Below are 57,671 nucleotides of genomic sequence, written 5' to 3' on the forward strand. Positions count from 1 at the left end.
ACGACGTTGATAGGCGGGATGTGGAAGCGTAGTAATGCGTTGAGCTAACCCGTACTAATTGCCCGTGAGGCTTAACCATACAACACCGAAAGTGTTTTGGTTGTGTGAATGCGACATAAGTTCGAGCTTTTACCGACGTGATGGTGAGAGTGGCATCGTTTTTATAATCAGTGCGTTGATATTGTTACCAGTTTTTGCCTGGCGGCCATAGCGAAGTGGAACCACCTGATCCTTTCCGAACTCAGTAGTGAAACGCTTCAGCGCCGATGGTAGTGTGGGGCCTCCCCATGCGAGAGTAGGACACTGCCAGGCTTCAAATGCGAACCCCGAGCTTCACCGCTCGGGGTTTTTTTATGCCTACGTTTTACCTTTCTCTACGTCTGAACCGTCTATCTAATAACCATTTGTTCTTGTTTTTTTCTGAGCATTCTCTAAAGTGAAGATGTAACTGGTGAAAAAATATAATTTAATTCACAGCATGATAGTCTTTGGAGAGGCGTCACCATGAAAATATCGACCGTACGTATCGCGCTATTAACCGCCATTTCTCCTGCGTTTATCGTAGCGGGACCGGCAGTGGCACAAACCCAAGAAGAGAATACCGTAGAAGCGGAAGAGCGGATTCAAGTCGTAGGATCTCGATTATCCTATCGAACGGCGACGGATGGTTCCGCACCCGTTGATATTATTTCAGGTGAAGATCTGGCAGCGAGCGGAATCACCGAAACCGCAAGGGCATTACAGTACGCCGTGCCAAGTTTTAACTTTCCATCATCGTCGGTCACTGACGGTTCAGACGCGGTTCGTCCGGCATCGTTACGAGGTTTATCGCCTGACCATACGTTAGTTCTAATTAACGGCAAACGGCGCCATAGCAGTGCCTTGGTGCATCTTAACGGGACCACAGGTCGAGGCAGTTCAAACGTTGACTTAAACGCTATCCCGATTTCAGCGATTAAGCGCATCGAAGTCCTGCGAGATGGTGCAGCGGCATTGTATGGCTCTGATGCTATTGCGGGTGTGATCAATATTGTCTTAAAAGACCAGGCGGAAGGCGGTAGTGTTTCCGTCAATGGCGGCCAAACCTTTGAGGGTGATGGTGAACAATATAAAATCCATGGCAACGTGGGGTTACCCATTGGGCAAGCAGGTTCGTTAACCCTTGCTGCAGAGTACCATCATAAGAATAAAACCAATCGTGCGGGGCTCGACCCACGTCAACAATATCCATTAGTGAATGGCGACCCTGACCCTCGCGAGGAAACCTTTGATCGGTTAAGCCACCATGTTGGGGATGCGTCCTTTGAGAATACCGCCATTTTTGCCAACTTAAAGGTACCGACTTCAGGCGAATCCATGTTTTACGCGTTTGCAGGTTATAGCGATCGAACCTCTCAATCGGGGGCGTTTTATCGCCGCGCCTTGGATGATCGCAACCTAATTGAAGTTTACCCTGACGGGTATTTGCCGTTGTTAACACCAGAAACCAACGATAGCAGTATTGTGGGAGGCTATCAGTTCAAGCTCGGTGACTGGGATGTTGATGTCAGTGCCGGTTATGGCCGCAGTGAGTTTCAGTACCGCTTAGAGAACTCATTGAACGCTTCGTTAGGGCCCAGTACCCCGACAGAATTTGATGCGGGAACCTTAATCATGGAAGAAACCAATGCGTCCATTGATTTTCAGCGGTTTGTCCCGTTTGCTAATAACTCTGATTTGTCCATTGCCTTTGGGGTCAGCTATCGGGAAAACGCCTACGAAATCGAGGCTGGTGAAGAGTCATCGTACATTAATGGAGGCTACGCCAACCGGCCTGGCGGCAGCCAAGGCTTCACCGGGTTTATGCCAGAGTCCGAAGTGGATGAATCGCGAGACAATATTGGCGCCTATGTTGAGTTTGAGAATATGCTGACTGATCGCTTCCAATGGGGCGCTGCCATTCGTTATGAAGATTATTCAGACTTTGGCAGTAATACCAGTTGGAAGTTGTCCGGTCGTTATGACTTCAATGATAATTTTGCGTTGCGTGCAACCGCGAACACCGGGTTCCGAGCGCCTAGCGTGCAGCAAATCTATTTCACCAATATTTCCACGTTGTTTGTGAACCGTAACGGTGAACTGGTGCCTGAGCAGTCGGGAACCTTTAACAATATCAGCCCTGTTGCCCAAGCGTTAGAGCTTGGAGCCCTGCAACCAGAGGAGTCGCAAAGCTTTAGCATGGGCTTGGTGTGGAATGGGGATAATGATCTCTCGTTAACGGTCGACGCGTTTAGAATCGCTATTGATGATCGGATCATTTTATCAAGTTCGTTGATTCCTAGTGACTCCCCAGCGGTTGCGGATGCTTTAGCGGCTGCAGGCGCAGATAACGCACGCTTCTTTATCAATGCCGTTGATACCACCACCACCGGGGTCGATGTGGTGTTGACCAAAGACATCGCCTTGCAACGAAGCGATTTGCGAGTCCAAATGGCCTACGGTTACAACGAAACCGAAGTGGATGGGGTGCACTTACCACAGATTCTGGATGGGTTAGAAGATAAATTGTTTGATAACGTTGAAAGAACTCGCATGACGCGGTCAGTTCCACGTCACAGCGGGGTGTTCTCGCTGACCCATCGGATTCAAGATTTTGAAACGCGCTTAGCCTTTAATTACTTCGGTGATTATGTGCTAGAAAATAATGCGGGTTTACAAACTAAGTTCGGTGGCAAGTGGATTACGGATCTTTCCGTTCGTTATCGCATCACGGACCAATTGAACGTGAGCGTTGGGGGACAGAACTTGTTCGATGTTTATCCTGATGAACAAGATCCGTCGAACCAATTTAATGGTATTTTCATCTACCCAAATACCAACGCACCCTTCGGATTTAACGGTGGCTATTACTATGCGGAGTTAACTTACGCGTTTTAGTCGAGTTCGTCGATTCCACTAAAATATGAGCAAAGCCACTACCGGGAAACCGGAGTGGCTTTTTTATTGGCTTGAAACACCGCTCTAATTGGCTTAAATAACCTGGTACGCTTCTTGCATTTACTCTACTAACGTCATCTATTCTTAAATCAATGTTAGGAGAGAAATTATGAGTCGTCGCAGTTCACGCATTTGGATTGTCTTAGGCGTTCTGGCTGCTATTGTTTTTGCAGACGAAATTTTCAGTCTATTAGGAACAGTCATCGGAGTTCTGTTTAGTATTGGAATTACGGGTTTATTGATCCTTGGCTTAGCGATTGGAGCCTTTGCCCTAGCGCTGTTTATTGGTTGCAGTGTAGGCGTAGCTCTCATTATCGCCAGTGTCGCTTTGGTCTTTAGTTTATTCGGTTGGTTACTGCCATATTTATTAGTCGGCTTTTTAGTTTATTTGCTAGTTCGTAAAAAACCGAATACTGTGTAGGGGAGACTCAACAACCCACATGGAGTAAAGGATGCGCATATTAAGAAGCTTACTACTGGGCGTTTTACTGGTTCCCTTTCACTTACAAGCCGCTCAAGTGGAAATCCATCAGCCTTGGCTGAAGGAGACGATTCCTGGGAGCGAAAATGGTGCCGCTTACCTGACCCTAACGAACACAGGCAGTGAGCCTTTGACATTGGTCGGGGCCTCAACAGCGGCTGCTCGATTAACCGAAATTCACCATCATCGCATGGCGGACGGTATGATGATCATGGAGCAGCTTCCAGAGCTAATCTTGCCCGTTGGTGAACCCGTGGTGTTTCAACCGGGCGGCCATCATTTAATGCTGTTTGGTATTAGTCAACCCTTTAAGCCAGGTGATACTGTGGATTTTGTACTCCAATTTAGTGATGGAAATGAGGTAACATTCACTGCTGACGTACGTTCAATCCACGATTAAAGGATCACACCATGAAAAAACTAGCCATAGCCGCCGCGCTTCCTACACTGTTGTTAGCGGGAACGGCACAAGCCGACACGTTTTTGGGACTCTATGTGGGGGCTCAGGTTTGGGACACCAGTAATAGCGGACAGTTTGGTTCGGGGAATGGCAACCAAGGGTTTGATTTCACGGATGAGAAACAAACCAGTTTCTATGCTGCTTTTGAGCATCCGATTCCGCTGCTTCCCAATATTAAAATTCGGGAAAATGAATTAGTGACCTATGGCCTCACCACGCTCAATCAAGATTTTACCTTTAATGGGCAAGTGTATAGTGCCAATGACACCATCAATAGCTACGTGGATTTAAGCCATACCGATCTCACCCTCTATTATGAACTTTTGGATAATGACCTAGTCTCTTTAGACTTGGGTCTGACCGGTAAAAAAGTGGACGGGTGGCTGTCGATTCGTGAAGGCACTTATGAGAATGGGATTCGCAGTGATGGTTGGGTGCCCACTGGCTATGCTCACTTGCGTGTCGGTATCCCCATGACAGGGTTCACCTTGTATGGGCTTGCGAATGCGGTAAGCATCGATGACAGCGACGTGCGCGACCTTGAAGTGGGCGTGGAGTATCGTTTGGTGGATAGCCTGGCACTGGATTTGCATTTGCAGGTAGGTTATCGCGATATTCAGATTGAATTGGATGACCTCGACGGCATTGATTCCGACTTAAAATTTAAAGGGCCCTACTTAGGATTAGAAATTCATTTCTAAGCGGACCCATGAAGCCCTATGAACGGAATTAGTAATAGGGTTTGACCGTGGCGGCTGTCATCCGATAGCCGACCACTGCAATATCGCCTTCAACCCGCTGTACTTCAATAACACCCTCAACCCAAACCGCATCAAAGGTATCCTCGTAGCGCACACCCGTTGGGAAATCCACCAGTACAATTTGATTGGGGGGTGGGGGTGGCACATGAATACAAGCACCAAAATACGGCACCAACAAAAATTGGGTGACTTTGTCCGCATCGCCCTCAAGCTGAACAACGTACCCCGGAATCCGAATCTTTTTACCATCTAAACTTGGCACCATCGGGGCGTCGAGCTCAGGTTGAATGGCAAGCTCTGGGTTGGCATCGTAGAAGGCTTGGCTTTTCACTGGAGGTGGTTTGTATCCTTCAGGAACTAATTCTTTCCAATGAGTGGTGTGATAGGTGTCGGCGTGGGCGCTCAATGGCATGCAGGCCAGCCATACCATGGCCAGAATAGAGGCAACGTAGTTCATAGTCGAATTGTGAGTCCATCTGCTAACGCGTTACGATAGGCTCGCCACGCGGGAATTAAACTTAACAAAACACCGGCAACGACAATCGCACCTGTCAACGTGAGTTCAGCCGTCGTCAATGGCGTTGCGCGTAATAACATACCAGTGTGTTCTAACAAAAGGTTGGAACCTAAGTGAACGATTAAAAACAGCAAACCGATCCCTAAGCCTACCCCAGCAAGGGTTAACAAAAAAGCTTCGCTGACTAGGAGGCCGAAAATAGTGAGTGGCCCCGCACCAATGGCTCGCAGTACGGCCATTTCTCGGCGGCGTTCTCGCAGACTGGCTAACAATGTCGTCAGCATGCCCAGCAAGCCGGTTGCGACTACGAGCGTTGAAACAGCAAACAAAGCTTTTTCGAAGAGATTCAAAGTACGCCATAACTCAGTCAACGCAAGTCCGGGCATGATCGCGGTGAGGGGCTCCCCACCGTAGGTGTTAATTTGTCGCTGTAGCCGCAAGGCAAGAGGTTTATTCGTTAGACCAATTAAGACCGCACTGAGTGAGTAAACCGGCGGCTCATGAGCATGCTCATGCTCATGCCCATGAGAGGCGTCATCGATAAATTCCCCATGCACTAACCCAAGCCCAGCCAAGGGAATGTAGATGGCTTGATCGGCAGGGGTTGCGGTGGCTGCCAACACACCACGCACTACAAAGGCATGGGTATCATGGTCACTAAAGCTAATCCCCCCAGCACCGTGAGAGATGGTGAGTTCCGCACCGACCGTCAGGTTCATCCGTTGGGCGACTTCGGCCCCAACTACCGCACCGATAGGGTCATCTTCGCTAAACCACGCCCCTTGGAGCAGCTTCAGAGGTTGCTGATTGGCATAGCGAAAGTGGTCAAAATAAGCTGGGGTGGTGGCCACCACAGGATAGCCGGCAAAGCTATCCCCTAAGGCAATGGGAATATGCCATGCAACGCCCGGTAATTTTTGTAAATACTCGTAACTTTCCCAACGGATCGCATTGGTCATGGCGCCAATATGGAACACGCTACTTAACAGCAGCTGGGTGGAACCAGTACGAGGCCCTACAATGAGATCGGTTCCTGAAATGGTGTTGGCAAAGTTTTCTTGGGTTTGGGTGCGAACACGCTCCACCCCAAGTAATAATAAGGTACTGACCGCAATTGCTAGGAGGGTTAACCAAGCGCTTGTTTTCCGATTCATTAAACTAGCAAACGCAAGCCGAATCATTGCTGAACTCCTGTCGCTTGGTTAATTTCACCCAATTCAATCGCACGTTCAAAGTGATGTGCAAGGCTGCCGTCGTGGGTGACAAACAAGAGCGTTGTGCCATGGGCCTGGCAGGCGTCAAACAGAACTTCGATAAAGTTATCCCGATGGTCGCTGTCGAGCGCAGAGGTTGGCTCATCAGCAATAATAAGGGCTGGGTGACCGAATAATGCACGCGCCGCGGCAACTCGCTGCTGTTGACCGACACTGAGTTGATGGGCTGGCCGCAAACTATCTTGTTCGCTTAACCCCAGCTGCTGTAACAGTTGGAGTGCTAATTCACGGGGTGTGCCGGTTGCTTTAGCGAGGCGTTGAACCCGGGCGGGCGCAAATTTTGCTGCCAACATGACATTCTGCACCGCAGATAGGTATGGAAGTAAGTTAAATTGCTGAAAGATATAGCCTATTTCATTGGCGCGTAACCGATCACGTTGCCGCTGCGACAACTTGGCGAGGTCTTGCCCCAGCACCTGAACTTGATTGGGTTTGGCTTGATGAACGCCGGCTATCAGGCTGAGTAGCGTTGATTTACCGGACCCGCTGGCCCCCCGCAATAACACACGTTCGCCGCGTTCAATTTGCAGGTGAGGAATTTGGAGCAGCGGGGTGGAGGCACCTGGCCATTGGAACGCTAATTGACGCAGCTCAATGCAGGTGCCTTGTGTCATGTTACTGCTGCTTGGCACGTTCGAAGGAGGAGACAATTTCGTCTTTAGCGGCATTGATGTCGCCCCAGCCATCAATTTTCACCCACTTCCCTTTTTCTAACTCTTTGTAACGCTCAAAGAAGTGCATGATTTGTGCTTTTAGCAGCTCAGGTAAATCGCCAATGTCTTGAATGTGATCGTATTCTTTGGTCAATTTACTCACCGGTACCGCAATCACTTTCGCATCTTGTCCTGACTCGTCGGTCATATGCAAGACACCAACAGGACGGCATTTGATCACTGAGCCTGGTTGGAGCGGGTAAGGTGTTGGCACCAACACATCGACCGGGTCACCATCCAGTGACAACGTTTCGTTGATGAAACCATAATTGCACGGATAAAACATCGGAGTTGCCATAAAGCGGTCAACCCATAAGGTGCCGGTGTCTTTATCCACTTCATATTTGATTGGATCAGCATTTGCTGGGATCTCAATGATAACATTGACTTCTTCTGGCAGGTTTTTTCCTGCACTGACGTGACTTAGGCTCATGTGCTTTCCTGTGGTTAAAACGATAAAAATAATGGGGTCGTATTATACGGGCTTGCTATCTAATTGCGAACCCTCTTCATAGCGAAGATAGCGCAAACAGGTTGCAACTTCGTTTCTGGCTCCTAAGATAACGCCAACCCGTTGGTGAATATCCGTTGGAACGATATCGAGGATACGTTCTTCGCCACTGTGAGCAGCACCGCCGGCCTGTTCCACCAGCCATGCCATGGGGTTCCCTTCATACAGTAGGCGTAGCTTGTAAGGTTTATCCATGGAGCGCGCATCCCAAGGGTAGGCAAATAAGCCACCGCGGCATAAAATACGATGCACATCAGCCACCATGGCAGCGACCCAGCGCATATTGAAGTTTTTAGCACGCGGGCCACTGGTGCCTGCCAGCAAGTCATCAATATAATTTTGCATGCCTTCTTGCCAATGGCGGAAGTTGGACATATTGATTGCAAACTCAGTGGTTTCAGGCTCAATGGTAAGATTCAGGTTGGTGACCAGAAATTCGCCCACAGTTTGGTCTAAAGTCAGCACTCGGACCCCTTTCCCCGTGGTAAAGACCATCATGGTCGACGGGCCATAAAGAATATACCCCGCCGCAATCTGATTGCGTCCCGGCTGTAAAAACATGCTCGCATCGCGCGGGCCATCTTGCGGCACTGGCAGAATCGAGAAAATGGTACCAACCATGCTGTTAATATCGATATTAGAACTGCCATCAAGGGGGTCGAAGGCCACCAAATATTCCCCTTCGGGGTGGCCGAGGACAATCCCTTCTTCTTCTTCAGACGCCACGGCTGCCACGTGCTGACATTCGAGCAAAATCTCTTTAATTAATTGGTTCGAGAGAATATCGAGCTTCTTTTGGGTTTCCCCTTGAATATTTTCAGATAACGTGGAACCGAGTACTCCTGCAAGCTCACCTTGCCCGACGCGGAATGAAATCTCTTTGGCACAAGTCTGCAATGAGTTAATCACTGATATGAGTGCTTCGTCGACCTGATCGTTACGTAAGGTCGGAGTTAGGCGCTGCATGGAACCCTCTTAATTATTCTGGTTGAATACGAACAGTTGAAGAAATGTGGCTAAGTTTACCGCAATTTTTTGCAAATTTCTTGTGCAGATTAACCGTGTAATTAAGCCCCATGATACACTACCGAAAACAGCGGTTGCGAGAGAGATTCATGCACATTCATATTCTTGGAATCTGTGGCACTTTTATGGGGGGGGTCGCAGCATTAGCAAAGGCTTTGGGGCACCATGTGACGGGGAGTGATCAGCACGTTTACCCGCCCATGAGTGATCAACTGCGGCAGCTTGGGATTGAATTAATTGAAGGCTATGATGCCAGTCAACTCACACCAGCACCTGACTTGGTGATTATCGGTAACGCGTTAAGCCGTGGGAATCCAGCGGTTGAAGCCGTGTTGAATTTACGCATCCCTTATGTGTCCGGCGCACAATGGCTACATGACGCTGTTTTGCAGCATAAATGGGTGCTAGCAGTGGCGGGCACTCACGGGAAAACAACCACCGCCAGTATGTTAACTTGGCTGTTGGACTATGCGGGGCTGCACCCTGGCTTTTTAGTGGGCGGAGTGCTCGCAAATTTCCAGCAGTCTGCACGCCTCGGGGAAAGTGATTTCTTCGTCATCGAAGCCGATGAATACGATACTGCGTTTTTCGATAAACGTTCAAAGTTTGTGCACTATTGTCCGAGCACGCTGATTCTCAATAATCTTGAATTTGACCATGCGGATATTTTCCCAGATTTAAGTGCTATTCAACGCCAATTTCATCATTTGGTCCGTGTGGTGCCAGGTTATGGTCGCATTCTCTATCCGCACTCAAGCCAAACACTGCAAGAAGTACTTGCCCAAGGGGTCTGGAGTGAAACGGTGGGTATGGGCAGCGCCCAAAGCTGGTCAACCGAACTGCTGCATGCCTCAGGCAGCGCCTTTAAAGTGTTTTACCAAGGCGTTGAGCAAGGCATCGTCGAATGGGATCTTATTGGTCAACACAACGTGGACAATGCATTGATGGCGATTGCGGCCGCTCACCATGTTGGCGTTCCTGCAGATGTTAGTTGCGCAGCGCTGCACCAGTATCGCAATACGAAACGTCGTCTAGAATTACTGGGAACAGTGAATCAGGTGAGTGTTTATGATGACTTTGCGCACCACCCCACCGCGATTCAGACGACTCTTGATGGCATGCGTAAAAAAGTTGGCTCGGCACGAATTTTGGCGGTTTTGGAGCCACGCTCCAATACGATGAAGTTAGGCACCATGGCCGATGAGTTGGAGCAGTCATTAGCCCTAGCCGATGAGGTTTTTATGTTGCAGCCAGACCATGTACAATGGGCGGTCACTGACAAAGTACCCCGTGCTTTCGTGGGGCAGACTGTGGCGCAGTTGTTGGCGCTGTTAGGTGAAGCGGTGCGCCCAGGTGATCATGTCGTGATTATGAGTAATGGCGGCTTTGGCGGCATTCATCAGCAGTTATTAACCCAGTTATCTGCCTTGCAGTTGTCAAACTAACAAGGAAATTTCATGAACCAATCCAGTGTCACAGTGGCGATTACCGGCGCCTCAGGTGCGCCTTATGCCATGCGCCTGATTGAATGTTTGCTCGCGCAGCAGCAACACCTGCATGTGGTGATGTCGAGTGCTGCTCGGGTCGTGTTTGCGACCGAACTTGGTTGGCAGTTACCGGCAGCCCCAGCAGCACTGGCCGAAGTGTTACGAGCGCATTTTCAAGTGAGCGACGAGCAATTGCAGGTGTACGGGAAAGAAGAGTGGTTTTCACCTATCGCATCCGGTTCAGCAGCACCCAAACGAATGGTGATTTGTCCTTGTTCAACGGGGACGCTGAGTGCCATTGCGCATGGCAGCAGCGATACCTTAATCGAGCGGGCCGCCGATGTGGTCATTAAAGAACGGGGGCAGTTGATCGTGGTGCCACGTGAAATGCCGCTATCACCCATTCATTTGGAAAATATGCTGCAATTAGCCCGTCTTGGGGTCACCGTTATGCCGGCTGCCCCAGGTTTTTATCACCAACCCACCAGTGTTCAAGACTTGGTGGACTTTGTGGTGGCACGGATACTTAATCATCTTGGTTTAGACCAAACAATTCAGCCGCGCTGGGGTTATGGCGAGGAGTATCATTCGAAATGAAAGCATTATCAATTCGTGGATTAACGAAAACCTATAAAGGGGGCCATGTAGCCCTCAAAGGCATCGATCTCGATGTGCAAGCGGGAGACTTTTTTGCGTTGTTGGGCCCCAACGGGGCAGGTAAATCAACAACGATTGGTATTATTTCGTCACTGGTCAATAAAACCAGCGGTACGGTGTCGGTCTTCGGTTATGACCTGGACACGCAATTGACGGATCTAAAACGTCAAATTGGGTTGGTTCCACAGGAGTTTAACTTCAACCAATTTGAAACCGTGCAACAGATTGTCGTAAACCAAGCGGGGTATTACGGAGTGCCCCGTGAAGTCGCTAAACAACGATCCGAAAAATACCTGAAACAACTGAGCCTTTGGGATAAACGTAATGCACCCGCACGGAACCTATCTGGGGGCATGAAGCGACGCTTGATGATTGCCCGTGCGTTATTGCATGAGCCAAAATTATTAATTTTAGACGAACCCACAGCAGGGGTAGATATTGAATTGCGGCGCAGCATGTGGGACTACCTTGAGGCCATTAACCGTCAAGGTATCACCATTATTCTCACGACGCATTATTTAGAAGAAGCAGAATCTTTATGTCGCAACATTGCCATTATCGATCAAGGCGTCATTATTGAAAACACCTCGATTAAAGGCTTGTTGGCAACCCTCAACCGTGAGACTTTTATTCTGGATTTAGCGCCGACGATGGGGGCTGGAGCAGCAGCTGGCCTGCAACTCGAAGAGTTTCAGTGGCGGGTCATTGATGATCACACCATTGAAGTCGATGTGGAGAAAAGCCAAGGGCTCAATCGCGTGTTTGAGCAATTGAGTGCTCAAGCTATCAAAGTCGTGTCCATGCGTAACAAAGCGAACCGACTCGAAGAGCTGTTTGTTGATTTGGTTGAAAAAGGTCGTCAGCCAGCAGAGGTAGGAGCTTAGTATGCGGTCGTCGATTAGTTATATCGCTTTAAAAACCATTTGGATTAAAGAATGCACGCGTTTTTTGCGTATTTGGATTCAAACCTTGGTGCCGCCTGCTATCACCATGACGTTATACTTTGTCATTTTCGGCAGCATTGTGGGCCAACGGATTGGTGAAATGGGTGGCCGCCCATATATGGAGTTTATTGTTCCAGGGCTGATTATGATGGCCGTGATCACCAACTCCTATGCCAACGTGGCATCATCATTTTTTAGTGCTAAATTCCAACGAAATATTGAAGAGATGTTGGTGGCACCGGTTTCCCCAGCTGTCATTATCGGTGGTTATGTGGGAGGTGGGCTGGCGCGAGCGCTCTTGGTTGCATGCATTGTAACCCTGGTATCGTTTCTGTTTGTGAGCCAGGTAAGCGTCCACAACCTACTGGTGTTGGTGGTTACCGTGGTGCTGACTTCCACGTTATTCTCACTGGGCGGATTGATTAATGCGGTGTACGCTAGATCATTCGATGATATTTCGATTGTCCCGACCTTTGTGTTGACGCCACTAACCTATCTCGGTGGTGTGTTTTTCAGTATTTCCTTGCTGCCAGACGTGTGGCAAACCATCGCCCAAGTGAATCCTATTTTGTATATGGTGAACGCATTCCGCTTTGGTTTCTTAGGAATTTCCGATGTCAGTATAACGGCTGCATTAGGCGTTATTATTGGATTTAACTTGATTCTCTTTATCACTGCGTACACTTTGTTGAAGCGCGGTGTAGGTATTCGCTCGTGACCCAATTATCCCGTCCCGTAACTACGAACCAGCATGGCAACCATGATGATTTGGTTGCCGTTGTGATGCGGCACTTACGCACACCATTTCGTAAGCCTATTCAAGACCATAATCGTGAAGCATTCGATGAAGTGCAAAAGTTGGTGATGGATTGGCAAGGGCCGATTATTCTCGATTCCTGCTGTGGTGTTGGAGAAAGTACGGCAGTGCTCGCTGATCAGAATCCTGACGCGTTAGTGATCGGGGTGGACAAGTCTGCTCATCGTCTTGCCCGTCATGCACATTATGAACGGGCTGCCGCGGGGCAGCGCTACCTATTGGTGCGCGCCGACTTGAATGATTTCTGGCGATTGGCGGTGGCGGCGCATTGGCATCTGGATCAGCATTATATTCTGTACCCGAACCCCTGGCCGAAAGCGGCGCATCTTGGACGCCGTTGGCATGGCAGTCCGGTGTGGCCCTATGTGCTAGGGTTAGGGGGCACCTTGGTGATGCGCTCGAACTGGGCGATTTATTTGACGGAAGTGGCCAGTAGTCTCGCTTTAGTCAATTGCCAAGCCACATTAACGCCGCTGCTGGCGCGCCATGAACCGATGACCCCGTTTGAGCGCAAGTACCAACGAAGTGGGCAGCAATTGTGGGAGTTACGAGCGCAGTTGCCAGAAGACGGTCGCTATTTTTCTGCCATCGAGGCAGAATAATGCCTGCCGTTGTTAGCGAATAAGGACTCTATTTTTGAGCGACAACAAATTTGCTGAAGTCAGCCAAGAAGCGTTATTGAAAATTTTTACGATTCCGGAAGCTCCGGATTCGACGCTTGGGCGCATCGAAAAACATTTGTCAGAGAACCTGATGGGCTTTTTAGGTGAGCGCATTGTTGCGCGTGAAAAGCCATTGCATGAAATTGAACAAAAATTTAATGCCAGTCAGATTCCAGAAGAACCACGGTATGTGTCCGATCACACTGAGTTTTTGCTCAATAATTTAGTCGCCCACTCGGTGAATACAGCGTCACCACGGTTTATTGGCCACATGACGTCAGCACTGCCGTATTTTCTGCTGCCGCTCGCCAAGCTCATGGTAGGGCTGAATCAAAACCTGGTCAAAATTGAAACATCCAAAGCGTTTACGCCCCTTGAACGGAACGTTTTGGGAATGCTGCACCATCTTGTCTATCAGCAAGACGATAGTTTTTATCAACATTGGATGCATAGCGCCCAACACTCCTTGGGCGCCATGTGCTCCGGTGGTACCGTCGCCAACATGACGGCCCTGTGGGTAGCTCGTAACCTTTTATTAAAACCCGATGAACAGTTTGCCGGCATCGCTGCTGAAGGTTTGGCCGCGGGCTTAGCGCATTATGGTTATCGCCGGTTAACCGTCATGGTATCTGAACGGGGGCACTATTCGCTCGGCAAAGCAGCCGATGTGTTAGGCATTGGCCGCCGCAACTTGATCGCTATCCCAGCTGATGAACATAACCGCATTCGCGTGGATGAACTGCGCAAGGCCTGTGCTGAAGTGGTCGCTGATGGCGGGCACGTGTTAGCCATTGTTGGGGTTGCTGGCACCACCGAAACAGGGCATATCGATCCGTTGAACGAGTTGGCGGATGTTGCCGAAGAAGTGGGAGCTTTCTTCCATGTGGACGCGGCGTGGGGTGGGGCCACCTTACTGTCGAAAAATCACCGCCATTTGTTAGCTGGGATTGAACGAGCCGATAGTGTCACCATTGATGCCCATAAGCAGATGTATGTGCCAATGGGGGCTGGGATGGTGCTATTTAAAGACCCTAGCATGGTGCGAGCCATCGAACATCATGCGGAATATATTATTCGACATGGTTCGAAAGACCTCGGCGCCCATACCCTAGAAGGCTCACGTCCAGGCATGGCGATGCTGATTTATTCCGCACTGCATGTTATGGGGCGGCGGGGATTCGAGTTACTGATTGATCAAAGCATCGCTCGCGCCCAGATGTTTGCGAGTTTGATTGCAGAGCAAGATGATTTTGAAGTCATCACCGAGCCTGAGCTCTGTATTCTGACCTATCGGTTTGTTCCTACTCGGGTAAAACAGTTGATTCAAGATGCGACGCCTGAGCAGGTGCGGCGTATTACGCCACACTTGAATGCGTTAACCCGCTTTATTCAGAAGCGTCAGCGTGAAACGGGGCGTTCATTCGTGTCGCGGACAAAACTAACGCCATCACAGTATTATCGTGAGCCCACGGTGGTATTCCGGGTGGTGCTAGCGAACCCGTTAACGACTAAAGAAATGTTAGTAGAGGTGCTGCAAGAACAGCGTGAAATTGCCGCGCAAGCGATGAGCTTACGCGGCGCCCTGCATACAGAACTGCGTGAATTAGGGTTATTGCGTGATGCCGCGTTACGTTAACGGACAAATTGTACGTTATCGATAAGGCGTGTTGTGCCTAAATAGACGGCTGCTAGTAGCACTAACTGGTGATCAGATGGAGTCGCGGCCGCTAAATCTGGAGTGCGTCGCAATTCCAAATAATCTATCCGAAAGCCACTTGCGGTAAGTTGCTCTTGGGCGTGATTTAACACCTCACTGAAGCTGCCACCTGCTTGAATGCGGGTCACGCTTTGCTGGAGCGTTTGATACAACTGAGGTGCGATTGCTCGCTCTTGAGTGCTCAGATACCCATTCCGCGAGCTTAACGCTAGGCCATCCGCTGCTCGTTCTGTCGGCATGCCCACAATAGCAACCGGCAAACTGAGATCGTTCACCATCAAACGAATCACTTGCAGTTGCTGGAAATCTTTCTCACCAAACACTGCGACATCGGGTTGTACCATATTCATCAATTTTGCGACTATGGTGGCGACGCCACGAAAGTGTCCTGGGCGACTGGCCCCGCACAGAATTTCAGAAACACCTGGCACGTCAATATAAGTCTGCTGATCCAGCCCACGGGGGTAAACGTCTGCGACAGTGGGGGCAAAGACGAGGCTGGCGCCACGCTCACTCACGGCAAGGCAATCTGCTTCGAGCGTGCGTGGGTATTGGTCCAGATCCTCATGCGCGCCAAACTGCATCGGGTTCACGAAAATACTGACCACCACTTGGTCGGCGTGCTGTTTGGCTAAATCGATGAGTTTTAAGTGCCCCTCATGCAAGTTTCCCATGGTGGGCACTAGAGCGATCGACGTCTGCTGCTGGGACCGCCATCCCCGTAATTCTTCAAGGCTTTTTAATAATTGCATTGCAATTACTCGAACGAATGTTCAGGCCCAGGGAATGAACCGTCTTTCACTTGTTGGATATAAAGCTGAACAGCAGCGGTTAAATCGCTGGTTTCAGCTAAGAAGTTTTTGACAAACTTTGGTATGTAATCGCTGTTTAAACCAAACATGTCGTGCATCACCAAAATCTGACCATCGGTTTTAGCGCCGGCACCAATGCCAATGACTGGAATGCTTAATTTGCTACTAATTAATTCACCCAGTTCTGTTGGAACGCACTCAAGTACGAGCATCTGTGCACCCGCTTGTTGAACGGCCAATGCTTGGCGGACGGTGTTTTCTGCCATCGCTTGCTCGCGACCCTGAACTTTGTAGCCACCTAGTACGTTAACAGATTGTGGCATGAGGCCTAAGTGAGCACAGACCGGCACGCTCCGCTCAACCAGCATGCGAATGGTATCAACTAACCACTCTCCGCCTTCAAGCTTGACCATATTCGCGCCAGCACGCATTAATTTTGCGGCTTCAAGACATGCTTGCTCAGGTGTGGCACAGGTCATAAAGGGCATATCGGCAATAACGAACGCATCAGGTGCGCCACGACGAACCGCTTCGGTATGGTAGACAATTTGTTCGACTGTGACAGGAAGCGTGGACGTTTGTCCTTGCACGACGTTCCCCAAAGAGTCACCGACTAACATGAAATCAATGCCACATTGGGCGAATAATTTGGCAAAGGTGGCGTCGTAAGCGGTGAGTGAGGTGATTTTTTCACCCGCGGCTTTCTTTTGAATCAATTTAGAAATAGTCATACCTGCCATGGCACACTCCTTAATGGCAATCACATTCGGTCGATTGTATCAGGTAATTTTTATGAGATCATGGTCAATCATTGTGGTCAATAGCGTACTGATTGACCGACCGTCGGGGAGTTGCAGCTGTGGCGCAAGCTCTGCCAAGGGCACCACCACAAAGTCGCGCTCCGCGATACCAGGGTGCGGAACGGTCAATCGTGGCTCTTGAATCTGTTGGTGATCATAGAGCAACAGATCGAGATCTAATGTTCGAGGCCCCCAATGGCGTAGCCGCTGACGGCCGTACTGCTGCTCGATAGCTTGCAATTCATCCAGCAATGTTAGCGGGGCTAACGCCGTGTGGAATTCAGCAACCGCATTCACATAATCGGGTTGATCTTGCGGGCCCATAGGCTTGCTCCGATAAAACGAGCTGACCTTGAAGTGATGCAACTCAGGGTGTTGCTGCAAGGTTTGTACCGCTTGCTTGAGGGTCGATAATGGATCCGCTAAGTTTGCGCCTAAGGCAATATATACATGTGCCATGTTGTCCCCTAAGACGTCGCTTTCGGACGCCGCCGTCGCCCCCCTCGTCGGCCGCGTTTTTTCGGCGACTGACTGGGGCCACTGGCTGCCAGTGCTTCGACTTGAGCTGGCTCGGATTGCAACCGCGTCCAAAACTGTGCCCGTTGTTGGAGCTCACGCTGTTCGCTAGGTAGGGCGGTTTGCGCACGTAACACCAAAAAGTCATACGCAGCCCGAAATCTTGGATGCACCAGCAACGTTTGGATTCGTTTTCCTTTGGCACGTTCCATGCGGTACTGCAATTGCCAGATTTCACGCGTCGGAATTGTCAATCGTTTAGGAATCGCGATGGTTTGCTGTTGTCGGCCTAGCACATCGGCCGCGGCGACGTTGAGTGCATCAGAAACAGGGAGACCACTTTCTACCGTCAATTGTTCCAACCGTGCTTGCAATGGCCACCATAGCAGGGCGGCAAACAAATAGGCGGGGGTGATGTGTAATTCATTACGGACGCGCTCGTCGGTGTCGCTAAATGTTTGACGTAACATTTGATAAGGGGCGTCGTCAGGTGTTTTTAAGTAGCTCTTTAAAATTGGGAAGAACTGTTGAAACAACTGGTATTCCACCAACATATCGAAGTTGGCGAGCCCTTTGCCGGCGGTAAATAGCTTGAGAAATTCCTCAAATAAACGCGCTGGTGGGATATTTTGTAGTAGTGGCGCCAGTTCACGAATGGGGTCGGCAACACTTTCATCCATGCGCATATTCAGCTTGGTCGCGAACCGTACTGCCCGTAGCATGCGCACCGGATCTTCCCGATAGCGAGTCACGCTGTCACCAATCATGCGGATCGTGCCGGCTTCGATATCACGTAAGCCATCGGCAAAATCAAGGATGCTAAAATCGGCAATATTGTAGTAGAGCGCATTGATGGTGAAGTCACGGCGCTGCGCATCTTCTTCAATGGTGCCATAGACGTTATCGCGTAGCAGCATTCCTTTATCGTTTTGCACGGCTTTGCTATTGGCACGTTCATCATCTGTAAGGTCATGATGTCCGCGGAAAGTGGCAACCTCGATAATCTCACGGCCGAACACCACATGAGCCAAGCGGAAACGACGACCGATGATACGGCAGTTACGAAAGAGCTTACGGACTTGCTCAGGGGTTGCGTTTGTGGCGATATCAAAATCTTTAGGCTGTAACCCCAAAATCAGGTCACGCACACAGCCGCCCACCAAGTACGCTTGGTAGCCAGCATGATGCAACCGATACAACACCTTTAGGGCAGGCGGTGAAATATCTTTGCGTGATATAGGGTGCTTATCGCGAGGAATAACTTTGGGCTTAGCGAGAATATTTTGTGGCAGTTGAGGGTGCTCCGTGGGGCGCTTGAAGGCGCGCTTCGCTAAGGCTTTCATTCGGTTAATAATAAGTGCTTCTCCAGTAACCTTCTTTCATTGGTTATATTGTATCCTGTGGGCTCGTTGCATGGAAGCGTTTGGCTTGCCATTGTTGTACGCTATCTTGAATGATCTGCGGCAGTGGCTGAGTGCGTGTCGGGCGCAGGCCTAAAAACTGCAGTGCTGCTACGAGCTGTGCCTTGGCATTGCTTTCTTCTAAGGCTGGCGCATGATTTTGTTTACTGAGTTTGCGTCCTGCTGAGTCGAGCGCTAGTGGCACATGTTTAAAACTCGGGACTCGATGAGTGAAATAGCGCCATAGGTTTAGTTGCCAGCTGGTAGCAGTCAGTAAGTCCTCACCTCTCACAATATCCGTCACCCCTTGGTCAATGTCATCAACCACGACGGTGAGTTGATAGGTAAATAACCCATCCCGTCGAAATAACACAAAATCTTCTGCTGCAAATGCGGGGTCTAAGGTGATGTGTCCTTGCCAACCATCGATAAATTGCAGGAGCGGATCATCATTACGAAAACGGATTGCAAATGGGGAGCTGATGACGGATTTGGTGCGGCAAACACCGGTGTAGTATGGACCTTGAGCTTTGATTTGCTTGCGAGTGCAATCGCAGTGGTAAGTACGTTGCTGCTGATGAAGTTGAGTCAGGGCTTGTTGATAACGTTCCAAACGTTGGCTTTGATATAAAATAGTGCCGTCCCAATGTAACTCATGTTGTTTCAATTGTTCCAAAATGAGTTGGTCAGCGCCACTGACGGTACGGGGGGTATCGATATCTTCAATGCGGACCAACCAGCGGCCCTGGTGAGCGCGGGCATCTAAATAACTGGCAAGCGCTGCAATGAGGGAGCCAAAATGTAAGGGCCCCGACGGAGTCGGGGCAAAGCGGCCACAGTATGGAAGCGTTGCGGGCATATTAGGCCCCAGTTAATTGCTTCTCTTTAATTTCAGCGAGGGTTTTGCAGTCGACACACATGTCAGCAGTTGGACGTGCTTCGAGTCGACGAATACCAATTTCTATCCCGCATTGCTCACAGTAACCGAAGTCATTTGCTTCAATTTGCTGGAGCGTTTTTTCAATCTTTTTGATTAGTTTGCGTTCGCGATCGCGGGTCCGCAATTCTAAACTGAACTCTTCTTCTTGCGCAGCACGATCAACCGGATCAGGGAAGTTCGCTGCTTCATCTTTCATGTGATGCACGGTTCGATCAACTTCTTCGCGAAGTTGAGCTCGCCATGCTTCAAGAATCTTACGGAAATGCGCACGTTGCGCCTCATTCATGTACTCTTCATCCGGCCCGAGCTCATAGGGCTCTAAACCAGCTTGTGCCAGAATGCCATGGGCTTTTTTCGGCTTTCCTTGAGGCATTTTGGATCTCCTGTATGAGACGTTAATGTTAAAAGGTCGGTACATATACCAGAAAGCAAAGGGCTTAGCAATTGATTTAGTATTATGGATTTTGCTCAATCGTGATGGGTTGATTCGATACCACGATGCTTTTGAGTGGTTCAATTGCTGAGCTACTTAAGGTACAGCTTAATGCATAAAATTCAACCCCAGCAGCAGCGGCTTGAATGCACTGGGTCGCATAAGCAGGGTGGATATGGTGGGCGGCACTGACAATTTCAATCCCTGTGTGCATCACCACATATAACACCACCGCACGATGCCCATCAGCAACCATGTCTTGAAGGCTTAGCAAGTGAGCAAGCGCTCGCTCACTGACTGTGTCGGGGAAATAACCTTGGGAGCCTTCGGCTAAGGTGACACTTTTTACTTCGATATAGGTTTCGCGTTCGTCGGCATCCAGTCCGAACCAATCGATGCGACGGTTATCATAACCATACTTGCGCTCAGCGGTGAGTTGGGTGAGGGGAACCAATTGTGAAATCACCTGTTGTTGCAGCGCCTCTCCGGCAACTTGGTTGGCCCGCTGTGTATTCACACAGATCAGATGACCAGCTGCCGTTTCGGCGAGCTCCCAGGTGTACGGGTATTTGCGTTTTGGGTTGGGGGACTCACTTAACCATACCCGCATGCCGGGCTCCGCACACCCAGTCATTGCTCCAGTATTGGGACAATGAACTGTGATAATATCGCCATTGGGTAACTCAACATCGGCAAGGAAACGTTTGTACCGCTTTATTAACACAGCGGGCAATAAAGTCTTGTGAAACTGCATTGTCACCCTCATATAGCTTCGATAGGATAGAATTATCAACGTCAAAACCATACTGGGAGCGTAATCGCATGTCTAGCACTGTAGCTGTCTTCATTTCTACCACACCACCAACTTCAACTGCTTGGAAAGCAAGCTCTGCTGTGATTCTAGGAGATGCGGGCGCCACCATTTATGTGGGTGAGCAAGAAGCCGATAATTTGCGGAAAATTCAAAAAGCAGGGCGTCAATTGGATGCGATGGGCGTGGTTGCTGTTTCACTACAAGGCGCAGAGTGGAATTTGGAACGGCAGTGGGCCTTTGCCAAAGGCTATAGCGATACCTTATCGACCAATCGTATTCAATGGGCCAGCGATGCTGAGCAATTAACGTCGTTACAAAGCACGGCGGCTTGGGTACGTCGTTTGATTAATCTTCCGCCCAATGAAATTTATCCTGAATCATTAGCACAACAAATTGCTGCTCAAGTACAGCAAGTGGGTGGTGCTGCAGTGACCGTGACCACCCTGGTGGGCGACGAATTGTTGGCACAGGGCTGGAACGGTATTCATACCGTGGGGCGCGCGAGCAAACGGCCACCGGTGATGGCGGTGATTGATTACAATCCGAGCCAACAAGTCGATGCACCGATTGATGCCGTATTGGTTGGCAAAGGCATCACCTTTGATAGCGGTGGTTACAGCATTAAAAGCAGCGAAGGCATGGTCACCATGAAATGTGACATGGGAGGCGCTGCTACGCTTGCGGGTGCTTTGGTGCATGCCATTGAGCAAGGGTTACAAAAGCGCGTTCAGCTGGTGATCTGTAGTGCTGAAAACTTAATTGATGGCAATGCCTATAAACTAGGCGATATTATTACCTACAAAAATGGCACCACGGTTGAAATTGTTAACACGGATGCGGAAGGACGCTTAGTCCTAGCTGACGGCCTGCTGTATGCAGGTGAAACCAAGGCTCCTTTAGTCATTGATGCCGCTACCTTAACCGGCGCCGCACAAGTTGCAGTGGGCACTGACTACAATGCATTATTTAGCGTTGATGATGCCTTAGCAGAACAAACCTTGCAGACGGCAGCACAGCAGCACGAGTTGTTGTGGCGTTTACCGCTGAATACGTGGCACCAAGAAAATTGCCCATCGGCAGTCGCTGATACGGCCAACAGCCGTCCACAGAAAGGAGGCGGTTCGGGTGGCGCGAGTAATGCGGCTGGCTTTTTATTACGCTTTGCTCCGAACCAAGGGCAAGGTTGGTTACACTTCGATATCGCGGGTGCTTACCATAATAGCGGCACCTCCATGTGGGCAACCGGTGCAACCGCTCTAGGCTTCCGTACCATTGCGGCGACCTTGTTGAAGTAATTCATGGCGACACCACAGGCGCTTCCAGTTACCGCGCTGATTGATGATGTTTTGCGGTTACTACCGAGTGCGCCTGTGGTGTTAGAAGCACCTCCAGGCGCCGGTAAGTCAACCGCGCTGCCGTTAGCATTATTACACGCACCGCAGTTTGCGGAACGGCAAATCTACTTACTCCAGCCGCGTCGAATCGCGGCGCTTTCCATTGCGCAATATTTGGCCGAACAATTGGGTGAGGCTGTTGGTGAAACGGTCGGCTACCATATTCGTGGCGAGGCCAAGTTTTCCGCACGAACACGCCTCCTGATCCTCACCGAAGGCATGTTCACGCAATACATTCAACGCGATCCGGAATTAGCACAGGTCGGCTGCGTTATTTTTGATGAGTTTCATGAACGCCACTTGGCTACCGACTTAGGGTTAGCCATGGCTTTAGAGTGTGCTGGGTTACGTGATGATTTAGCCCTGCTCGTGATGTCAGCTACGTTGCCCGCCGATACGATTGCGGCTTGGTTAGGCACTGCTCACGTCCTTAAAACAGCTGGCCGACAGTATCCCATTGAGGTTCATTATCGCCCTCCCACAGCAACTCAGTCGTGGCTGGCTGCAATCCCTGCGGTAATTCAAGAAGCCATGCAGGTAGCTGAACACGGAGTGTTGGTCTTTGTGCCAGGGCGTCGGGAAATCGAGATTTTGTCTGAGCGTTTTGCGGGAACGCCGGGTTGGGATGTGATGCCATTGCATCGCCAGGTGCCGTTGGCAACCCAGCGGCGCGCGCTAAAGCTGGAGACGCAACATCAGCGCCGTTTGGTGATAGCGACCAACATTGCGGAAACCAGTATGACCATTGCCGGCATTGACGTGGTGGTTGATAGCGGGCGTGAGCGGCAGGCGTTATTTTATCCGCAACATGGGGTGACCAAGTTGGTGACCCGTCGTATCAGTTTAGCCTCCGCCACTCAGCGTGCGGGGCGTGCGGGTCGCCTGCGCCCCGGCCAATGTTTTAAACTTTGGGGGAAAGCAGACGAGCACGGCATGCGGCAGTACCAACCTGCTGAAATCGAGACAGCGGATTTAACCGGATTTCTGTTGGAATGTTTACGCTGGGGTGCCCCTCCAAGTCAGCTCCAATTTTTGACGCCTCCTAATTCTGGTTACTTGGAACAAGCGGAGCAGCTGCTGGAGCAACTCGGCTGCTATGGGGTGGCGGGTGGCTTGTCATCTTTAGGGCGACAAATTGCAGCGTTAGGGACGGACCCGCGTTGGGCAACCATCCTGATTCACGCACAACAGGAGTCGCCACAGCACGCAGCAACGGCAGCGTGGTTGGTTGCACAATTGGAATACCAAGTAGCCCCTCAGCATTTTCCGCTGGCACCGCGCCAATTGACTGAACCCATGCAGCGACGCTATCGACATTGGCGGCAACAGCTAGGTATTCAGCCGCAAACCGAACCCAATGACGCGTTGATCACGTCGGTATTATTGTGGGGGTGTGGTGATCGCATTGCGCAGCGACGAGGTGCCACCGACCGTTATTTATTGAGTAACGGTGCGGGTGCCATGTTCCATGAGAGCGATTTAAGAGCTCGGGAGCCTTGGTTGTTGGTACTGGATATGATGCTTTCAGAGCACCATCGGGATGCTGTCATTCAGCTGGCGTGGTCACTTAGTGAGGCCGATTTAGAGCACCCCGCAGTGCCTCGCGAGCAACAGTTGCAAGTACGTTGGCACGGCCCGCAACAACGTTTGCGAGCCGTGGCAGAGGAACGCATCGGTGCCATTGTGGTGCGGGAGCGGCAGCATACTGACGCGATTGACGATGCCACCCGAGCGCGTGCGCTGACTCGTTATTTGCAAGAGCAATTGCAGCAACACGGCTGGCAGGCATTGCAATTACCCCCGTTTACCCAGCAATGGCTGGCGCGCATGGCGTTATTTGAGCAAGTGCTGGCGCCTGCGGATTGGCCGTCGTTTGCCTTACCAGAGCTGATTGATCAATTGGCTGATTGGGCGGCGCCTTATTGGCAACACATTGATAGCCTTGTACAACTGCAAACGTGGGACCCGTTGACGGCGCTGCAGGCACGCTTGACCTATCAGCAATTACAGGAATTTGAGTCGGCGTGTCCGACATCCTATCAGGTGCCAAGTGGACGCACGTTGAAGATTGATTACACCCATCAACCGCCCATTGTGGCAGCCAAGTTACAAGAGTTATTTGGAACTCCTGTTACTCCTAGCGTTTGCGCGGGTAAAATAAATCTTACCTTAGATTTACTTTCCCCAGCAGGTCGGTTGTTGCAACGCACCGCTGATTTAGCTAGCTTTTGGCAAACCGCCTATCCGGCAGTACAAAAAGAAATGAAAGGACGGTATCCCAAACATCCGTGGCCTGATGATCCTCTGCAAGCAGAAGCAACGATTAAAGTGAAGAGACAACGACAATGACCCGAAAGAAAAAACGCCCGCAGCAATCCACATCCTGGTTGCGTCGATTGGTGGTGTTGGGCTTAAAGCTTGCCGTGGTGGGGGCAGTGATTCTGCTGGGTTATCTCATTTATTTAGATGCTAGTTTAACGCAGCGTTTTAGCACTGAACGCCATGAGGCCCCTGCATTAGTGTATGGTCGTAGCTTAACCTTAGCGCCGCAAGCACCGATCACGCGAACCGAGGTGATAGCTGAGTTGCAGCGGTTAAATTATGAACAGACGCAGCAGGTAACGGATACCGGGCAATATCGATTGACCCAGTATGGGCTTGAAATTTATCGTCGCCCCTTTGATTTTGCAGATGGGCCGCAAATGGCCCAGCGCTTCCAAGTGAATTTTGCCGGAGAACGAATCCAGTCGCTGCAAAGCTTACCCAACAGCCGTTCCTTGGAACGCGTACAACTAGAGCCTCCCTACATTGGTCGGTTGGCCGGGGGGAGTGAAGAAAATCGGTTGTTGGTGGGGTTAGAACGGGTCCCAAGCTTACTCATCGAAACTCTTCTATTGGTTGAAGATCGGGATTTTTATCATCACTGGGGCATTTCTTTTACTTCCATTGCGCGTGCTGCGGTCGCCAATATTGTGGCAATGCGAACCGTGCAAGGGGGGAGTACGCTGACACAACAGTTGGTCAAAAACTTATATCTGACTCGCGAGCGTACGCTGTGGCGGAAAGCGAACGAGGCCTTGATGGCGTTGGTGCTGGACTACCGCTTTAGCAAAAACGAAATTCTAGAAACCTACTTGAACGAAGTTTATTTTGGTCAAGATCACGGCTCTGCGGTGCATGGCATTGGCCTTGCCAGCCGCCTGTATTTTGGCAAACAAGTGGAAGAACTCGACCCTGCGGACATTGCGTTGTTAGTGGGGGTAATTAAAGGGCCCTCCTATTACGACCCGCGGCGTTATCCTGAACGTGCGCAGCAACGGCGAGATTTAATTCTCCAGCTGATGTTCAATGATCATTTAATCAGCCAAGCCGATTATGTCCGTAGTGTGAACCAACCGATTATTCCACCGGGTTCTGGGCGGTTGGTAACCGCTAACTTACCGCACTATATGGAACTGGTGAAATACGAGTTGGGGCAATTGCGTTTGCCCGATGACTGGCAGTATGAAGGGCTAAGAATTTTCACCTATTTTGATCCGGCGGCGCAGTTGGCTGCCGAACAAGCGGTGCAACAACAGTTACCGCAAATTAGCCAAGACAATGAGTTGCAAGTAGCTGTGGTGGTGGCCAATCACCAGCAGGCAGGCGTTGCTGCCGTGGTGGGTGACCGTAATCCACGGCGCGTTGGCTTTAACCGTGCCGTGGCAGCGATACGTCCGGTGGGGTCACTGATTAAACCACTGATTTATGCAGAGGCATTTCAGCAACCAGGAACCTTGGAACTCGGCTCCATGGTACACGATGAACCCTTGCTACTGCAGCGCCAAGGGCAACCCGATTGGGAGCCGCAAAACTATGATCGTGAGTTCAACGGCCCGATGTTGGCCTACGATGCCTTGGTGCAATCACGCAACTTACCTGCTGTGCGAGTTGGTTTAGAGGTTGGAGTGGAACGGCTCAGCGCGGTGTTGCAGCAAAGTGGTGTGGATTCCCCCATCCCGCAAGTGCCAGCTATTACGTTAGGCGCGGTGGCGCTGTCGCCATTGGTGGTGACAGAAGTGTATAGCATGCTCGCGCAACAAGGGGTGCACCGTCCGTTACAAAGTATTCAAGCAGTGACCAACCATGAGGGCATTGGTATTTATCAGCGGCCGCCTGTTGCGGGGCAGCGGGTGTTTGATGAAGCAGCCGGGTTTTTAATCAACTTTGGGTTGCGCGGGGTGGTAAATGAAGGTACCGGCCGGGGGCTGGTTGAGTCATTTGGGCTGAATAAACTTGCCGGTAAAAGTGGCACCACCAATGACTATCGCGATAGCTGGTTTGTGGCCTATGATCACCAGCATGTCACCACGGTGTGGTTGGGGCGCGATGACAATCAGCCGATTTATTTAACCGGCAGTCGGGGCGCGTTACGGGTGGCGCAGCAAGTGCTCACCGCCATGCCGTTGCATCCATTGCAATTGAGTGCCCCAGCAACCATCACCGCCGGTGGGTTCCATCCGGAGTTGGGTATTCGCATTCCCACTCATTGTGAGCATGCGCGGTTGTTTCCTGCGGTCCATAAAAAATTACCCGAGAACCTGGGGTGCTCGGGTAATATTGAAGAAAAATCTTGGTGGCAGCGGTTATTTTAACGCGGCAAATGCGACTTCTGCTGCGGCCAAGGTTGCGTCGATATCGGCGTCGGTGTGAGCGGCTGACATAAAGCCCGCTTCAAATGCTGAAGGTGCTAAGTACACCCCTTGCTCTAGCATGCTGTGATAGAACTTCCGGAAATGTTCTAAATTGCACTGGGTTGCTTGGGCATAGGTGGTCACTTCACTGGCGGTAGTAAAGAAGAAACCAAACATCGAACCCGCGCGGTTCGTGGTGAAAGGAATTCCTGCTGCATCGGCACGTTGTTGCATGCCATCAACCAGCTTATCCACCTTGGCGTATAAGGCAGGGTAGAGTTGCTCATCGTCGAGTTGGGTTAAAGCTGCTAATCCAGCAGCCATGGCCACTGGGTTGCCTGACAAGGTGCCTGCTTGGTACACCGGCCCGATAGGGGCAATGAAATCCATGATTTCACGTTTGCCACCGAAAGCACCAACCGGCATGCCACCACCAATCACTTTCCCTAAAGTGGTCAAATCTGGAGTGATTTGATAACGCTCTTGTGCGCCACCACGGGCGACCCGGAAACCGGTCATGACCTCGTCAAAAATTAACACACTGCCGTAGCGGTCACAGACCTCGCGAAGCCCTTCCAAGAAGCCCGGAACAGGGGGAATACAGTTCATATTGCCGGCCACAGGTTCAACGATGATGGCAGCGATTTGATCACCGACTTCAGTAAACACCTGTTCGACTGACGCGAGGTCGTTATAGGTGACGGTTAATGTGTGTTTAGCGAAGTCTTCTGGAATTCCTGGTGAGTTTGGAACGCCCAGGGTGAGGGCGCCTGAACCTGCTTTAACAAGCAAAGCATCGGCGTGTCCGTGGTAGCAGCCTTCAAACTTGAGGATTTTGTCTCGTCCCGTGAAACCACGCGCTAAGCGGATAGCGGTCATGGTGGCTTCCGTTCCTGAGTTCACCATGCGAACTTTCTCAATAGACGGCACCAAGGCTTTAATTTTTTCTGCCATGGTGACTTCGTTCGCTGTTGGCGTACCAAAGCTGAGCCCACGATCAACGGCTTGATGGGTCGCCTCACGGATCGCTGGATGGTTGTGGCCTAAAATCATGGGGCCCCACGAGCCAACGTAATCGATGTAACGTTTACCATCGGCGTCATACATGTAAGCACCGTCGGCACGCTCAATAAATACCGGTGAACCGCCAACGCCATTAAAAGCGCGTACAGGCGAGTTGACGCCCCCAGGAATACTTTGCTGGGCTTGTTTAAATAACTCATCAGAACGTGACATTCATTTCCTCATCATCGTTAAAAGGGATTAATAACTGTGACGCTTTTCGCTGTACCAGTTGACGTCGCACTCATACTTTTCAATGAGATCAGCCACTCCTAAAGTGAGTGCAAATAAAGCCATGCGAATCAGGACACCATTATCAGCTTGACGGAAAATGGCCAAATTAGGATTTTGGTTTAAATCATTATCCAACTCATTTGCTTCTGCACGGGAATCGCGCGGCAATGGGTGCATAATCACGGTATTAGGCTTGTAGTGCTTGGTATAAATTTCACTATTTAAGCGGAACTTGCCCCGATATAAATCTGCTTCTTGTGGGGTGGTGAAACGCTCTTGTTGAATCCGTGTTTGGTACACAATATCGGCGTCTAATAACCCTGCAACTTGGTCAGTAATGGTAATTTGATGGTTGCCGCGCACCAGCTCGTCGATAATGGCATCTGGCATGGCCAATTCTTTCGGTGAAATCAGCGTAAACCGGATATTTTTATACATGGCCAGCAAGCGTGAAAGTGAATGGACCGTACGGCCAAACTTCAAATCACCAATCATGCAAATATGCATGCCATTAATATCGTGTCCATGATGCTGCAATTCTTTTTTGATGGTATACAAATCAAGCAGGGCTTGGGTGGGGTGTTCATTGGCACCATCCCCACCGTTAATGACAGGAACCCGACTGCCTTCTGCAAATTCAGCGACGGAACCTGATTTTGGGTGGCGCATGGCAATAATATCGCTATAACTGCTCAATACCCGTGCGGTGTCATAGAGTGACTCACCCTTTGCGAGTGCGGAACTCTCCATACCGGTGGTTTCACGAACCTCTCCGCCCAATAGGTTAAAGGCGGTTCCAAAACTCACTCGAGTACGGGTAGAGGGTTCAAAAAATAAGTTCCCTAAAATAGCTCCATCCAAAACTTTCGTACGTTTTTGGCGGCGGGCGTATGGCTGCATACGGTCGGCCGTTTGAAAAACGGTTTGGATACTATCGAGGTCGAATTGCTCTACGGAAAGGATATTAGAACCGGTAAAGTTCATGCTGAATGGCCCTGCGGTGATTGCACACACTGGGCCAATACTTTAGCAGAAAACGGCCATAAAAAGAATGTTTTTTGGCTTAAAATGGTTTCACCACTGCCAAGATAATAATGGCGAAGAGTGCGAACACTGGAACTTCATTGAAGACTCGGTAAAAGAACGGGCTCCGGATGTTCTGCTGGTTCCTAAAATCCTTGAGTAATTTAAAACAATAGCCATGGTAACCGTAGAGCAATGCGACGATGACTAGTTTGGCATGGAGCCAAGCACTGGCTTTTATCCAAGCGCTGCCGTAGCTCCACATTAAGGCCAGGCCAAACACCAAGGTTAAGACAGCAAACGGCGTAATGAAGTACAATAAGCGACGCTCCATGATTTGGAACTGCTCGTTGATTTCACCCGTTGGGTTTTGTGCGTGGTAAACGAATAAACGTGGCAGGTAAAATATTCCGGCAAACCACGCGACCATAAAAATGATATGTAGAGCTTTGAACCAAAGAATCATGGCTATTCCATTTTCTAATTTAAAGTTGCGTCAGTCGATGAGCCTGCGTAGCATGGCACCAAATTTAATAGCGACAATCGGTCATGAACGAAAAACAAAATATCATAACGGCGGCATTAGTCCATCGGTTTGGTGGCGGCTTGGTGATCGCTCTAGCCATTCTTGTTGGTATTTTAATCGGCTATTTAGGCGGTCACTGGCATGTGTTGCAGTTGCAGACCCAAGTGAAAGAGCAGCGCGAAACCATCGATGCCTTATATGAGCGGGCCGAAACCTACGACTATCAACAACACATCGCCATGGTTGAGTTGGGGATTGAACGCGCGGCCAGCCAAGGGTTGCAGCAAGAATTACTAATGGCCCAAGATGAAAACTTTGCCTTGCGACGTGAGTTGACGTTTTATCAGAAAATTATGGCACCCGAAATGGAAGCCAGTGGTGTGGTCATTGACTCGCTAGAAATTCAGCAAAACTTGGCTGAAGATCACTATCACTTCCGCATTGCGGTACTGCAAATGGAGCGCTTGCGAAATTTAACCAAAGGGGAAATTTCAATGCGCTTGTATGGCCGCAAAGACAATCAATTGGCCAGCTTCGACCTGCTGACTTTAGCCAATATCGATGCGAAAGATCGCCAATTTAATATGCGTTATTTTACCGTGATGGCGGGCGACTTTATTTTACCAGCAGACTTTCTTCCTGAGCGTATTGAGGTGGAAGTGAGTGTGGCAGGAACACGACAAACCCTTACGCGAAGTTTTTTCTGGAGTCAGCTGCTCCAAGGCAATACTTGACCAGTTTGGTAAGGTAAGAGAAAATAGAGGCGGTTTAAACGAGAGGTACCATAACGCTATGTCAGATGTCGCACAGGCCATGCCAATTCAATTCACAGACGCTGCAGCTAATAAAGTGAAAGCGCTGATTGCTGAGGAAGAAAATCCCGCATTGAAGTTACGTGTCTACGTGACCGGTGGTGGCTGTTCAGGATTCCAGTATGGGTTTACTTTTGATGAAAACACGAACCCAGGTGACATGGAAATTGAGAAGAATGGCGTCACTTTGGTCGTTGACCCCATGAGCCTACAATACTTGGTAGGCGGCATTGTGAACTATGAAGAAGGTTTGCAAGGCGCGCGCTTTTTCGTCGAGAATCCAAATGCGACGACTACCTGTGGTTGTGGGTCAAGTTTCTCCATCTAAGGATGAGATCATGCGCTCCGTCGGTTAGAATGGTGACACACATTCTAAGCGAGGTATTTTATGAGCGCATACTCAGACCATATCGCGACCGTTCAGGCGAGATTCGATGCTGCCTTAGCAGCAACTGGCCATGAAGCGGTCTTCATTTACGCGGGGCAACCGCGCAACGCATTTCTAGATGATAATGCCGCACCATTTCGGGTCAATCCATTATTTAAGTATTGGGTTCCCATCACTGAAAACCCTCAAAGTGCGCTGTACTATCAACCCGGACACCAACCCGTTGTCTTTTTGTATCAACCCCGTGATTACTGGCATGCAACGCCCGTAGTACCTGCTGGGGATTGGCAACAGCATGTTGATTTAGTCGTTATTGACGACATCAATAAAATTCCTGCGTGGTTGGGTGAGCGCCTCAGCAAGGCGGCGTTTATCGGTGAAGACTTTGCTGAGCCTGTCGCCAGCTGGAAGGTTGCTGCACGCAACCCGGCTGCACTGATTGACCACTTGCACTATCACCGAGCGGTAAAAACAGCTTGGGAACTCGACAACATGCGCCACGCAAACCGCTTGGCTGCGACCGCTCATTTGGCGGCTCGTGATGCATTTTTTGCTGGCGCAAGTGAATTGGAAATTCACCATGCGTATTTAGCCGCGATTAATGTCCGTGAAAGCCAAGTTCCATATAACAGCATTGTGGCATTAAACGAAAATGGCGCGGTGTTGCATTACGATAACTATGGCACTCAAGCGCCCGCTGAAGCGCGTTCATTTTTGATTGATGCAGGTGCCCTTTATCAAGGTTATTGCGCCGACATTACTCGTACCTATAGCCGTGAAAATGGATTCTTCCAAGAATTGATTGAAGCGATGGATACGGCGCAACAGCAATTAATTAGCGAGATTAAGCCGGGTGTGAATTATCTGGATTATCATGTGAGTCAGCACCTGAAAATTGCCAAAATTTTGAGCGACTTCGGGTTTGTGAAAGGCACGCCTGAAAGTATTTATGAGCAAGGCTATAGCAGTGCTTTCTTCCCACACGGCCTTGGTCACTTGATTGGTTTGCAAGTGCATGATGTCGGCGGTTTCTTGGCGAATGATGCCGGTGAGACGATTTCACGCAATGAGCGCCACCCGTTTTTACGTTTGCTACGCGATGTTGAAGTGGGTCAGGTCTTTACCATTGAGCCGGGGTTATATGTGGTCGATCAACTCTTGGAAGAGTTTGCAGGCAACGCTGACTTTAATTGGGACCGAATTGCGGAGCTTCGTCCGTATGGTGGTATTCGAATTGAAGACAGTGTGGTTGTTGGCGTGAACGGTGATAACGAAAACTTATCGCGTGATGCTTTCGCTGCAATTCAGTAGTCCCTTAAGGAAACCTTAAGGGAGGTATAACCCTCCTAAAATGGCCGGACGACTCGCTCCGGTCACTGCAGGCAAGTTGCCTGGTTGGCGCGTCATAAAACAACGTGCGAGCCAGGCGAATGCCATCGCTTCCACATGTTGTGGGTCCACTCCTAGGGTATCGGTGGAATGCCAGCCGAGCGCCGGTGCTAAGCGCTTAAACGCTGCTTGTAAAACCGGGTTAGCAACCCCTCCGCCAGCCACAAAGACTTCGTGAGGCAACTGGGGCAACCAGCGCTGTATTGCATCAATCACGGTGCGTGCCGTTAATTCGACCAAGGTTGCTTGGATATCGGCGGGGGCATAAGCATTGAGATCACCGCTGAGTTGATGCAGCCACGCGAGATTAAAATCATCACGCCCGGTACTTTTGGGAGGGGCTTGATGAAAGTAATCAAACGCCAGCCATTGCGCTAACAACGACTCACAAACCTGACCTTGTGTGGCAAACTGCCCATCGCGGTCGTAGCTTTCTGCTGCCTTCGGGTGACAATGCCGATACCACTGATCCAGCAAGGTATTCGCAGGCCCGGTATCAAAGCCTAACACTTGCTCAGCACTGCCCGGAAGCCAAGTAATATTGGCAATGCCACCGAGATTCACAATCACCCGAGGCACCTCGGGTTGCTTAAACATGGCTTGATGAAAAGCCGGCACCAAGGGTGCTCCTTGGCCTCCTAAGGCCATATCTTTACGACGAAAATCAGCCACCACTGGAATACCTGTTTGTACCGCAAGGGTATTGGGATCCCCAAGTTGGATGGTATAAGCAGGGTGACCTTCAGGGTGATGACGAATGGTTTGCCCATGGCTACCAATGGCTTGAATACGCGTTGGCTCAACAGCGCATGTGGTCAGAAGTTGCTGTACGGTGGTGGCGCAAAACTCAGCAAAGAGCTGATCCGCCTCGGCCAGCTGGTGAATTTCATTGGTTGCTGGTTGACACAATCGGTGAAGACGTTGTGCTAGTGGGGTCGGAATCGGAGCATGGGAATGCGCAATGAGTTCTGGGGCTGAACCGCTGAAATCTACCAGCACGACATCAAGGCCATCCATGCTGGTGCCGGACATCAGCCCGAGGTAGAACTCTTGCGTCATCATTAGAGCATGGCCAAATAGAGCCGCTTACTATCGTTTAATACTGCGAGGCGTTCTTGAACGGTGGCACGGAATACCGGTAACTCATCGGCCACTAATGACTCTGCCTGAGGCAATTTAACAGTGCGCGGATTGCGGTGCACGCCATCCACTAAAAATTCATAGTGCAGATGAGGCCCTGTAACGCGGCCTGTGGCTCCTACGCGACCGATCAAATCACCTTGTTTGACTCGCTGTCCATTCTTGACCAAACGCTTGCTCAAGTGGAGGTACTTGGTGACATAGCGCTCACCATGCTGAATAAATACGTAGTGACCGTTGAGGTTGTTGTAGGCGCTGGCAATGACTTTACCTGCACCAGAGGCCATGACGGGCGTTCCTACCGGGGCGGCATAGTCAATACCGTTGTGTGGCCTAACTTGCCCGGTGACTGGGTGCAGTCGGCGCGGGTTAAAGTTGGAACTAATATAGTTAAACTTCACCGGCGAGCGTAGGAATGATTTACGCATGGCTCGGCCTTGCGCATTATAAAACTCGTCATTGGTATGGCGGAATGCTTGATAGTGTTCACCGCGGTTGACGAATTCAGCCGCTAAAATGCGACCATAGCCGATAAACTCACCTTCAGCGTACTGCTTCTCGAAAAGGACGCTGAATTCATCCCCTTCGCGTAAATCCAAGGCAAAGTCGATATCCCAACCGAAGATATCAGCAATACTCATGATTTGGCCTTCGGTTAACCCCGCGTCAATACCCGCATTCCAAAAGCTGCTTTGGATTCGAGCATGGGCTGTTTCGGTACGGATTTCTATGGCAACGGATTCAATTTCGCTGACGAATCCATTGTCAGTGCGCGAGACAATCAGCGTATCGGTTGCATTCATCTGGTAGGCTAACTGCACTAATTCATCGTTTTCGTCACGAGCAAAGCGCAGAGTATCGCCAGGATGAATTCTTCGTAACACTTTATCGGCTTGTGGATCTTGGGTGACACGGTACAACTGCTGGGGGCTGAACCCCATGTGATCGAAAATACGGGCCAGCGAATCGCCACTGCGAACTTCGTAGCCACTCCAACGAATGCTGGCTTCATTGGATTGCTCGGCATTTTCAGCAGGTGAGCTTACTTGCAACGGCAGCTGATAGCGTTGGCCAAGAATCAATTCTTGTTGATCAATCACTTTTGGTGCATCGGCATGACGGGATGCCGTTGCTGGGTCGGAAGGTAGCAGCAATGCAAGTAGTATCAAGACACAGACAAGGCTGAGCAAGACCTGATGCCGACGAGGTAAAGCGGCAATAAACCGAGTAATTGACGTTGGAATTGACATCATAACGTTCCGATTGTTAGCGCATCTTCTTTTTCTAGTAAGATTATAGAGTGCAGAATAATACGAAATATGGCGAGTTTCCAGTCAATTTACGAATAATTACGCTTAAAAGACTTCTTGAAATAACATACAATGCAAGGGTTACAGCGTTTTTTCATTTCAGTAAGGGGAAGTAGAACATGATCGTGTCAGCGGTGGAGGCGTTTGAACAAATCGCACGTGGTACCGAAGAAATTCTTTTAGCCGATGAGTTAAAGGAAAAGTTGGCAAGTGGTAAGCCTTTGATTATCAAAGCTGGTTTTGATCCAACTGCCCCCGATTTACACCTTGGCCATACCGTATTAATCAACAAGCTACGGGTATTTCAAGACCTCGGTCATCAAGTGGTGTTTTTGATTGGTGACTTTACTGGAATGATCGGTGACCCCACCGGAAAAAACGTCACGCGTAAACCGTTATCTCGCGACGATGTGTTAGCGAACGCAGAAACCTACAAGGACCAAGTGTTTAAGATTCTTGATCCGGCCAAAACTGTGATTCGTTTTAACTCCGAATGGATGAATGAGTTAGGTGCTGCTGGCATGATCAAACTGGCGGCCCGTCAAACCGTGGCCCGAATGCTGGAACGGGATGATTTTAAAAAGCGCTATGCGGCAGAACAACCGATTGCCATTCATGAGTTCTTATACCCCTTGGTGCAAGGTTGGGATTCGGTGGCATTAAAAGCCGATATTGAATTAGGTGGAACCGACCAGCGCTTCAACTTGCTGATGGGTCGTGAGTTGCAAAAAGACGAAGGCCAACGCCCACAAACTGTCATCATGGTGCCTTTATTGGAAGGCTTAGATGGCGTGCAAAAAATGTCAAAATCCCTAGGCAACTACATTGGCATTACCGAACCTGCGAATGAAATGTTTGGGAAAGTGATGTCAGTTTCTGATGAGTTAATGTGGCGCTACTATGAGTTACTGAGTTTCCGCCCTCTGGCAGAAATCGAGCAATTCAAGCAAGCGGTTGCTGATGGGGCGAACCCACGTGATTTCAAAGTGCTGTTAGCGAAGGAAATTATCACCCGCTTCCATGATGAAGCTGCGGCAGAAACGGCTGAGCAAGACTTTATCCAACGCTTTAGTAAAAATGCCTTACCAGACGAAATGCCTGAGTTCACCTTAACGACCGAAAATGGCGAACTACCCATTGGCCATGTGTTGCGCGAAGCAGAGTTAGTGAGCTCGACGTCAGAAGCGATGCGTATGATTAAGCAGGGTGGCGTGAAAATTGATGGTGAGAAGGTAACGGACACAAAACTGCTGTGCCACGCTGGTACGGAAGCGGTTTACCAAGTCGGTAAACGTAAGTTTGCGCGGATCACGTTGCGCTAGTTGTCTCACCCGGTTGAGTAATGCGGTGGCCCGATGGCCACTGCATTAACGTCAGATAAGCTCCCCAAACACACCCCGTATCAAGACCAATAATATCTTTGCGCTGAGTTGCGCCCATAAGGGCTGCCCAGTGACCAAACACGATGGTTGTCGAACTCTCAGGACGTAAGTCAAACCACGGCTTCAGGGTTGAGGGCACGGTGGGATCTGTGGGGGCTGTTTTTACCCGCAAGTCCAAGTTCCCTTGAGCGTCGCAGAAACGCATCCGAGTCAACGCATTAATCATAAATCGCCAGCGCTCTCTAGCCACTAATTCAGGGCTCCAGCAAGAGGGTTTATTGCCGTACATGGCGCTCAAAAACTCTGCTAGTTGCCCTTGTTGCCAGGCGCAGATGAGTGCTTGGTGTGCCTCTTCCGCATAGCGTTCTGCGTCATCAATCGACCACCCTGGGTAAATGCCAGCATGGGTCATCACCAAATGGTCATCACGGTGTAGCAAGGGGTGCTGAATCAACCAATCGAGCCAATCCTTGCGAGCTGATTCTGTTAACGCAAGAATGTCATCCAGCCGATCCCTGGGGTCGGCCGCCCGCACCCCAGCAAGGATAGCGAGCAGATTTAAATCATGATTGCCAAGGGTGATACGCACGGCAGCACCGAGCTGGCGCAGCAGTTGCAAGCATTGTAGTGAGTTTGGCCCGCGGCCAACGATATCCCCCACGCACCAGAGTTCATCCTGCTGTGGATCGAATGCCACTTGAGCGAGAGCCGCTTCAAGTTGCCGCGCACACCCCTGAATGTCCCCAACGAGATAGCGTGCCATGGTGAATTAATGAATGATATTAGGCACCGCCAACCGAAACGTTTGGATTTCAACGTCAAAGGTTGTGCCTGTCTCTGAAACCATGGTGTAGAAGCCTTCCATCATTCCGATGGGCGTCGCAATGACTGTGCCGCTGGTGTAACTATAACTTTCGCCCGGTGCGATTGTTGGCTGCTCACCGACGACACCATCGCCCGCGACTCGGGTTATTTTGTGGTCGGCATCGGTAATTTTCCATGCCCGCTTTAACAATTTCACCTGATGCTCTGATTCATTGGTAATTGTGATGGTATAGGCAAACGCATACTCACCCGCTTCCTCATTCGAGTGGGAGGCAATAAAGTGGGTTTTCACGTCAATTTTAATTTGATGCATGATGTCCTTTGTGTTCCGTGTACCAGTTCGCCAATCGACAATAGTCTTCGATGGTTAAGGTTTCTGGGCGCGCATTGGGATCAATATTGAGCGCTTCTAATTGCTGATCAGATAGCAATTCCTTGAGATTATTGCGAATCGTTTTCCGCCGCTGATTAAATGCAATCAGACAAATCTTATGTAAATCGGCCCGCTTGGTGACCGGGTACGGCGGATTTTCATAAGGTACCAAGCGTACCACGGCTGAATCAACTTTGGGCGCTGGCGTAAAGGCTTCTGGCGGCACCATCAACACCGGCTCGACCGCACACGCCTGTTGAATCGCCACGCTCATTCGCCCGTAAGCTTTGGTATTGGGTTCGGCTGCTAAACGCTCGACCACCTCTTTTTGCAGCATAAAGTGCATGTCTTGGATGACATCCAATTGCTCCAGTAAATGGAAAATAAGAGGGGTGGAAATGTTATAAGGTAAGTTCCCAAATACCCGAATCGGTTGTGTTTGGGCAAACATGCGAAAATCGGTTTTCAACGCATCACCGCGGTGCACCTTCAGCTTGTCACGCAGCTTTGGATGTTGCTCCAAACGGTCGGCGAGATCACGATCTAGTTCGACCACGGTTAACCGCTTGACGCGGTCGGCAACCGGTTCGGTGAGCGCAGCGAGTCCTGGTCCAATTTCAACTAAATTTTCTGAGCTTTGTGGATTAATGGCATCGACAATATCGTTGATAACGAATTGATCATGCAAAAAGTTTTGTCCGAAGCGTTTCCGAGCGCGATGCCCTAAGTGTGTTTTTGTCATCCAGTTACCATATCAATGGCAGTTTTCACTGCTAAGACCGCACTGCGGTCATCAATTTGAGAAGTTCCAGCACGGTCGAGCGCCGTACCATGGTCAACCGACGTGCGAATATAGGGAAGCCCTAAAGTGATGTTAATCGCTTGACCAAATCCTTTGTATTTTAACACAGGGAGCCCTTGGTCGTGATACATAGCGACAATCACATCGGCTGCAGCCAAATAATGTGGTTGAAAGATGGTGTCGGCGGGAAAAGGACCTTCCACCGCGATGCCACGGGACTGCAACGCTTCGATTGCAGGGATAATCTGGTCAATTTCTTCCCGACCTAAGTGACCTTGCTCGCCAGCGTGCGGGTTAAGCCCACACACGAAAATACGAGGGGAGGGCAAGCCCCACTTACGTTGCAAGTCGTCGTGAACAATCTGTAGCGTCGCTTCAACACGCTCTTGGGTAATTGCTTGAGCAACATCTTTGAGTGGTAAGTGAGTGGTAACGAGTGCCACTCGAAGCCCCTCCGTTGCCAACATCATGACCACCAGAGGGGTGTTGCTTTGCTCCGCAAAAAACTCGGTATGCCCGCTAAAGGAAACCCCAGCTTGGTTAATCACCCCTTTATGCACAGGTCCTGTAACAATGGCCGCAAACGCACCGCTTAAACAGCCATCATTTGCCTGTTGGAGCGTGTTAAGCACATAGGCTGCGTTCGCAGTATTCAGTTGCTGGGCAACCGCGGGTTCAGCCAGAGGAGAGGGCAACAGGGTCAGGGTTCCTGCTTGCTGGGGTTGGGCCGGATGCGCAGGATTATAGGGGCGCAGGGTTAAGGGCAGTTGGAGCTGAGCTGCGCGCTGGCGGAGTAATTCCGCATCAGCGATTGCAACCAGCTCGACCGGCCAATCCTGCTGTGCCAACATAACGGCGAGGTCAGGACCAATGCCGGCCGGTTCCCCGGGGGTGAAGGCAATACGAGCAACAGCAGGTTTCATCGGCTTACTCAATCAAAGTAGCGATGTACGCTTGATCACGCAGTTCTTGCTGCCAGTTCTCGAGTTCTTCTTGGTATTTTCTGGAAAACAGCAATTGGTACGCATAGTTTTGTTGACTGCGCTTAGTCGCATCCAACTGACGGCGTTCCAAGACTTCCACAATGTGCCAACCAAATTGTGTTTGGAACGGCTCACTAATTTCGTTAAGTGGTAACTGCTCTACTTGGCGGCGGAATTCTTCTGCATAAATGGAAGGTTCGGCCCAGCCGAGGTCTCCACCCAGAGCGGCTGAGCCGGTATCGGCTGAGTGCTCACGCGCTGCATCGGCAAAGCTGATATCGCCATTGATAATGCTCTCACGAAGCTCCACCAGTTTTTCATGAGCTTTGCGCTCAGACAAAATGATGGATGGGGTGATCAAAATATGGCGAGCGTTTACTTCGTTGACTTCCACTTGTTGAATACCACGCACTTCGCTCACTTTAAGAATATGGAAACCGACTCCACTACGCAGTGGGCCGATTAAGTCTCCCGCACTCTTGTCACGGACTGCATCGGCAAAAAGAGTAGGCATGGCATTAATGTTCATCCAGCCCAAATCACCGCCTTCCAGCGCTCGCGGGCCTGAAGATGCAGTAATGGCAGCTTGAGCAAAGTCTGCGCCGTCGCGCAAGCGCTCTAACAGCTGCTCAGCGCGCACCCGTGTCGCTTGAACTTCATCGGCGCTTGCACCGTCACGGAAACCAACCAAAATATGGCTTAATCGATATTCAATATCGCGCTCAGACATTTGGTTCATCGCGTCCACCAAGTTGTCGATTTCTTGTGGTGAGACATAAACCCGACGTTGAACAGTCGCACGTTGCGCTTCCGCAATCGCAATCTCTTTCCGAATTGCTTCACGATAGGTGTCCCAATCGTTCCCCATGCGGCTAATGTTCTCGCGCAATTGGTCCACGGTAATGTCTTGCTCTTGCGCAATCATGGTAAGGCCTTGCTGCAACTGCTGATCAGAAATGGTGATCCCCATGCGCTTGGCAATTTGAAATTGCAGTTCAGAGAGCACCAATCGATCCATTGCTTGAATTCGTAATACTTTATCAGAGGGCAATTGGGTGCCACTTTGGGAAAGGGAATGCTTTACTTGCTGAACCAATTGTTCGACTTCACTTTCCAACACAATCCCATCATTGACAACAACAGCCACTCTATCTAGCACTTGCTGTGCGCCGCTTAGCCCACTGAAGGCAAGTAATGTGACGGCGATGATACCCTTTACAAATTTACCCATGAATACTACCTAGTTGCTCAAATGGAATGGGTGACGATAACCAAACAAACTTTGCTCAATCATATCAAGTAAGCTGCGGTTATCACGGCCCAGGCCTTTTATTATAAATTGGATGCTAATCCCATTGTCGAATTCTGGAGTCCCTACTTGTGGAGGACCTCCATATAATTCAAGATTGCGGTTAATTCTACGATAGCCACTAATCCGCATTGCCCAACAGCAATCGCTGTACTGTAACGCAATGAAGGCATCGTTGGTACGACTGTTTTGTAAATCATAATACCAGTTTGAGGCTAATTGCCATCGTGGACTTAGTTCTACGACACCTAACATGCCGACTTGTTCCACATCATTCTCGAGTAAGTTGGTTGCCGTTCGATGACTCAGTTGAATCAAGTTGAATTCGTCTAAACGATATTCGAACGTGGTCTGGCTTTTCCGCGTGCTCTTATCTTCAAGGTTGTACTGAATGGAGCTATTAAAGTACATATTGTCTGAGATTCGAAAACGCGATTCGAGTGCCAAATCCGAACGATTCTCTGCTGACACTTGATCGGTATTGAATAACTGCGTTCGGCTATTCTCGAAATAATAAATCTGACCAAAGCTGATCCGTGCCGTTTCACGGGCTTGGCGGTCAAATAAACTGGTGGATGCCCCAATGGTCACTTGGTTCGCATCGGCAATTCGGTCGAGCCCCGTAAACCGCCGCGCCCGGAATAACCCTTGATAGTCATCTTGCATGAGAGTGGCATCATAAATACCAATCCCTGACTGATCCCGATAAGGAATATACAAATATTGAATTTGGGGTTGCAGCGTATGGGTATATGTTTCGCCTTTAATAGCGATTTCACGTTCTAAATTAATCCGTCCGCGCCAGCGAAATGTCGGCAAACTACGACTGGGGTTTTTCGAGTGCGACAAGGTTGGGTCGGCATCTTGGTTATAATAGGTGTAGGCATAGCTCAGCTCCGCCAACCAGTCATAACCGGGCTGTTCCAAGTGGTAGCTCAATTGTGGCTCAATATGAATTCGAGTGGCGGTATCACTGCTCACGTCTTGGTTTTGGAAGTGTGATAACTCAGAAAACAAGGTGAAATTCATATTCAATGGCGCTGCCAGGGAATAGTAACTTTTAATTTGTGGCACCGTTCGGTACGGCGAACGGTAAGTTCCTAACAACTCGAAATCTTCCACTCGCATTGACACTTGCCAGTCTTCGGAGTGGTAATCGAGTTGGGCATGACGATATAACTGCGCATCCGCACGGCCAGCGAAATCAGAACCGAAGTCGTTGAGGTAATCGTCATCACTAATAAAGGTACCATTCAAGTAGCCCCGCCAATTGTCGCCCCAATACTGTGCTTGCTCAACGCGCCAAAGGTAGCGTGAATCGCGATCTGCTAAGGATTTGTCCTCGGCCAGGTAAGCGACGTTGTAGTTCCCGTAACCGGTACTATGGAGCAGGCGGAATTCCGCTTGTAATTGTGCACCGCGTTCAGCCATATATCGCGGTGCAAGGGTCATATCCATGTTCGGCGCAATATTGATGTAGTAGGGAACTTCTACTTCGAAGCCATTCTTTTGCGATGAGCCAAACGTTGGAAACAAAAAACCTGTTTTGCGAGCGTCAGTGACTGGGAAGTTGATATAGGGCATGTAAAAGACAGGCACCCCAAATAGTTCAAACTTCGCATGCCAGGCCTCTCCCCACTCTTCATCTTCACTCAACGAAATTTGCTGGGCGCTGAGTTGCCATGCGGGGTCGTCGGTGGGGCATGTGGTAAACGTTGAGCCTTCCAACAAGATTTGCTGGGGTGACAACGAGAGTAAGTCCGCCTTGCCATGGGCTCCGCTGGCCGTTAACTGATATTTAGCGCCACTCAAAAAAGCTCGGTTTTCACCTGAGTTCAGCCGGAAATTTTCTGAGGAAACCTGCACATAGCCGTTGTTAAACAAGGTGGCACCACTCGCGTTGATGTTCCCCGTAAGCTGGTTGATTTGTGCCTGTTCGGTTTGCAGTTGTTGGTCATCGAGTTGTACTTCAACGTTGCCAAAAAATGAGGCGACTTGCGAAGAGGACTCAATATCTGCTCGATCAGCACGAACACCAATGGCTCCCTTTTCCAGATTATCAATGGGCTGAGAGGGGTGTTGAATTAACGGAGCAGGAACGGGGCAAATTTCGGGCACCGGCATACGCGGTGACTGTTGCGCATAAGCAACAGAGCTGCTGCAAACCAGCAAGACCGTCCACATCGGGGCCTGAAATTTTTTTTGCATGAACCTGCTTACCTTGGGTTGTCCTTCACAATGTGCAGGGTATGATAAAGCAATTTTTATTCTGCTGCCATTTGCTAAACTCTGGTTTTTAGAGAATTTTGTCGATTAGGTTGCAATCAAGGTGAAATTTATCGTGCAGGAGAACCGATGACTGATCAACGAGAACTGAAATTACAGGCATGGTGCGAGGCGGTTACAGGGTATCGTCAGCAGCAGTTGCAGCCAGTGTCGGGAGATGCCAGCTTTCGCCGCTATTTTCGTTGTTCCGATGGTCATCGGAGTTATATCGCGGTTGATGCCCCGCCGCCGCAGGAATCGCTACAGCCCTTTATGGCGGTAGCTGCTGCCTATGCGGAGCAAGGGTTGGTCGTGCCGACGGTGGTTGCGGCTGATGAACAGCATGGGTTGATGCTGCAAGATGATCTCGGCTCCGCATTGCTGTTGGGAGAGTTGACCGCTAAGAGCATGGCTGATTACTACCAACAGGCGCTCACGGATTTGATGAAAATCATGCGAGTGACCGACACGGATTTAGGGCCACTGCCAGCATTTGACCGTGCCTTATTAGAACGTGAATTGGCGCTCTTTCATGATTGGTTAGTGAAGACTCACTTGGGCTTAAGCATGAGTGAGCAGCAGCAACAGATGTGGGCGGAGTTTTGTGAAGCCATGATCAACAACGCCTTGGAGCAACCGCAGGTAGGGGTTCATCGCGATTTTCACTCTCGTAATATCATGGTGCAAGCAGGGCGCTTGGCCTATATCGACTTCCAGGATGCAGTGGTCGGCCCGATTACTTATGATGCCGTTAGTCTCTTACGAGATTGCTATATTGAATGGCCACCTGCTGATATCCAAGGTTTGAGCCAAGGGTTCTTTGAACAGTTACAAGCTGAGCAACTCATGACCGCCTCTGTAACCCTGTCTCAATGGCAGCGTTGGTTTGACTTGATGGGAATGCAGCGCCATACCAAAGCCGCTGGAATTTTTGCGCGGCTGTATCATCGAGATGGTAAATCAGGTTATCTGCAAGATATTCCGCGTACGGTGAATTACCTGGTGCAGGTGAGCGCTCACTATCCAGAGTTTGCGGATTATCGTGCTTGGCTGCTGAACGATATTGTGCCGGCGCTAGCGAGGTAACTGTCATGCGCGCGATGATTCTAGCGGCAGGGCGCGGTGAGCGAATGCGACCTCTCACAGATACCGTGCCGAAACCACTGCTTCAGGTGGGGGGCAAGCCGTTACTTTATTACCATCTTGAGAAGCTGGCTGCACAAGGGGTCGACCGAGTGGTGATTAATCACGCTTGGTTGGGGCAAATGATTGAACAAGCGATTGGTGATGGGCAGCAGTTTGGCATCGAAGTGTGTTACTCACCGGAGCCCGAAGGCGGGTTGGAAACCGCAGGGGGCATTATCCGAGCGCTGCCACTATTAGGTAACAAACCATTTTGGGTGATTAATGGTGATATTTTTACCACCTTTGACTTTTCACAGCTGCCGCGCACGTTAGCAGATCATGAAACGGCTCACTTATTATTAACCAGTAACCCCGCGCATCATCCGCAGGGAGACTTTAGTGTCCAGCACGGTCTGTTACAGTTACGTAACCCGATGTGGCCCAGTTTTACTTATTCCGGGATGGGACTTTATAGCCCGAAGTTGTTCTCTCAGTATGAACCCGGCAGTGTGCAGCATTTGAAGCTACGCCCGTTGCTCGACCAAGGCATCACGACTCAATGCATTGGCGCAACCGTGTTTGCTGACCCGTGGACCGATGTGGGGACACCGGACCGACTCGCTGCTTTAGCGGCAGCTTTCACCCATCATTCAGTGGAGTAATTATGGTTTGGGGAAAAATTCTTGGCGCAGGGTTTGGCTTGCTGTTTGCCCGCCTGCCGGGATTATTTATCGGACTTTTGATCGGCCATTGGTTTGATCGTGCATTCAGCAAAGCGCAAGAAAGCCAAGGCTCAAATTCGCTCGGTTTTACCTATACGTTGTTTGCGGTGCTCGGGCATTTAGCAAAATCCAAAGGACGAGTCACTGAACAAGATATCGACTACGTGAGTCGATTAATGACCGCCCTGCAGTTAGAAGGGGACGCAAGAATAGCGGCGCAGGATGCGTTTCGTGAAGGTAAACAAGCGGATTTTCCAGTGGCTGATCAGGTGCGCTCGTTGCGTGCGCAATTTGCCTGGCGTCGAGATTTATTGCAGTTTTTTCTTGAGCAATTATTGATTGTTGCACTCCAAGATGGCCAGCTTGATGATGCGGAATACCAAGTATTAGTCACGGTTACCACAGCGCTTGGATTCCGCCGTGAACAATTGGATATGATGATCCAAATGGTGCAAGCTCAACAGCGCTTCCAGCAAGGGCGAGCAAGTGGTCAAGGTGCCAGCTCTGTGAGTGCTGAACAACAGTTGGAGAATGCTTACGCGATTCTTGGTGTCAGCCGTTCCGCAAGTTTTGCGGAAGTGAAGAAAGCCCATCGACGGATGATGAATAAACATCACCCAGATAAGTTGGCCGCACAAGGGCTCCCGCCTGAAATGCGGGAACAGGCACGGGTGAAATCCCAAGAAATTCAAGCCGCCTATGAGCTGATTAAAACTCAGCTGGGCAAGTAAAGTGTAGTCGTTGCTGCGTTGTTGGATGGTCAAAAGCCAACGATTCCGCGTGTAGCAACAACCGCTCTGCCGCAGCAAATGCGGCAGGGTCTGCATAAAACTTATCGCCGCGAATGGGCGTTCCTAGCGCTTGCATGTGCACTCGAAGCTGATGAGAGCGCCCTGTGTAAGGCTCCAAATAAACAATGTCTCCCAGCTTATCGTGGCCAATAACCTGATAAAACGTCAGAGCATGACGACCTTCCCATAAATCGACCATCTGCCGCGGGCGATTGGGCCAATCACAGCGCATGGGAAGTTCAATGGCGCCTCGTGTGGCAGGCAGATGGCCAGCTACTTTCGCCACATAACGTTTCCCTACGGAGCGCCGCTCAAACTGGCGCTGCAAGGCCGCCTGGGCCGTTTTGTTGTGAGCAAATACCAGTAATCCTGAGGTCGCCATGTCCAACCGATGAACTACACGAATATCCGGGCAGGCGTAGCTGAGGCGAGTCCATACCGAATCACGATGCTCCAATGCTTTACCGGGCACGCTTAGGAGCCCACTGGCTTTGTTGACCACCACAATATCGTCATCCTGATAACGGATGTCTAAGAAAGGAGTGGTGGCCGGTGCGTAATGAAGTAATGTCATTCAGGTATATTAATGATGATTCGTGCTGCATCCAATTGTAACAGAGGCTGTGCAAAAGCCTCCAGTAACCCTGCTTGCCGATGTTGTATCGCGAGAATTTCACTGGGGCGGACATAAGGGTTACGCTGTTGCAATTGCTGGAGGCGCGTCAACTCCCGCTCTAGCTGTTGCTGCATGGCTGCCGATGCCTGCGCTAATGCTTGTTGTTGTTGCTGTTCGGCCGGCTCTAACGCCCCTTGGATATGCTGCTGACAATCACTTCGAAGTTGCTTAAGAATGAGCTTTGCTTGCTTTTTATCCACAAAGTGAAGCTGGCGCTCAAGCACTTCCGCTGCCACTTTGTCGGTTAAATCTCGCCCTTTGCTATCCAGCAAAACTCGGAAGTTATGATGCGGATAAAACTCTTGCACGGCTAACTGGCGCGGTGCGAGCACACGGCTGCTGAAGTGTAGTTCGATAAACCACACACCTACTGCCAATGCTTTGTTCTGTAACTTGGCCACCGCTGTGCAGCCAAACACGTCGTTGGTTAATAGCTCCATCGCTTGTTGGACAAAAGGGTGGTCCCAGGTAAGGAAGGTCACATCATCGTGAATCAATGCATACGAGCGTGAAAAAGTGATGGCCAACCCTTCGTCAGGAACGCCTGCCAGTGGCACGCGTAAGTACTCGGTAGGCCGTAACCAGCCATAGTGTTCATCGGCACGTTCATAGTCGACACCAAACCGCTCCCAAAACTCTGTCATAAACTGTTCTAACTCAGCGGGCCGCTGCAATTCGTCAATGGCTTGCGTAAGCGCTTGTAGGTGGTGCGGGCGGTAAGCATTGAGTTCTTGCAAGCGATCCCGACCAGCATCGGCCGCGGCACGGAGTGCTGCCGCTTGTGTTTGCGTCGCTTGAATGAGCTGTTCAACCTGCGCCTGATCGAATTCTGGGGTCGCCACGGTTTGGCAAAGTTGCTGGATTACCTGTTCAAACTGCTCGTATAGCAATGAACCAATCGCGTTTGGTTGGGTAAAGGCATCCATCGCTTGATACCAAGCGAACAGAATCTCTTCCGGCGTGTTGGGGACAATTGGAACATGCAGATGGATGGCCTGTTGTTGGCCAATGCGGTCCAACCGACCGATGCGCTGTTCCAATAAATCAGGGTGAGTTGGTAAATCGAAGAGAATCAAATGTTGTGCAAACTGGAAATTACGCCCTTCGCTGCCAATTTCTGAACATAACAGCAGCGGGCAGCCATCTTCTGGGCTAGCAAAATAGGCCGCTGCCCGGTCACGTTCTACCAAGGTGAGGTGTTCATGGAACACCGCTGCATGAATGCCGTGCTGGACGCGCAACATTTCATGCAACGTTAAGACCATTTCGGGTGTGCGGCAAATTAATACAAACTTTTGCTGTTTATGTTTTTTTAAGAGCTCCACCAGCCATAAGAAGCGAACTTGCAACGCATCGCCGCTGCTGAGTCGCTCCGCGTGTAGCTGACGCACCGGGAACCCACCAATATGACGGCGGCTATTACGGAACATGACGCGTCCCGTTCCATAGGAGTCTAAGAGGTCATCAAGTGCCGCATCGTCGCCCGCTGCAGCAAGGGCTTCCGCTTGTGGGGCAAGGTCGCGATAACGTTCTTGCTCGGCAAGGAACGCCTCATAGTCAACAAAGCGATCAGGGTCAAGCAATTGCAAGCGTGCAAAGTGTGCTTCCAGCCCCGCTTGTTCCGGGGTTGCCGTTAAGAGCAAGACGCTGTCGATGTGTTGGGTTAATTGTTGGAGTTTTTGGAAGCGTGGTTCCGCCGGTTTGATTTGATGCACTTCATCGGCGACCAGCAAATCCCAGTCAACTTCCAATAATTCCGCGGACCAGAACGGATGATCCAACAAGGATTGTGGAATTAAAACCAACTGTTCGCTGGCAAACACCACTTCACCGCTACTTGCTGCTTGTTCGCAACGTTCTTGATCGAACAGACTAAAGTTCAAGTTAAAGCGGCGCAGCAATTCAACCAGCCACTGGTGCGCTAAGCTATCAGGGACGCAAATCAAAATACGTTCAGCGCGACCTGTTAGTCGTCGACGCTGAATGATCAGTCCTGCCTCAATGGTTTTTCCTAATCCCACCTCATCAGCCAAGAGTACCCGAGGGTGATGGCGATCAGCGACTTGTGAGGCCACGTAAAGTTGGTGCTCTAACAGATCAACCCGCGCGCCAATAAGGCCGACAGCAGGGCTTTGTTGCCAGCGTTGGAGATGATGGTGTGCCATCTGCCGCAGGCGAAACATATCCAAACGGTCCGTTTTACCGGCTAAAATCCGCGTGAGCGGGTGATGGGTTGCGACTTGGGCAGCGAGTTGAACTTCGGGTACGGTAACTGAGGTGTTGGTATCCGTACGAATGCCTTGATAAACAAGCAAACCCGCTTGCTCGCTGACGCTCGTTACTCGAAATGTCCAGCCATCACCGTGCTGTCCTTGCTCATCAGGGAGTAACCGAAAGCGAGCTAATGGCGCATCATGGCAGGCGTAATGGCGATCTTCCCCGGTCACAGGAAAGAACACCGTGACGATTCGTCCTTGTTGCTCGGTGACAATACCAAGCCCTTGCTCCATTTCAGTTTCGCTGAGCCAGCGCTGTCCAGGGATAAATTGTGTGGATGTTGTTCTTGCTACCATGTGAGAGCTATACCGCGTCGTTCAAAATGAGGGCGCACATGGTAACGAAAATTATTTTATTATTCACACCATTTTCATCAAAGTTCGTCTAACCTAGTAATGAAGATGCATGAAATAATAATAAAGCGACAACGTTGCGTGAGGAACACATGACGGATAGCACTCCCAAATACTATATTTTAGATACCAATATTTTACTGCACGAACCGCTCGCCTTTCTGAACTTTGATGAACATCACGTGGTGATTCCAATGGTGGTTTTGGAAGAGCTCGATATCATTAAAGACCGTCAGCGCGATGTCAGCCGAGAAGCTCGAACCGCCATTCGTTCATTGGAAAACGCATTAAAAGATGCTTCACCTGAAGAAATTCTTAACGGCGTACCACTGACCCAAATACAAGGCGCGCACCATGCCGCTGGAACCTTGTCAATTTTTCCAGATTACCAATTAAAACAGCAAGATGCGGTTTTAAACTTATCTGAAAATGATCATCGCATTATTCAAACAGCACTAGCGCTGCAGCAGCAGTGGCCCCATACCAAAGTGGTGCTGGTCACGAAAGATATTAACATGCGGCTTAAAGCCAAAGGCACCGGCGTCAAATACGTTGAGGACTATCGTACTGACCAACTCATTGATGATATTCGCTTTTTATCGAAAGGCTTTGTCGAGATTGAAGGCGATTTCTGGGAACATGTCGGTGAAGTCACCAGTGTGCAACAAGGGCGGGATACCTTCCATGAAGTTGCTCGAGACGTTTTACCCACGGTGTTTCACAATCAATATGTGATTGATGACTCCGGGCATTTTGCGGCAAAAGTGGTGGGGTATGATGAGCATCATGTTCGTTTACATGACATTAGCTATGAACGGATGATGGGGTATCGAGCGTGGGGCATTCAACCGAAAAATATTTATCAAGGCATGGCGTTGAATGCGTTACTTGATCCCAACCTTGATTTGGTCATTCTCACGGGGCCAGCAGGTAGCGGTAAAACATTGCTGGCATTAGCTGCCGCGTTGGAGTTGGTGGTTGAACAAGGCGTATACGAAAAGATTATTGTCACCCGGAGCACTCCCGAAATTGCAGAGTCGATTGGTTATTTACCGGGCACTGAAGAAGAAAAAATGGCGCCTTGGTTGGCCGCCATCACCGACTCACTGGAAGTTCTCCACAAACAAGATGAGAGCATGGAGGCTAGCCTCAACTACATTATGACGAAAGCGAACATTCAGTTTAAATCATTAAACTTTATGCGTGGCCGGAGTATTCAAAATGCCATTGTCTTGTTGGACGAAGCTCAAAACCTAACGGCATCTCAATTAAAAACCATCATTACCCGCTGTGGAACGGGCACCAAGATTATTTGCTCGGGTAACTTGGCACAAATTGACAGCTATTATCTGACTGCCGTTACCTCGGGCCTGACCTACATTGTTGAGCGATTCAAAGGTTACTCGGGCAGCGCCACGGTGAACTTGAATGGGGTGGTGCGCAGTAGCTTAGCTCAGTTTGCTGAAGAGAATCTTTAATGCTGGTTAAAGTAATCTTCTAAGATGAGTTGGGCTGCGGCGCTATCAACAGCACCTTTTTCGAGTTGCTTATAGCCACCGCGTTCGAACAGGGATTCTTTCGCTGCGACGGTGGTTAGGCGTTCATCTTGATAGTGAATTTGAACGCCAAAGCGCCCGTGTAAACGTTGGCCAAATTTACGCGCCCGTTCGGTGAGGGGTTGTTCGGTACCATCCATATTTAATGGGAGGCCAACGACCACAAAATCCGGTTGCCATTCTTTTAACAACCGCTCCACCAGGTTCCAATCCGGTTGCCCATCTTTGGCTTTTAGTGCCGCTAAGGGAGTTGCTGTACCGGTCATGGAATGCCCAATTGCCACACCAATACTCATGGTGCCAAAGTCGAAGGCCAGCACTTGACTCATGCGTGTCCCACATCCGAAACAATTTGCCAAGCATCCACACCGAGCTTCTTCAACGCTTTTTGCCAGCGCTCGTGGCTTGGGGTATGAAACAGAATATCGCTGTCCGCCGGAATAACGAGCCAGCTATTTTCGGCCAGCTCTTGTTCCAGTTGGCCAGCCTCCCAGCCTGAATATCCTAGGGTGAGCAGGTAATGGCTGGGCGTATTGCCACGCCCCATATCTTCCAAGATATCTTTTGACGTGGTAATGACAAGGTCATCACTTAATTGGACCGAGCTACGCCATTGTTGTTCGGCGGAGTGTAGGACAAAACCACGGTCGCGCGCTAACGGGCCGCCTGCGTAAACAGGTTTCTCAAGCTGCTGGTTTTCCGTAGGAACAACGATTTCAAGCTTGGTTAATAAATCCTCGACACTCAACTCAACGGGTTGATTGATGATGAGCCCCATTGCGCCCTCACCATTGTGCTCACAAATATAGGTGACTGAGCGTGCAAAAAAAGGATCATCCATATTCGGCATGGCGATTAAAAAATGATTTTGCAAGCTAGCTAAGGTTTCCATTAACTCGACTACTCCTACTCAATCCATCCTTTGAATTAACATAAACCAAGTTGACGTTCGATCGCTTCAAATACCTTCTGTGCGATATTTATTTCATATGCGGCCTCAATCTCGCGCACACAAGTCGGGCTGGTCACATTGATTTCAGTAACATGGTTACCAATCACATCTAACCCAACAATGGTCAGGCCGCGGCGTTTTAATTCTGGCCCCACGCGACGTGCTAACTCCCAGTCGGATTCGCTTAATGGTTGTGGTCGGCCCGTGCCACCGGCAGCAAGGTTACCACGAGTTTCACCTTGGCTAGGAATGCGGGCGAGGGCGTACGGCATGGGTTCGCCATCGATGATCAAAATACGCTTATCGCCATCAACAATCTCTGGTAAATAGCGCTGCACCATGGTGTATTGAGTGCCATGCTGGGTGAGGGTTTCGATAATAACCCCAAGGTTATTCCCACTACTGTCGACGCGAAAAATGGAGGCACCGCCCATTCCGTCTAAGGGTTTTAAAATAATATCTTGATGTTCTTGATGAAATGCTCGAATCAGTTCTGCTTGGCGCGTGACGATAGTTGGCGGGGTGAGCTCTGGGAACCATGCCGTGTAAAGTTTTTCGTTACAGTCACGAAGGCTTTGGGGCTTATTGACAACAAGGGCACCACGACGCTCGGCTAAATCGAGCAAGTAAGTGGCATATAAAAACTCATTATCAAATGGCGGATCTTTGCGCATCAGAATAACGTCGAACTCCCCGAGATTCATGGTTTCGGGTTGCCCCAGGGTGTAAAAGTCTGACGCCTGATCGACGACCTGAACCGTACGTGCCCGGCCCACCGGTTCACCACCGACCAACGATAGGTCATCTAAGGTGAGGTAATACATTTCGTATTGACGGGCCTGAGCTTCCAGTAAGAGGCGGAAACTTGTATCTTTATGTGGCTTTACGGATTCAATGGGATCCATAATCATCGCAAGCTTCATCTGAAGTCCTTAGGCTAGGTCGCCAAATTGATATTGAATAACACTCAATGCAGTTAAGGCTGCGGTTTCTGTTCGTAAAATACGAGGGCCTAGCCGCACCGGTAAAAATTGCTGCTGACTCGCCAACTCAACTTCTTCGTCACTTAAGCCGCCTTCCGGCCCAATGAGCAGCGTTAATTGGTCAGGACGCTCGGTTAACTGCTGCAGTGGGGTGGGAGCATAGGGGTCTAAGGTTAAGCGGAGGCCTGTTGGCAGGTCAGAAAACCACTGCGACAGGCTAACCGGCAAATGCACTACTGGCACAACACTTCGTCCACTTTGTTCACACGCTGAAATCACTATTTTTTGCCATTGTTGCTGTTTTTTCAACAAGCGGTCACCGCTCAACTTCACAGTGCAACGTTCGGTAAACAGCGGGGTGATTTCATGAACGCCCAACTCAACCGACTTTTGTAACACAAAATCCATTCGCTCGCCCCGGGAAATTCCTTGGGCAAGGTGTACCCGCAGGGGGGATTCCGAGTGATTCGGCGTCGCGCTTAGAATCCGAACGCTGATATCTCGCTTGGTCACCGCGATGATCTCGGCAGCATAATTCTGCCCATCGCCATTAAATAGCTCAATGGGTTGTCCCACCGAAACGCGTAGCACACGGCCTAAATGATGAGCAGCCTCAGCATCGAGTGTTAGCTCAAAATCAGGCTCCCAAGGCGCTGAATCGGCTTGATAAATGCGAGGTATACGCATTATCCCTGTCCCTCAATTTACGACATTCTGGCACGCATAGTACCATTGGAGGTGATTTTTGGCAGCCTGAAATCATTTGATTTTGTCGCTTATACCAACGATCATGGCTCTCGCCATACAACGAAGGAGAATGATGTATGTCTTTGCCAAGAATTTTGTCAGCGCTGGGGGCACTCATCGCGTTAGTCATGTTGAACACGCCGGTACAGGCCGATGACGCGCACAGTTATGCGCGCATTAAACAAGTGTCTACCCCGCATCTTGAGTTAGAACTTACGGTTGATTTTGATGCCCGTAAATTGCGTGGGCAGGCAACCTATTCGCTGGCGCGCCACGATAACAGTACGCAATTATATCTAGATACCAATGAGTTGGTGATTCATCGTGCTGAATTGCTAGTGAACGATCAGTGGCAGCCGACCAAATACACCATGGGCGATATTCACCCTAGTTTAGGTCGCGAATTAATTATTGATATTGGGCGCAGTGCGGGCCAAGTGCGGATTCATTATGAAACGGTGCCTACCGCCAGTGGGTTGCAGTGGTTAACTCCTGAACAGACCGCGGGCAAAGAGCATCCGTTTATGTTTAGCCAATCGCAACCGATTCATGCGCGCAGTTGGATTCCGATTCAAGATACGCCAGCCTTACGAATGACGTATCACGCAACCGTTCGTACTCCGCCTGGATTATTAGCGGTGATGAGCGCCGATAACAGTCTGAGTGACGAACGTCCGGGTGAATATCACTTCAGCATGCCGCAGCCGATTCCAGCCTATTTAATCGCTATTGCAGCGGGTGACTTGGCTGTACAGGAAATCAGCGAGAACGTTGCCGTGTTCGCCGAGAGCTATATTTTAGAAGCCGCGGCATGGGAATTTGCGGATACCCCTGCCATGATTGCCGCAACCGAAGCAATGTACGGGCCATATCGCTGGGATCGTTATGATTTGTTGGTGCTGCCGCCTAGTTTCCCATTTGGTGGGATGGAGAACCCGCGCTTATCTTTTATTACGCCAACCGTGGTATCAGGGGATCGTAGTCTCATTAATTTGATTGCTCATGAGCTTGCTCACAGTTGGTCTGGTAACTTGGTCACTAACGCCAGCTGGCGTGATTTGTGGATTAACGAAGGGTTCACCAGTTACGTTGAAAATCGCATTATGGAAGCCTTGTTTGGCCGCGATCGAGCGGTAATGGAACAAGCCTTGGGGTATCAAGACTTGCTGGATGACATGTCACGCTTACCTCCACCAGACACGGTGCTGAATATTGAGTTGGGGCGTCGTCATCCTGATGATGTCTTTTCGCAAGTGCCTTATGTGAAGGGACAGCTGTTCTTAATGTACCTAGAAGACAAATTTGGCCGCGAAACATTTGATGGGTTTTTACGCCAGTACTTTGCGGACTTTGCCTTCCAGAGCATTTCAACCGAGCAATTCAAACAGTATTTGAAACGTGAGTTGCTGGATAAACATCCGCAAACGGTGAGCATGGAAAAAGTTGAGGAGTGGATTCATCAGCCAGGGTTACCTGAAGATGCACCGCGTCCTACGTCTGATGCGTTTGTGAAAGTGGAACAGCAAATGCAACGTTGGCTCAAAGGTGGTCAACTCGCGACAGAAGCCTGGACCACTCACGAATGGCTGCATTTTATTAATAACTTGCCGTTGGATATCTCGGCACAAAATATGGCGCGTTTAGACCAAGAGTTTCAGTTAACGCAAAGCCAGAACAATGAAATTGCTCATGCGTGGTTGAAGTTAGCCATTATTAAAAATTATGAGCCTGCACGAGATCGTTTACATGACTATCTGATTGGCATTGGCCGCAATAAGTTAGTGAGCCCGTTATATCGCGAATTAGCGAAAACACCGGCCAACTTAAAATGGGCGCGTGAGGTGTATGAGCAAGCGAAAAAAGGCTACCACCCGTTAACGCAAACCGTTGCGGAATCTTTGTTATATGCGAATCAGTAAGGAGCAAACAATGACCACAGCAATTGGGTATGCGGCACCCGCTGCCGATCAGCCGTTAACATATTTCGAATTTCAACGACGGCCACTTACCGCCACCGATGTTGAAATCGAAATTGCCTACTGCGGCGTTTGTCACTCTGATTTGCATCAAGCTCGAAATGAATGGGGAGGCACAGTTTTTCCGTGTGTACCCGGGCATGAAATTGTTGGTCATGTGATTGCGGTAGGTGCTCAAGTTCATCAATTTAAGGTGGGAGACACCGTGGGAGTCGGTTGCATGGTCGACTCCTGCCGTACCTGTCCAAGCTGTGAGGCAGGCCAGGAACAGTATTGTGATAGCGGTTTTGTGGGAACCTACAACGGCGCCGATAAACACTCAGGTGGGGTGACTTATGGGGGCTATTCAAACCGAATTGTGGTGGACCAAGCGTTTGTGTTACGGGTTGACCCCAGCTTGCCTTTGGCGGGTGTTGCTCCGCTTTTATGTGCGGGTATTACAACTTATTCGCCACTTCGCCATTGGGGCGTGACCCACGGGCATCGGGTTGGGGTTGTTGGGCTAGGCGGCTTGGGGCACATGGCTTTGAAACTTGCCAAAGCCATGGGAGCCGAAGTGGTGTTGTTTACGACCTCGGCCAGCAAACAAGCGGATGCGAAGCGCTTGGGCGCCGATCATGTGGTGATTTCGAGCGATGCTGAACAAATGAAAGCGTGGCGGAACTCTCTGGATTTTATCCTCAATACGGTTGCCGCCCCTCATGATCTCGATGCTTATCTCAATTTATTGCGCTTGAATGGCACCATGACGCTGGTGGGTATTCCGGCAGAAGCACACCCATCACCTTCGGCATATCAGCTGATTGCAAAGCGCCGTAGTTTGGCGGGTTCTCTCATTGGCGGCATTGCGGAAACCCAAGAAATGCTCGACTTCTGTGCTCAGCATGGCATTACCGCGGATATTGAAATGATTGCCATGGATGCCATCAATGAAGCGTTTGAGCGCATGCTCAAAAGTGACGTGAAATATCGCTTTGTAATTGATATGACAACGCTTAAACAGAAATAAAGACTTTTAGACGTCTAAATGTAGAAAAGTGAGCATGGTTCAGTTAAACTATGCTCACTTTTTTTATGAAATTCCGTTCATGACGTTCCTACATGAGACTGTAAAGTATGGCACAGCACCTTTTTACTTCTGAATCGGTTTCAGAAGGTCATCCCGATAAAATAGCCGACCAAATTTCTGACGCTGTTCTTGATGCCATTTTGGCGCAAGATCCACGCGCTCGTGTTGCCTGTGAAACCTATGTCAAAACGGGCATGGTTTTAGTGGGTGGCGAAATCAACACCAATGCTTGGGTTGATATTGAAGAAATCACCCGCAACACCGTCCGCAATATTGGTTACATCCACTCTGACATGGGGTTTGATGCAAACTCTTGTGCGGTGCTGAATGCCATCGGGAAGCAATCGCCTGATATTAACCAAGGGGTGGATCGCGAACGGCCGGAAGATCAAGGGGCAGGTGACCAAGGCTTAATGTTTGGTTATGCGACAAACGAAACCGAAGTGTTAATGCCAGCGCCAGTAACCTATGCGCATCGACTGATGCAGCGTCAAGCGGAAGTTCGCAAGGAAGGGATTTTGCCGTGGTTGCGTCCTGATGCAAAATCACAGCTGACCTTTATTTATGAAAATGGCCGTCCGGTTGGCATTGATACGGTGGTGTTATCAACGCAACACCATGAAGATGTGTCGCAACAGGAATTGCGTGAAGCAGTGATCGAAACCATTCTGAAGCCGGTATTACCAGCCGCTTGGTTCCCAACCAAACAGGAACGGATTTTTATTAACCCAACCGGTAAGTTTGTGATTGGTGGCCCCATGGGTGACTGTGGTTTAACTGGCCGCAAAATTATTGTGGACACCTACGGCGGTATGGCGCGCCATGGGGGTGGGGCATTCTCAGGAAAAGACCCATCAAAAGTGGATCGCAGCGCTGCTTATGCAGCCCGTTATGTGGCGAAAAACTTGGTAGCAGCTGGGCTGGCTGAGCGGGTCGAAATTCAAATCTCCTACGCGATTGGGGTGGCTGAACCGACGTCCATCAGTATTGAAACATTTGGCACCAGCACCCATAGCGATGAAAAATTAATCGCCTTAGTGCGTCAGCATTTTGATTTGCGTCCTTATGGCCTCATCAAGATGTTAGACCTTGAGCGCCCAATCTATTTACCAACGGCGGCGTATGGCCACTTTGGTCGTGACGAGTTCCCGTGGGAGCGAACCGACAAAGTCGAGGCATTGCTAGCAAGTATCTAAGTTTGCGTCAACGCCCCGAAATGTGGAGAATACGCGCACCATTTGTGCAATTTTTCATTCGTTCAACTTCGGGGCTTGTCATGACTACAGCAGTAACAGATCGGAAACACCTAGCCAACGCAATTCGTGCGCTTAGCATGGATGCCGTTCAGCAGGCAAATTCAGGGCATCCGGGAGCACCCATGGGCATGGCAGATATTGCTGAAGTCCTATGGCGTGATTTCTTAAAGCACAATCCGCATAACCCGCAATGGCCCGACCGTGACCGTTTCGTCTTATCCAACGGGCATGGTTCCATGCTGATTTATTCGTTACTGCATTTAACGGGCTATGAGTTATCCATGGATGACTTGCGACAGTTCCGTCAATTGCACTCCAAAACCCCCGGCCATCCAGAATATGGTTACGCGCCCGGCATTGAAACAACCACGGGCCCTCTTGGTCAGGGAATTACCAATGCGGTTGGAATGGCGCTCGCAGAAAAAGTCTTGGCAGCTCAGTTTAACCGTCCTGGTCATGACATTGTTGATCACTACACTTATACCTTTTTGGGTGATGGCTGTTTGATGGAAGGCATCTCCCATGAAGCCTGTTCGTTAGCGGGCACGCTTGGCTTGGGGAAACTCATCGCATTCTACGA

54 protein-coding genes and 2 rRNA genes (1 of these 56 running past the window's edge) are annotated in these 57,671 nt (G+C 50.0%); 27 read left to right on the forward strand and 29 right to left on the reverse strand.

From position 1 onward, the window contains the following. The 6 genes from BLP64_RS08300 to BLP64_RS08325 form a co-directional block, all read left to right on the forward strand. Positions 1-79, forward strand: a 23S ribosomal RNA gene (locus BLP64_RS08300); the annotation flags it as partial. Between the two features lie 118 nt (positions 80-197). After that, a 5S ribosomal RNA gene (rrf, locus tag BLP64_RS08305) occupies positions 198-312 on the forward strand. Positions 313-504: 192 nt separating this feature from the next. Continuing rightward, positions 505-2,916, forward strand: a complete 2,412-nt coding sequence (locus BLP64_RS08310) for a TonB-dependent receptor plug domain-containing protein (protein ID WP_092593604.1) — start codon at positions 505-507, stop codon at positions 2,914-2,916. A 169-nt stretch (positions 2,917-3,085) separates the two neighbouring features. Continuing rightward, positions 3,086-3,397, forward strand: a complete 312-nt coding sequence (locus BLP64_RS08315; protein WP_092593605.1) for a hypothetical protein — start codon at positions 3,086-3,088, stop codon at positions 3,395-3,397. 31 nt (positions 3,398-3,428) lie between these two features. Next, complete coding sequence (locus BLP64_RS08320) at positions 3,429-3,857, forward strand: copper chaperone PCu(A)C (RefSeq protein ID WP_092593606.1); 429 nt, start codon at positions 3,429-3,431, stop codon at positions 3,855-3,857. A gap of 11 nt (positions 3,858-3,868) precedes the next feature. Continuing rightward, positions 3,869-4,618, forward strand: coding sequence for a TIGR04219 family outer membrane beta-barrel protein (locus tag BLP64_RS08325; protein ID WP_092593607.1), 750 nt, complete (start codon positions 3,869-3,871; stop codon positions 4,616-4,618). A gap of 28 nt (positions 4,619-4,646) precedes the next feature. On the opposite strand, the gene BLP64_RS08330 is transcribed toward BLP64_RS08325, so the two are convergent. The 5 genes from BLP64_RS08330 to BLP64_RS08350 are packed head-to-tail and all read right to left on the reverse strand — an operon-like array spanning position 4,647 to position 8,659. Continuing rightward, the gene (locus BLP64_RS08330) at positions 4,647-5,135 is read right to left on the reverse strand and encodes a DUF3299 domain-containing protein (protein WP_233340136.1); all 489 of its coding nucleotides are present in this window, start codon (positions 5,133-5,135) and stop codon (positions 4,647-4,649) included. Then, a complete protein-coding gene (locus tag BLP64_RS08335; RefSeq protein ID WP_092593608.1) occupies positions 5,132-6,376 on the reverse strand; it encodes an ABC transporter permease in 1,245 nt (414 codons plus the stop codon). Before BLP64_RS08335 ends, BLP64_RS08330 begins: the two co-directional genes overlap by 4 nt. After that, complete coding sequence (locus BLP64_RS08340) at positions 6,373-7,083, reverse strand: ABC transporter ATP-binding protein (RefSeq protein WP_092593609.1); 711 nt, start codon at positions 7,081-7,083, stop codon at positions 6,373-6,375. Before BLP64_RS08340 ends, BLP64_RS08335 begins: the two co-directional genes overlap by 4 nt. Before the next feature lies 1 nt (position 7,084). After that, the gene (ppa, locus tag BLP64_RS08345) at positions 7,085-7,615 is read right to left on the reverse strand and encodes an inorganic diphosphatase (RefSeq protein WP_092593610.1); all 531 of its coding nucleotides are present in this window, start codon (positions 7,613-7,615) and stop codon (positions 7,085-7,087) included. A gap of 42 nt (positions 7,616-7,657) precedes the next feature. Then, positions 7,658-8,659, reverse strand: coding sequence for a class 1 fructose-bisphosphatase (locus BLP64_RS08350; protein WP_092593611.1), 1,002 nt, complete (start codon positions 8,657-8,659; stop codon positions 7,658-7,660). Positions 8,660-8,808: 149 nt separating this feature from the next. Between BLP64_RS08350 and mpl the strand changes: the two genes are divergently transcribed. Genes mpl through panP form a run of 6 tightly spaced genes read left to right on the forward strand, consistent with a single transcriptional unit; the run spans position 8,809 to position 14,922 of the window. Continuing rightward, a complete protein-coding gene (gene mpl / locus BLP64_RS08355) occupies positions 8,809-10,164 on the forward strand; it encodes a UDP-N-acetylmuramate:L-alanyl-gamma-D-glutamyl-meso-diaminopimelate ligase (RefSeq protein WP_092593612.1) in 1,356 nt (451 codons plus the stop codon). A 12-nt stretch (positions 10,165-10,176) separates the two neighbouring features. Beyond that, complete coding sequence (locus tag BLP64_RS08360; protein WP_092593613.1) at positions 10,177-10,803, forward strand: flavin prenyltransferase UbiX; 627 nt, start codon at positions 10,177-10,179, stop codon at positions 10,801-10,803. Beyond that, positions 10,800-11,747 carry an ABC transporter ATP-binding protein gene (locus BLP64_RS08365; RefSeq protein ID WP_092593614.1) on the forward strand — a complete coding sequence of 316 codons (948 nt, stop codon included), beginning with the start codon at positions 10,800-10,802 and terminating at the stop codon, positions 11,745-11,747. Before BLP64_RS08360 ends, BLP64_RS08365 begins: the two co-directional genes overlap by 4 nt. Position 11,748: 1 nt before the next feature. Further along, positions 11,749-12,525, forward strand: coding sequence for an ABC transporter permease (locus BLP64_RS08370; RefSeq protein WP_092593615.1), 777 nt, complete (start codon positions 11,749-11,751; stop codon positions 12,523-12,525). Further along, on the forward strand, positions 12,522-13,226 hold the full coding sequence (trmB, locus tag BLP64_RS08375; RefSeq protein ID WP_233340137.1) for a tRNA (guanine(46)-N(7))-methyltransferase TrmB: 705 nt from the start codon (positions 12,522-12,524) through the stop codon (positions 13,224-13,226). Before BLP64_RS08370 ends, trmB begins: the two co-directional genes overlap by 4 nt. A 34-nt stretch (positions 13,227-13,260) precedes the next feature. Continuing rightward, a complete protein-coding gene (panP, locus tag BLP64_RS08380; RefSeq protein WP_092593616.1) occupies positions 13,261-14,922 on the forward strand; it encodes a pyridoxal-dependent aspartate 1-decarboxylase PanP in 1,662 nt (553 codons plus the stop codon). On the opposite strand, the gene panC is transcribed toward panP, so the two are convergent. The 7 genes from panC to sfsA form a co-directional block, all read right to left on the reverse strand. Continuing rightward, positions 14,919-15,755, reverse strand: coding sequence for a pantoate--beta-alanine ligase (gene panC / locus BLP64_RS08385; RefSeq protein ID WP_092593617.1), 837 nt, complete (start codon positions 15,753-15,755; stop codon positions 14,919-14,921). The genes panP and panC overlap by 4 nt on opposite strands. Before the next feature lie 5 nt (positions 15,756-15,760). Continuing rightward, the gene (gene panB, locus BLP64_RS08390; protein ID WP_092593618.1) at positions 15,761-16,555 is read right to left on the reverse strand and encodes a 3-methyl-2-oxobutanoate hydroxymethyltransferase; all 795 of its coding nucleotides are present in this window, start codon (positions 16,553-16,555) and stop codon (positions 15,761-15,763) included. Between the two features lie 39 nt (positions 16,556-16,594). After that, positions 16,595-17,074, reverse strand: coding sequence for a 2-amino-4-hydroxy-6-hydroxymethyldihydropteridine diphosphokinase (folK, locus tag BLP64_RS08395; RefSeq protein WP_092593619.1), 480 nt, complete (start codon positions 17,072-17,074; stop codon positions 16,595-16,597). Positions 17,075-17,082: 8 nt separating this feature from the next. Next, complete coding sequence (gene pcnB, locus BLP64_RS08400; protein WP_092593620.1) at positions 17,083-18,474, reverse strand: polynucleotide adenylyltransferase PcnB; 1,392 nt, start codon at positions 18,472-18,474, stop codon at positions 17,083-17,085. Between the two features lie 43 nt (positions 18,475-18,517). Then, the gene (gluQRS, locus tag BLP64_RS08405) at positions 18,518-19,390 is read right to left on the reverse strand and encodes a tRNA glutamyl-Q(34) synthetase GluQRS (RefSeq protein WP_092593621.1); all 873 of its coding nucleotides are present in this window, start codon (positions 19,388-19,390) and stop codon (positions 18,518-18,520) included. A gap of 1 nt (position 19,391) precedes the next feature. Then, positions 19,392-19,844, reverse strand: coding sequence for an RNA polymerase-binding protein DksA (gene dksA, locus BLP64_RS08410; protein ID WP_092593622.1), 453 nt, complete (start codon positions 19,842-19,844; stop codon positions 19,392-19,394). Positions 19,845-19,926: 82 nt separating this feature from the next. Further along, the gene (gene sfsA, locus BLP64_RS08415; RefSeq protein WP_092593623.1) at positions 19,927-20,658 is read right to left on the reverse strand and encodes a DNA/RNA nuclease SfsA; all 732 of its coding nucleotides are present in this window, start codon (positions 20,656-20,658) and stop codon (positions 19,927-19,929) included. A gap of 68 nt (positions 20,659-20,726) precedes the next feature. On the opposite strand from sfsA, the gene pepB reads away from it, so the two are divergent. From pepB to mrcB, 3 genes are read left to right on the forward strand one after another with little or no spacing between them, the layout of a single operon-like run. Beyond that, complete coding sequence (gene pepB, locus BLP64_RS08420; RefSeq protein WP_092593624.1) at positions 20,727-22,013, forward strand: aminopeptidase PepB; 1,287 nt, start codon at positions 20,727-20,729, stop codon at positions 22,011-22,013. A gap of 3 nt (positions 22,014-22,016) precedes the next feature. Further along, entirely contained in the window at positions 22,017-24,461 is a 2,445-nt protein-coding gene (gene hrpB / locus BLP64_RS08425; protein WP_092593625.1) for an ATP-dependent helicase HrpB, read from the forward strand. Beyond that, positions 24,458-26,746: a penicillin-binding protein 1B gene (mrcB, locus tag BLP64_RS08430; RefSeq protein ID WP_092593626.1), complete on the forward strand. Its 2,289-nt coding sequence runs from the start codon at positions 24,458-24,460 to the stop codon at positions 26,744-26,746. The genes hrpB and mrcB overlap by 4 nt, the downstream gene beginning before the upstream one ends. Here mrcB and hemL read toward each other — a convergent pair. The 3 genes from hemL to hemJ form a co-directional block, all read right to left on the reverse strand. Then, positions 26,738-28,021 (reverse strand): glutamate-1-semialdehyde 2,1-aminomutase, encoded by a 1,284-nt coding sequence (gene hemL, locus BLP64_RS08435; protein ID WP_092593627.1) that lies wholly within the window; start codon positions 28,019-28,021, stop codon positions 26,738-26,740. The genes mrcB and hemL overlap by 9 nt on opposite strands. Before the next feature lie 27 nt (positions 28,022-28,048). Next, positions 28,049-29,065 carry an aspartate carbamoyltransferase gene (locus tag BLP64_RS08440; RefSeq protein WP_092593679.1) on the reverse strand — a complete coding sequence of 339 codons (1,017 nt, stop codon included), beginning with the start codon at positions 29,063-29,065 and terminating at the stop codon, positions 28,049-28,051. 79 nt (positions 29,066-29,144) lie between these two features. Then, the gene (hemJ, locus tag BLP64_RS08445) at positions 29,145-29,570 is read right to left on the reverse strand and encodes a protoporphyrinogen oxidase HemJ (RefSeq protein WP_407681268.1); all 426 of its coding nucleotides are present in this window, start codon (positions 29,568-29,570) and stop codon (positions 29,145-29,147) included. 83 nt (positions 29,571-29,653) lie between these two features. On the opposite strand from hemJ, the gene BLP64_RS08450 reads away from it, so the two are divergent. The 3 genes from BLP64_RS08450 to pepQ are packed head-to-tail and all read left to right on the forward strand — an operon-like array spanning position 29,654 to position 32,141. Then, on the forward strand, positions 29,654-30,364 hold the full coding sequence (locus BLP64_RS08450; RefSeq protein WP_092593629.1) for a DUF6776 family protein: 711 nt from the start codon (positions 29,654-29,656) through the stop codon (positions 30,362-30,364). Positions 30,365-30,422: 58 nt separating this feature from the next. Beyond that, complete coding sequence (gene erpA, locus BLP64_RS08455; RefSeq protein WP_092593630.1) at positions 30,423-30,770, forward strand: iron-sulfur cluster insertion protein ErpA; 348 nt, start codon at positions 30,423-30,425, stop codon at positions 30,768-30,770. A gap of 60 nt (positions 30,771-30,830) precedes the next feature. After that, positions 30,831-32,141, forward strand: coding sequence for a Xaa-Pro dipeptidase (gene pepQ, locus BLP64_RS08460; protein WP_092593631.1), 1,311 nt, complete (start codon positions 30,831-30,833; stop codon positions 32,139-32,141). Between the two features lie 15 nt (positions 32,142-32,156). Here the strand turns inward: pepQ and BLP64_RS08465 are convergent, their stop codons facing one another. Beyond that, complete coding sequence (locus BLP64_RS08465; protein WP_092593680.1) at positions 32,157-33,278, reverse strand: anhydro-N-acetylmuramic acid kinase; 1,122 nt, start codon at positions 33,276-33,278, stop codon at positions 32,157-32,159. 2 nt (positions 33,279-33,280) lie between these two features. Further along, entirely contained in the window at positions 33,281-34,612 is a 1,332-nt protein-coding gene (locus BLP64_RS08470; RefSeq protein ID WP_324615350.1) for a peptidoglycan DD-metalloendopeptidase family protein, read from the reverse strand. A 176-nt stretch (positions 34,613-34,788) separates the two neighbouring features. On the opposite strand from BLP64_RS08470, the gene tyrS reads away from it, so the two are divergent. Continuing rightward, entirely contained in the window at positions 34,789-35,991 is a 1,203-nt protein-coding gene (gene tyrS, locus BLP64_RS08475) for a tyrosine--tRNA ligase (protein WP_092593633.1), read from the forward strand. On the opposite strand, the gene BLP64_RS08480 is transcribed toward tyrS, so the two are convergent. The 6 genes from BLP64_RS08480 to BLP64_RS08505 are packed head-to-tail and all read right to left on the reverse strand — an operon-like array spanning position 35,978 to position 42,551. Beyond that, positions 35,978-36,814: a symmetrical bis(5'-nucleosyl)-tetraphosphatase gene (locus BLP64_RS08480; protein ID WP_092593634.1), complete on the reverse strand. Its 837-nt coding sequence runs from the start codon at positions 36,812-36,814 to the stop codon at positions 35,978-35,980. The two genes, tyrS and BLP64_RS08480, sit on opposite strands and share 14 nt — an antisense overlap. Before the next feature lie 6 nt (positions 36,815-36,820). Then, positions 36,821-37,189, reverse strand: coding sequence for a Co2+/Mg2+ efflux protein ApaG (gene apaG / locus BLP64_RS08485; RefSeq protein WP_092593635.1), 369 nt, complete (start codon positions 37,187-37,189; stop codon positions 36,821-36,823). Then, on the reverse strand, positions 37,176-37,991 hold the full coding sequence (gene rsmA / locus BLP64_RS08490; RefSeq protein ID WP_092593636.1) for a 16S rRNA (adenine(1518)-N(6)/adenine(1519)-N(6))-dimethyltransferase RsmA: 816 nt from the start codon (positions 37,989-37,991) through the stop codon (positions 37,176-37,178). The genes apaG and rsmA overlap by 14 nt, the downstream gene beginning before the upstream one ends. Continuing rightward, on the reverse strand, positions 37,988-38,974 hold the full coding sequence (gene pdxA / locus BLP64_RS08495; RefSeq protein WP_092593637.1) for a 4-hydroxythreonine-4-phosphate dehydrogenase PdxA: 987 nt from the start codon (positions 38,972-38,974) through the stop codon (positions 37,988-37,990). Before pdxA ends, rsmA begins: the two co-directional genes overlap by 4 nt. Positions 38,975-38,978: 4 nt before the next feature. Then, a complete protein-coding gene (surA, locus tag BLP64_RS08500; protein ID WP_092593638.1) occupies positions 38,979-40,265 on the reverse strand; it encodes a peptidylprolyl isomerase SurA in 1,287 nt (428 codons plus the stop codon). Between the two features lie 9 nt (positions 40,266-40,274). Next, the gene (locus BLP64_RS08505; protein WP_092593639.1) at positions 40,275-42,551 is read right to left on the reverse strand and encodes an LPS-assembly protein LptD; all 2,277 of its coding nucleotides are present in this window, start codon (positions 42,549-42,551) and stop codon (positions 40,275-40,277) included. 147 nt (positions 42,552-42,698) lie between these two features. Here BLP64_RS08505 and BLP64_RS08510 point away from each other — a divergent pair, with 147 nt between their 5' ends. Genes BLP64_RS08510 through djlA form a run of 3 tightly spaced genes read left to right on the forward strand, consistent with a single transcriptional unit; the run spans position 42,699 to position 45,186 of the window. Then, complete coding sequence (locus BLP64_RS08510) at positions 42,699-43,694, forward strand: aminoglycoside phosphotransferase family protein (RefSeq protein WP_092593640.1); 996 nt, start codon at positions 42,699-42,701, stop codon at positions 43,692-43,694. A 5-nt stretch (positions 43,695-43,699) separates the two neighbouring features. After that, entirely contained in the window at positions 43,700-44,395 is a 696-nt protein-coding gene (murU, locus tag BLP64_RS08515) for an N-acetylmuramate alpha-1-phosphate uridylyltransferase MurU (protein WP_092593641.1), read from the forward strand. 2 nt (positions 44,396-44,397) lie between these two features. After that, the gene (gene djlA, locus BLP64_RS08520; RefSeq protein ID WP_092593642.1) at positions 44,398-45,186 is read left to right on the forward strand and encodes a co-chaperone DjlA; all 789 of its coding nucleotides are present in this window, start codon (positions 44,398-44,400) and stop codon (positions 45,184-45,186) included. On the opposite strand, the gene BLP64_RS08525 is transcribed toward djlA, so the two are convergent. Continuing rightward, on the reverse strand, positions 45,164-45,820 hold the full coding sequence (locus tag BLP64_RS08525) for a pseudouridine synthase (RefSeq protein WP_092593643.1): 657 nt from the start codon (positions 45,818-45,820) through the stop codon (positions 45,164-45,166). The genes djlA and BLP64_RS08525 overlap by 23 nt on opposite strands. Continuing rightward, a complete protein-coding gene (locus tag BLP64_RS08530) occupies positions 45,817-48,495 on the reverse strand; it encodes a helicase-related protein (RefSeq protein WP_092593644.1) in 2,679 nt (892 codons plus the stop codon). Before BLP64_RS08530 ends, BLP64_RS08525 begins: the two co-directional genes overlap by 4 nt. Before the next feature lie 149 nt (positions 48,496-48,644). Between BLP64_RS08530 and BLP64_RS08535 the strand changes: the two genes are divergently transcribed. Then, positions 48,645-50,030: a PhoH family protein gene (locus BLP64_RS08535; RefSeq protein WP_092593645.1), complete on the forward strand. Its 1,386-nt coding sequence runs from the start codon at positions 48,645-48,647 to the stop codon at positions 50,028-50,030. On the opposite strand, the gene ruvX is transcribed toward BLP64_RS08535, so the two are convergent. The 4 genes from ruvX to BLP64_RS08555 are packed head-to-tail and all read right to left on the reverse strand — an operon-like array spanning position 50,027 to position 52,730. Continuing rightward, positions 50,027-50,437 carry a Holliday junction resolvase RuvX gene (ruvX, locus tag BLP64_RS08540; protein WP_092593646.1) on the reverse strand — a complete coding sequence of 137 codons (411 nt, stop codon included), beginning with the start codon at positions 50,435-50,437 and terminating at the stop codon, positions 50,027-50,029. The genes BLP64_RS08535 and ruvX overlap by 4 nt on opposite strands. Continuing rightward, the gene (locus tag BLP64_RS08545; protein ID WP_092593647.1) at positions 50,434-51,000 is read right to left on the reverse strand and encodes a YqgE/AlgH family protein; all 567 of its coding nucleotides are present in this window, start codon (positions 50,998-51,000) and stop codon (positions 50,434-50,436) included. The genes ruvX and BLP64_RS08545 overlap by 4 nt, the downstream gene beginning before the upstream one ends. Before the next feature lie 35 nt (positions 51,001-51,035). After that, positions 51,036-51,983: a glutathione synthase gene (gshB, locus tag BLP64_RS08550; RefSeq protein ID WP_092593648.1), complete on the reverse strand. Its 948-nt coding sequence runs from the start codon at positions 51,981-51,983 to the stop codon at positions 51,036-51,038. Between the two features lie 9 nt (positions 51,984-51,992). Beyond that, a complete protein-coding gene (locus BLP64_RS08555; RefSeq protein WP_092593649.1) occupies positions 51,993-52,730 on the reverse strand; it encodes a 16S rRNA (uracil(1498)-N(3))-methyltransferase in 738 nt (245 codons plus the stop codon). Between the two features lie 137 nt (positions 52,731-52,867). Here BLP64_RS08555 and BLP64_RS08560 point away from each other — a divergent pair, with 137 nt between their 5' ends. The 4 genes from BLP64_RS08560 to tkt all read left to right on the forward strand — a co-directional run. Continuing rightward, on the forward strand, positions 52,868-54,709 hold the full coding sequence (locus tag BLP64_RS08560; RefSeq protein ID WP_092593650.1) for a M1 family metallopeptidase: 1,842 nt from the start codon (positions 52,868-52,870) through the stop codon (positions 54,707-54,709). Positions 54,710-54,719: 10 nt separating this feature from the next. Further along, positions 54,720-55,775: an NAD(P)-dependent alcohol dehydrogenase gene (locus tag BLP64_RS08565; RefSeq protein ID WP_092593651.1), complete on the forward strand. Its 1,056-nt coding sequence runs from the start codon at positions 54,720-54,722 to the stop codon at positions 55,773-55,775. Between the two features lie 107 nt (positions 55,776-55,882). Continuing rightward, a complete protein-coding gene (metK, locus tag BLP64_RS08570) occupies positions 55,883-57,031 on the forward strand; it encodes a methionine adenosyltransferase (protein WP_092593652.1) in 1,149 nt (382 codons plus the stop codon). 80 nt (positions 57,032-57,111) lie between these two features. Further along, on the forward strand, positions 57,112-57,671 hold the beginning of the coding sequence (gene tkt, locus BLP64_RS08575) for a transketolase (RefSeq protein ID WP_176754953.1). Its footprint extends 1,453 nt past the window's final position; the window shows 560 of its 2,013 coding nt (coding positions 1-560); its start codon is at positions 57,112-57,114; its stop codon lies off the right edge, out of view.

The organism is Pseudidiomarina indica, assembly GCF_900104245.1.
GTDB lineage: Bacteria > Pseudomonadota > Gammaproteobacteria > Enterobacterales > Alteromonadaceae > Pseudidiomarina > Pseudidiomarina indica.

Coding starts and splice junctions, on each gene's coding strand:
- pepB (WP_092593624.1), top strand. CDS start 20,727: ATGTCTAGCACTGTAGCTGTCTTCATTTCTACCACACCACCAACTTCA.
- BLP64_RS08510 (WP_092593640.1), top strand. CDS start 42,699: ATGACTGATCAACGAGAACTGAAATTACAGGCATGGTGCGAGGCGGTT.
- pepQ (WP_092593631.1), top strand. CDS start 30,831: ATGAGCGCATACTCAGACCATATCGCGACCGTTCAGGCGAGATTCGAT.
- BLP64_RS08335 (WP_092593608.1), bottom strand. CDS start 6,376: ATGATTCGGCTTGCGTTTGCTAGTTTAATGAATCGGAAAACAAGCGCT.
- BLP64_RS08370 (WP_092593615.1), top strand. CDS start 11,749: ATGCGGTCGTCGATTAGTTATATCGCTTTAAAAACCATTTGGATTAAA.
- murU (WP_092593641.1), top strand. CDS start 43,700: ATGCGCGCGATGATTCTAGCGGCAGGGCGCGGTGAGCGAATGCGACCT.
- BLP64_RS08505 (WP_092593639.1), bottom strand. CDS start 42,551: ATGCAAAAAAAATTTCAGGCCCCGATGTGGACGGTCTTGCTGGTTTGC.
- BLP64_RS08560 (WP_092593650.1), top strand. CDS start 52,868: ATGTCTTTGCCAAGAATTTTGTCAGCGCTGGGGGCACTCATCGCGTTA.
- BLP64_RS08340 (WP_092593609.1), bottom strand. CDS start 7,083: ATGACACAAGGCACCTGCATTGAGCTGCGTCAATTAGCGTTCCAATGG.
- apaG (WP_092593635.1), bottom strand. CDS start 37,189: ATGCATCAAATTAAAATTGACGTGAAAACCCACTTTATTGCCTCCCAC.
- BLP64_RS08480 (WP_092593634.1), bottom strand. CDS start 36,814: ATGGCACGCTATCTCGTTGGGGACATTCAGGGGTGTGCGCGGCAACTT.
- tyrS (WP_092593633.1), top strand. CDS start 34,789: ATGATCGTGTCAGCGGTGGAGGCGTTTGAACAAATCGCACGTGGTACC.
- hemJ (WP_407681268.1), bottom strand. CDS start 29,570: ATGATTCTTTGGTTCAAAGCTCTACATATCATTTTTATGGTCGCGTGG.
- gshB (WP_092593648.1), bottom strand. CDS start 51,983: ATGAAGCTTGCGATGATTATGGATCCCATTGAATCCGTAAAGCCACAT.
- dksA (WP_092593622.1), bottom strand. CDS start 19,844: ATGCCTCAAGGAAAGCCGAAAAAAGCCCATGGCATTCTGGCACAAGCT.
- BLP64_RS08450 (WP_092593629.1), top strand. CDS start 29,654: ATGAACGAAAAACAAAATATCATAACGGCGGCATTAGTCCATCGGTTT.
- BLP64_RS08530 (WP_092593644.1), bottom strand. CDS start 48,495: ATGGTAGCAAGAACAACATCCACACAATTTATCCCTGGACAGCGCTGG.
- gluQRS (WP_092593621.1), bottom strand. CDS start 19,390: ATGCCCGCAACGCTTCCATACTGTGGCCGCTTTGCCCCGACTCCGTCG.
- BLP64_RS08350 (WP_092593611.1), bottom strand. CDS start 8,659: ATGCAGCGCCTAACTCCGACCTTACGTAACGATCAGGTCGACGAAGCA.
- ruvX (WP_092593646.1), bottom strand. CDS start 50,437: ATGAGTCAAGTGCTGGCCTTCGACTTTGGCACCATGAGTATTGGTGTG.
- folK (WP_092593619.1), bottom strand. CDS start 17,074: ATGGCACATGTATATATTGCCTTAGGCGCAAACTTAGCGGATCCATTA.
- metK (WP_092593652.1), top strand. CDS start 55,883: ATGGCACAGCACCTTTTTACTTCTGAATCGGTTTCAGAAGGTCATCCC.
- mpl (WP_092593612.1), top strand. CDS start 8,809: ATGCACATTCATATTCTTGGAATCTGTGGCACTTTTATGGGGGGGGTC.
- mrcB (WP_092593626.1), top strand. CDS start 24,458: ATGACCCGAAAGAAAAAACGCCCGCAGCAATCCACATCCTGGTTGCGT.
- BLP64_RS08325 (WP_092593607.1), top strand. CDS start 3,869: ATGAAAAAACTAGCCATAGCCGCCGCGCTTCCTACACTGTTGTTAGCG.
- BLP64_RS08555 (WP_092593649.1), bottom strand. CDS start 52,730: ATGCGTATACCTCGCATTTATCAAGCCGATTCAGCGCCTTGGGAGCCT.
- pcnB (WP_092593620.1), bottom strand. CDS start 18,474: ATGAAAGCCTTAGCGAAGCGCGCCTTCAAGCGCCCCACGGAGCACCCT.
- BLP64_RS08360 (WP_092593613.1), top strand. CDS start 10,177: ATGAACCAATCCAGTGTCACAGTGGCGATTACCGGCGCCTCAGGTGCG.
- panB (WP_092593618.1), bottom strand. CDS start 16,555: ATGGCAGGTATGACTATTTCTAAATTGATTCAAAAGAAAGCCGCGGGT.
- erpA (WP_092593630.1), top strand. CDS start 30,423: ATGTCAGATGTCGCACAGGCCATGCCAATTCAATTCACAGACGCTGCA.
- BLP64_RS08465 (WP_092593680.1), bottom strand. CDS start 33,278: ATGACGCAAGAGTTCTACCTCGGGCTGATGTCCGGCACCAGCATGGAT.
- BLP64_RS08310 (WP_092593604.1), top strand. CDS start 505: ATGAAAATATCGACCGTACGTATCGCGCTATTAACCGCCATTTCTCCT.
- sfsA (WP_092593623.1), bottom strand. CDS start 20,658: ATGCAGTTTCACAAGACTTTATTGCCCGCTGTGTTAATAAAGCGGTAC.
- BLP64_RS08535 (WP_092593645.1), top strand. CDS start 48,645: ATGACGGATAGCACTCCCAAATACTATATTTTAGATACCAATATTTTA.
- hrpB (WP_092593625.1), top strand. CDS start 22,017: ATGGCGACACCACAGGCGCTTCCAGTTACCGCGCTGATTGATGATGTT.
- BLP64_RS08440 (WP_092593679.1), bottom strand. CDS start 29,065: ATGAACTTTACCGGTTCTAATATCCTTTCCGTAGAGCAATTCGACCTC.
- surA (WP_092593638.1), bottom strand. CDS start 40,265: ATGGGTAAATTTGTAAAGGGTATCATCGCCGTCACATTACTTGCCTTC.
- djlA (WP_092593642.1), top strand. CDS start 44,398: ATGGTTTGGGGAAAAATTCTTGGCGCAGGGTTTGGCTTGCTGTTTGCC.
- BLP64_RS08470 (WP_324615350.1), bottom strand. CDS start 34,612: ATGATGTCAATTCCAACGTCAATTACTCGGTTTATTGCCGCTTTACCT.
- BLP64_RS08315 (WP_092593605.1), top strand. CDS start 3,086: ATGAGTCGTCGCAGTTCACGCATTTGGATTGTCTTAGGCGTTCTGGCT.
- BLP64_RS08545 (WP_092593647.1), bottom strand. CDS start 51,000: ATGGAAACCTTAGCTAGCTTGCAAAATCATTTTTTAATCGCCATGCCG.
- hemL (WP_092593627.1), bottom strand. CDS start 28,021: ATGTCACGTTCTGATGAGTTATTTAAACAAGCCCAGCAAAGTATTCCT.
- BLP64_RS08330 (WP_233340136.1), bottom strand. CDS start 5,135: ATGAACTACGTTGCCTCTATTCTGGCCATGGTATGGCTGGCCTGCATG.
- rsmA (WP_092593636.1), bottom strand. CDS start 37,991: ATGACAAAAACACACTTAGGGCATCGCGCTCGGAAACGCTTCGGACAA.
- BLP64_RS08565 (WP_092593651.1), top strand. CDS start 54,720: ATGACCACAGCAATTGGGTATGCGGCACCCGCTGCCGATCAGCCGTTA.
- BLP64_RS08320 (WP_092593606.1), top strand. CDS start 3,429: ATGCGCATATTAAGAAGCTTACTACTGGGCGTTTTACTGGTTCCCTTT.
- ppa (WP_092593610.1), bottom strand. CDS start 7,615: ATGAGCCTAAGTCACGTCAGTGCAGGAAAAAACCTGCCAGAAGAAGTC.
- panC (WP_092593617.1), bottom strand. CDS start 15,755: ATGCAATTATTAAAAAGCCTTGAAGAATTACGGGGATGGCGGTCCCAG.
- pdxA (WP_092593637.1), bottom strand. CDS start 38,974: ATGAAACCTGCTGTTGCTCGTATTGCCTTCACCCCCGGGGAACCGGCC.
- BLP64_RS08365 (WP_092593614.1), top strand. CDS start 10,800: ATGAAAGCATTATCAATTCGTGGATTAACGAAAACCTATAAAGGGGGC.
- BLP64_RS08525 (WP_092593643.1), bottom strand. CDS start 45,820: ATGACATTACTTCATTACGCACCGGCCACCACTCCTTTCTTAGACATC.